Origin of the sequence: Actinomadura bangladeshensis, assembly GCF_004348335.1 — a bacterium.
GTDB classification, from domain to species: domain Bacteria; phylum Actinomycetota; class Actinomycetes; order Streptosporangiales; family Streptosporangiaceae; genus Spirillospora; species Spirillospora bangladeshensis.
Map to the genome: position 1 here is coordinate 1 of NZ_SMJW01000030.1, position 45258 is coordinate 45258.

Genomic DNA, 45258 nt, shown 5'->3' on the forward strand with positions numbered 1-45258 from the left:
CGGCCCCCGCGAGCACCCAGGCCTTCGCCCGCCGCCCACCACCGCTCACACGCCGCCCGCGCACCTGTCCCATACACAGCCTTCGCAGGAGGACACGGTCACGGATGCACTCTCCTCCGCCTCATGGTCGGTTCACCGCCGATGGACGGGGTGCCGAATCATCGGGGCGGTGGCCGCCCCGAGGGACCGGAGTTCGCCCGCCGGTGGAGTCATATGGGGAAGGCGGGGCAAGTAACGGAACGTGACCGAGTGGGTGCATGGGTGCCTCGAAGCCGCCGGCCTCGCCGGTGACGGCTCGGGCGGTCCGGACGCATGACGGTCCTCCGGAGCGACGGCTACGTCCGGCTGCGCGACTACGCGGTGATCGGGGACGGGCGGAGCGCCGCGCTGGTCGCCGCCGACGGGTCCGTGGACTGGCTGGGAACGCCGGACCTGGACTCCCCGCCGGTGTTCGCCGCCGTCCTGGACCCCGCCCGGGGCGGCCGCTTCCTGCTGGAGCCGGCGGAGCCCTTCACGGTCGCGCGCCGGTACCTGCCGGGCACGAACGTCCTGGAGACCACGTTCACCACCGGACGCGGCAGCGTGCGGGTCACCGACGCGCTGACCCTGGAGGGCGGCGGGACGCTGGGGCCGATGCGGGAGCTGCAGCGGCGCCTCGACGGGGTGGCCGGGACCGTGCCGTTGCGCTGGAGCGTCCGGCCGCGATTCGGTTACGGCGCCCGCCGTCCACGGATCAGGTGGCGCGCCGGTGTGCCGGTGGCGGCGTCCGGCGCGGACGCGCTGGCGGTCTGCAGCTGGGACGCGGGGACGCCGGAGGCGGCCGGCGGGGCGATCAGCGGGCGCCTCGAACTCGGGCGGGGACGGCGCGCCCTGCTGGCCCTGGCGTTCGCGCACCAGGAGCCGCTCGTCCTGCCGACCCGGTCCGAATGCGACGCGCGCATGGAGCACACCGTCGCGGCCTGGCAGGGCTGGGCGCGGGAACGCGCGTACGAGGGCAGGTGGCGGGACGCCGTGCTGCGCAGCGCGCTGGCGCTCAAACTGCTGATCTTCGCGCCCTCCGGGGCGATCGCCGCCGCGGTGACGACGTCGCTGCCGGAGCACGTCGGGGGCGAACGCAACTGGGACTACCGCTTCTCCTGGGTCCGCGACTCGGTGTTCACCCTCCACGCGCTGCTGCGGCTGGGCTGCGCCGCCGAGGCGCACGCCTACTTCTGGTGGCTCATGCACGCCACCCAGCTCACGCATCCGCGGCTGCGGGTCCTCTACCGGCTGGACGGCGGCGGCCGCACCCCGGAACGCACGCCGCCCCTGCGGGGGTACCGCGATTCCACGCCGGTGCGGATCGGCAACGCGGCGGGCGCCCAGGTCCAGCTGGACACCTACGGTGAGCTGCTGCAGACCGGCTGGCTCTACGCCGGTGCCGCCGGACGGCTGGACGCCGACCTCGCCCGGCGGCTGGCCGAACTGGCCGACTTCGTCTGCGACGCCTGGCGGTGGACGGACTCGGGCATCTGGGAGGTCCGCAGTGCCCCCCTGCACTTCACGCATTCGAAGATGATGTGCTGGGTGGCGCTCGACCGGGCCATCGACCTGTGCGAGCGCGGGCTGATCCCGGGCCGCGGTTCGGGCCGCTGGCGGCGCAGCCGCGCCCGGATACGCGACTTCGTCGAGACGCGCTGCTTCTCTCCCGACCGCGGCTGCTACACGCGTTCCGCCGGAGGCTCGGAACTGGACGCCGCCGTCCTGCTCGGCCTCCTGCACGGCTACGCGCGGCCCGATGATCCCCGCATGCGCGCCACGGTGGACGCCGTGGGACGGGAGTTGCGGCACGGCCCGTTCGTCGACCGGTACTCCGGCGAGGACGGGCTGGTCGGCACCGAAGGCGCGTTCCTGGCCTGCTCCTTCTGGCTGGCCGAGTGCCTCGCCCTGACCGGGCGCCTCGACCGGGCCGTCCCGCTGATGGACGACCTGGTCGGGCTGGCCAACGATGTCGGCCTGTACGCCGAGGAGATCGACCCGCGCACCGGCGCCTTCCTGGGCAACCTGCCCCAGGGGTTGAGCCACCTGGCGTTGATCAATGCCGCGTGCGCCATCGGCCCGGCCGCCGGGGAGGCGGGCGCGTGAACGCCTGGGGAACCGCCGCGGGCGCCTTCGCCGGGACGCTGGTACTGACCACCGTGCTGCGGGCCGCCGGCGAGTTCAAGCTGACCCGGATGGACCTGCCGTTCCTGCTCGGCACCGCCGTGACGGCGAACCGGGCCCGCGCCAAGGCGATCGGTTATCTCTTGCACTTCGCCAACGGCGAGTTGTTCGCGTTCGTCTACTACGCCGTCTTCCTCGCCATCGGCCACGCCGGCTGGTGGCTCGGGGCGCTCTTCGGTCTGGTGCACGGCACGTTCGCCGGCACGGCGCTGGTGAACATCCTGCTGCCGCTGGTGCATCCGCGGATGGGCAGCCCGCTGACCAGCGCTCCCGAGGTCGCCCTGCTGGAACCTCCGGGCTTCCTCATGCTCAACTACGGGCCGAGCACGCCGCTGGTCACCGTCCTCGCCCATGCGGGCTTCGGGGCCATCGTCGGAGGCTTCACCTCGCTCGGGCCCCACGGATGACCCGGCTCGCCGCCGGGCCGGCGGTGTCCGCCTTTTCAACGTAACCGTCGATTAGCTATCGTCATCGTTGAATATTCTCGCGCAGGGAGGTCGAGTGTGTCCGAGGACGGCCGGCTGCGCGCCGAGGACCTCCCGCTCGGCCGGGTCATCGAGCTAGGCGACCACCACGTGACGCGGGAGGAGATCATCTCGTTCGCGACGCAGTGGGACCCGCAGTCGTTCCATGTCGATGAGGTGTTCGCGCGCGAGACGGTGTTCGGCGATGTCATCGGCAGCGGACTGCACACCATGGCCGTCTTCCAGCGCCTTGCCGTCGCCGGCGCCTACCGGCACTGGGCCGTCGTCGCCGGACGCGCGATCCGGGAGGTGAGCCTCACGAGCCCGCTGCGTCCGGACACGACCGTGCACGCCACGCTGACGGTCGACTCCGTCGTCCCGCACAGTGAGCAGAGGGCTCTCGTCTCCAAGACCGGGCGGGTCATGGACGGCGACGGTCTGCTCATGACGATCCACGTCGACAGCTACGTTCTGCGCCGAGCCTGACGCCGCCGCCGGACGCTCGGACCACTGCGACGAATATTCGACGCATGATCACGGCTCTCGTATACTGACGCCGTGTCAACCGATGCCAAGCGCGCGAAGAAGACGAGCGGCCAGGCGGCCCGGGAGACTCCTGACCGCTCCGGAGCGACCTCGACCCGCAAGCAGCTCATGGAGAACGAGGTCCTGGAGCACGCGACCCGGCTGTTCGCCGAACGCGGCTTCGCGGGCACCAGCCTCCAGGACGTCGCGACCTCGATGGGCCTCAAGCGTCCGGCGCTCTACTACTACTTCAAGAGCAAGGAAGAGCTGCTCGACCGCCTGATCGTCCAGGCCGTCACCGACCCGGCGAACCAGCTCAGGGACATCGCCGCGCAGCTCGACCTGGATCCCGCGGAGCGCCTGCACGCCATCACGCATCGCATCGTCACGGTGACGCTGAACCACACCGACCGCTTCCTCGTCCTGGTGAAGTCGGAGTCCGAGCTGTCGCCGGCGACCCGGAAGAAGTTCGACGACAGCAGGCGCGAGGCGACGAACATCGTCACGGCCGTCATCGAGGAGGGCATCGGTGCCGGCCTGTTCCGGCCCGTCGACCCGCGCGTGGCGGCGTTCACCGTTTACGGCATCTGCAACTGGGCCGCCTGGTGGTACAACCCCGACGGTCACGACTCGATCGAGTCCGTCGCGGACCAGCTCGCCGACACCGCGCTCGCCGGGCTTCTGCGGAACGAGCAGAGCACCACCAGGCCCCTGACGACGCGCGCGGCGATCGCCGCGCTGCGCGACGACCTCGACCGGCTCGAACAGACCCTTGAGCCGGCGCCGGCACCCAGGAGAACCTGAGCCCGGTCTCCCTCACCGCATGTAGGCGCCGCCGTCGGTCACGAGCACCTGGCCGGTCATCGCCGCCGCTCCGTCCGAGGCCAGGAACGCCACTGCGTGAGCCGTGTCCTCGGGGACGAGGGCGCGCTTCAACACCTGGGACGCGATCGACGCGTCGAGCGCACCGTCGGCGACGACCGCGCGCGCCGCGGGGGTGTCCGTGTGGCCGGGCGCCACGGCGCTGACCGCGATGCCGTCCTCGCCGTAGGTGACGGCGAGCGTGCGCATGACACCGAGCAGGGCGGCCTTGCTCGTGACGTACGGGAGGAACTCGGCGCTCGGAGGGAACCACTGGCCGTCGGACGAGATGAGGATGATCCTCCCGAACCCGCGGTCGACCATCCCGGGAGCGAACGCCCGCACGAGCCACAGTGATGCCTCGACGTTGACCGCCATGAGGGCTCGCCATCGGTCGAGGTCGAGCTCCGCCAGCGGCATGGGGTCGAGGTAGCCCGCGCAGTGGACCAGCACGTCGCACCGGCCGTACCGCTCGAGCACCTCGGCGGCCGCGGCCTGGGTCGACGACGCCGACGACAGGTCGCAGACGATGCCGCCCGTCCGGTCGAGCACCACGGTGAGATGCCCCGATGCCCGCAGCACCGCCACGATCGCCGAGCCGATGGCCCCCGCTCCTCCGGTCACCACCGCGACTCGCTGCTCGCCCATGGCGGTTCCACCTCTCCTTCCGCACCCGCCGACCAGCGCCGGCGGTACCGATCGAGGCAACGGTATCGTCTATGGCGTTGATTTTTCAACGTATTTGTTCGACCATGTCGGCGACCATCCGAACATCCGGGAGGAGCCCCATGATGACCACCGACGTGCCGACCGGCGGGCACTTCGACACCTTGAACGCGTTCTACGCCGCGGAGCAGCGCTACGTGACGGCGGGAGGCCGCGAGGCCGGCGCGGACTTCGGTGAGATCGCCGCCCTGTTCCACCCCGACCTGGTGTGCCACCAGGGGCCGACGCTGCCGTACTCGGGAGACTGGCGCGGCGCCGACGGCCTTGAGCGGTTCTTCGAGACCTTCACGGCAACGTGGTCGTCCCTGGAGCTGAGCGATATCCGGTACTTCTCCGGGGAGACCGGCATCGCGATCACCATGCGCATGCAGGCCACCGCGCAGACCACCGGCAAGCACCTGGACACGACGGTCGCGCACTTCCTCATCATCGAGGACGGGCTGATCCGGGAGTTCAACGTGTTCTATGACGACCCGGTCGGCGTCATGGAGGTCACCACGCCGTGAGCCGGGCCTCGGGACCGAGCCCTGCTCCGGCCGGTCCCGAGGCCGCGCGGATTTCAGTCGCGGATCGGAAAGCGCTCGCTCAGCCAGCGGCCGATCTGCCGGGCCGAAAGCTCCGCTCCGGTCGGCTGACCCGGCGCGAGCGGTCCGCCGAAATGGGTCCCGGCGACCCGTACGTGCTTCTTGTCGGTCGCCGACAGCGCTCCGTACATCTGCCGGGCGTCGGCGGGAAAGCAGGCCTGGTCACCGGTCAGCTCGATCAGGAGTGACGGCGCGGCGACACCGCGGGCGTTCCTGACGAAGGCGGCACGGGTCGTCGTCGCCGACCACGTCGACATCCAGGCGGCCGGGGTCGTGATGCGGCCGAAGCCGGCGAACCCGAAGTTGCCGAGGTCCGGCCTGCGGCCGAACAGCGAGCCGTAGGGCCGCTCGTTGGAGTCCAGCGACAGGTCGACCGAGCGAAGGTCGGCGTCGGTGCGGTAGACCGCCATGACCTTCGGCCTGAGCGAACGGCGGCGCGCCGGGACGCCCTCCACCTCACCGGCATGGCGTGTCTCGGCCAGCACCGCTGCCGCGAGCGCGTCGATGCGTCGCACCCGGGCGGCCTGCGCGGCGCGGTACCTCTCGACGAACTCCGCGGCATAACTCGAGGGTTCCGGGGCGGGACGGAAGCCGTTCGCCGGGTTGTAGGGGTCCAGCGTGGGATCGGTCGTCCACGGGTCCGACTCATCGAGGACCGACGGGTCGATGACACGCTGGAGCAGCGCACCCTGGCCCGGGTGGGGCGCGAGGAACACGGCCCCGTCCGGCAGCGGCATCCGCGCCCCGCTCAGGTCGACCGGGGTTCCGTCCGGCGCATCGGTCAGCCGCTCCCCCGCCGCGAGCGCCGCCTGCTCCTGGTAGAAGGCGAACAGCGTGGCGCCGCCGGAGTGCCCGAGGGTCACCCGGGCCTCGAAGCCCCGGTCGTCGAGGAACGACTGACCCGCCGCGACGTCGAGCAGCGCCTGCTCGTGCAGGAGGCGGACGTCGTTGTTGGGTGATCGGGTGCCCTGCGTCCACACGGCGACGCCGAGGTCGAGGAGCGGCGCCACGAGCGGATGGTGCGCGACGTCCTCCCGCGGATGCATGATGCTGACGACGGTTCCGGCGCCTCCGGCGGGCTGCCGCAGCAGACCCGCGACGGCCGCGCCGTCCGGCGTGGTGAGACGGACCGCCTCGGTCGTCGCGGCGGTCATGCCCGCGGCTCGAGCCGGAGCGAGTTCTTGTCCCAGCCGGCGATCCGGAAACCGGCCAGCCCCGCGACGCAGCTGTACCAGACCGCGTGCCGGCATCCCGTCGCGCGCCGGTCGATCTCGATCGGGCCGTCGGAGCTCACCTCGAAGTACGGGCCGTTCCGGTCGACACGGACACGCGCGTCCCGCTCGGCCACCTGGACGACGGGCCGGTTCTCCGGCACGTCCAGGACGAAGACGGTCGCCATCAGGAGGCCGTCGTCCTCGGGCGGAGCAGCTCGTCCCAGTCGTCCGAGCGCTCGGCGATGAGCTCCGCCTTGCGGTGGAGCAGGGCGCCCATGGACGGCGCGCCCTGGCGCACGACGTCCACGAGCGCGTCGATCGTGAGGTTCGCGTCGAGGTCCTCCTGCGGTGTCACCGGCCGCAGCGCGCGGGTGATCTCGACGATGTAGCCGTTCGGGTCGTGCGTGTAGATCGACTCGATGGTCTCGTGCTGGACCCGCATCTCGGTGGCCCACCGGCTCTCGTCGAGCCGCCGCTGGTACTCGTTGAGCGCCTCCTCGGACTCCACATGGAGGGCGAGGTGACGTGAGCCCAGGAAGAACTCCGGGACGGTCTCTCCGAACTTCGCGTAGGCGTCGCCCCGCTCCCCCGGAAACCGGTCCAGCCCGAAGTAGTAGAAGAACGCGAGCCGGTCGCCCTCGCCGATGTCGAAGAAGAAGTGGATGAAGTCGGGGTGCTTCTCAGGACCCCAGCCCGCCGCGCAGATCGAGTGCACGACCGGGAAGCCGAGCACGTCGCGATAGAAGGTGACGGTGTCGACCGGGTCGAAGGTGGGGAAAGCCGCATGGTCGACTCCGCGGACCAGGTGCCGGCCCTCAAGGTTGCCGCTTATCACAATGCTCCCGTCCCGACGGCGCCGTGGGCCGTCGCGGTGGTGTCGTACAGATCGGTGCCGGACCCCAGGAGCGAGCCCGCGCCCGGGATGGCCGCCGGCAGGCCGAGCGCGCGCAGGATGCTGAACGCCCCGGCCGTCGCCGCGCTGATCACCGGCAGCCCGAACTCGTCCTCGGCCTGCGCGATGAGCGGCAGTGACGGCATCTGCACGCAGGCGGAGAGCACGAGTGCGTCCACTCCGCCGAGGTCGAGTTCCCGGGCCGCCGCCATGACGCGCGAGCCCTCGATGCATCCGACCGCGTGGTTGTCCTCGACCTCCAGGGCGCGGTAGTCGGCGACCGCCACGCCCTCCTGTTCGACGTAGTCGACGACCTTGCGCGCCAGCGGGGCCGTGTACGGCGTCACCAGGGCCGCACGTCGCACGGAAAGCGCCTCCAGCGCCTCCAGGAGCGCACCCGCGCTCGACCGCACCCGCGCGGGCGACCCGCCCGCGGCCAGCTGCTCGGCCATGAGCGACTCGACGCGGCGGTGCTCGCCGCGCCCGCCGGCCATGAGCGCGACGAGGCACGCGTAGAGGATCACGTCGGGACCGGCGTCCGCGATCTCCATGACGCACCGTTCGCGCTGCGCGTTCATCGCCGCGAGACCCGCCGGCGTGACCGCCGTCATCCGCATGCGCGCGGAGTGGAGGCTCACATCGAGCCCCTCCTGACCGCGCAACAGGGCCGGAAGCTCGGTTTCGACCGTCACGTTCGAGCTCGGGACGATCAGTCCCACACGTCTGACTGCCATGGATCTCCTCGATGTCTCGAGTCAAGATCTACCTGCCTTCATCGCGCTTGTCAAACTCTCGACACATATGTCAATTTGCTGGATACTGGGTCGACACCCGATCACGATGAGGAGGGGTGGTCACACCGTGGGACGACTTGACGGCAGGGTCGCGTTCATCACCGGCGCCGGCCGCGGGCAGGGGCGGGCGCACGCCATCCGGCTGGCCGAAGAAGGCGCCGACATCATCGCCCTCGACCTGCTGGAGGACATCGAGGGCCTGGCGTACCCCATGGCGTCACCGGCCGACCGGGACGTGACGGTCGCGGCCGTCGAGTCGCTCGGCCGGCGCATCCTGTTCGAGAAGGCCGACGTGCGCGACCTGGAGCGACTGCACGAGGTCGCCGCTCGAGGCGTCGAAAGGATCGGTCCCATCGACATCGTGGTCGCCAATGCCGGCGCCGGTGCGCCCGCCGTCTCCTACGAGATGAGCGAGCACACCTTCACGGACATGATCGACCGCTTCCTCACCAGCACCTGGCGGACCGTCCGCGCCGTCGCCCCCCTCATGATCGAGGCGGGGCGCGGAGGCTCGATCATCCTGATCTCGTCCACGTCGGGCCTGGTCGGCGTTCCCGGCATGGCCCACTACGTCGCGGCCAAGCACGGCGTGACCGGCCTGATGAAGGCACTCGCCATCGATCTCGGGCCGTTCGACATCAGGGTCAACGCCGTCGCTTCCTCGAACGTCGACACGCCCATGATCCAGAACCCGGTCATCCGAGCCGCGTGGGCCGGCGATGCCGGCGCGACCGAGGAGGAGGTCGTGCGCGCCATGTCGGCGATGCACATCCTCGACGTGCCGTGGGTCGAACCGGTCGACATCAGCCACGCGGTGCTCTGGCTCGCCTCGGACGAGGCGCGCTACGTCACCGGGTCGACCATCCCGGTGGACGCCGGAGCGCTGGCGCCCTTCACCATCCCGCACGGCACCACTTGAGCGACCCGCCCCCCGAGGCCCGCCGCCGTCCCGCCCGGGGGGCGGCGGACCGCCGCGTCAGGCGCCCACCTTGCCCGCGACGTCGTCGCGCAGCGCCTTCTTGTCGATCTTGCCGACCTGGGTCCGCGGCAGGGCGTCGATGATCTCGACCCGCTCCGGCCACTTGTACTTGGCGACCCCGAGCCGGTCGAGATGGACCTGGAGCTCGGGCACGCCGAGGGACGGGTCCGTGGTGACCAGGTAGGCGCAGGCGCGCTCACCGAGGACGGCGTCGGGCATCGCCACCACGGCGGCGTCGCGGATGCTCGGGTGCCGGTGGAGCAGCTGCTCGAGCTCCTCGGCGTTGACCTTCTCGCCCCCGCGGTTGATGAGGTCCTTGATCCGGCCCTCGATCGACAGGTAGCGCAGGCCGTCGTGCACCTGGACGCGCGCGAGGTCGCCGGTGCGGTAGAACCCGTCGGCCGTGAAGGCGCGCGCGTTGTGCCCGGGCGAGGCGAAGTAGCCGGGGACCGTGTACCAGCCGCGGCACGCCATCTCCCCGACCTCGCCATCGGCGAGCTCGCGCTCGGTGCCCGGCTCGAGGATGCGGACTTCGTCCTCGGGGGTCAGCGGCGGCCCGACCGTCGTGCTGCGCAGCTCGCGCGGCGCGTCGAACGGGGTCAGTGTGAACATGCCCTCGCCCATCCCGAAGGTCTGGGCGACCCGCGCGCCGAACCGCTCCACCCGGGAGAAGACCTCGCCGGGCACCTTGGCGCCGGACAGGACGACGGTCCGCAGGTGCTCGGCGGCCCCGGCGTACTCGTCCGACATGATCCAGCCGAACATGCCGTGCCCGAAGATCGTGTCGTCCACGCGGTGGTCGCGCATCATCCGGAGGGCCAGAGCACGATCGGGCGGCGGCAGGACGATGCAGCCCCCGACCGAGTGCGCGGAGTGCAGCCCGCACGTGATGCCCGCGTTGTGCACGAAGGGCCCGGCATGGCAGACGACGCTGGACTCACCGCGTCCCAGCGCGAGCGCCCAGGCGCGCGCGTTGTTCCAGTACTCGCCGTGGAGCCGCGGGATCACCTTCGGCACGCCCGTCGTCCCGCCGGAGAGCTGATGGACGGCCACGTCCTCGGGCCCGATGCCGGCCTGGGCCGCGTCGACCGCACGCCGGGCGGCCTCGGGCGCGATGTCGACGCCGAGCGTCTCAAGGGCTTCGACGCCGGACCCGCCGCGGCCGCGCCCGCCGCCGACCGTGAACAGGTGCCGCAGAGTCGTGCTGGCGGCGGCCTGTTCGCGCGCGAACGCGACCATGTCGAACCGGTCCGGCCGGGAGTCGTCGACGATATGGCCGACCGCCCCGACGGCCGACGCGACGTGGCCGATCTCGTGAGCGCGGTGCCCGGCCAGCGTGGCGACCGGGACCGCACCGGCCTTCAGCACCGCGTACCAGGCCACCACGCCCGCGATGCCGTTGCCGACCTGCAGCAGGACCGGGTCGCCGGGACGCAGGCCCCGCTCGAGGAACGCGGCCGCCACCTGGTCGGTCCGGCGATCGAGCCCGGCGTACGTGATCGCGCCGTCCCGGTCGACCACGGCCGGCCGCGGCCCGTGCGCTTCGGCGACCGCGCGGAACCGCTCGGCCACCGGTACGGCGCTCCAGGCGCCGCTGGAAAGGTACCGGGCCACCCGCTCGGGCGGATACGGAACGACTCGCGGATCAACGGGACCGGGCATGTGGGCATCCTTCACGAGACTGGCATCAAGTAAGCCGATAATTCAACACTTCCGTCGATCATAAGGCCGGCACGACGCCCCGAACAAGGGTTCATCTGACGTAAAAGTTGAAAGATTGACACTTGAGAAAACCTCCCTTTAGCATCGAGCCATGAACGCATGTGACATCCCCCGCGACCACCTCCTCCCAGCCTCGGACGGCGGTGCGCGATGACCGGTCGGCTCGAGGGCAAGGTCGCGGTCGTCACCGGCGCGGCGAGCGGCATGGGGGCGGCCGAGGCCGCCCTCTTCGTCGAGGAGGGGGCGACGGTGGTCCTGACCGACGTCGCCGAGGCGGCCGGATCGGCCCTCGCCGCGTCGCTCGGCGACCGTGCGGAGTTCCATCGCCACGACGTAGGCGACGAGGCGGCCTGGCGCGACCTGGTCTCATCCGTCGAGTCGGTCCACGGCGGCGTCGACGTCCTGGTCAACAACGCCGGCGTCTCCCTGGCCGGCCCCATCGACGGGCTCTCGCTGGACGACTTCGACGTCATGGTCCGCGTCAACCAGCGGGGCGTCCTCCTCGGGATGCGGGCGGTCATCGGGCCGATGCGCCGCGCCGGCCGCGGCAGCATCGTCAACATCGCCTCGGGCGCCGCGCTGCGCGGCGAGGTGGGGCTGGCCGCCTACTCCGGCACCAAGTTCGCGGTCCGCGGCATGACCCAGGTCGCGGCCAAGGAGCTCGCGCCGGACGGTATCCGCGTCAACGTGGTGCATCCGGGGTGCATCGACACCCCGATGCACCGGCTGAACCCCGCGGACCGCCAGGCGGCGCTCATCGAGCGCATCCCCATGCGGCGCTTCGGCGATCCGCACGAGGTCGCGGAGATGGTGCTGTTCCTCGCCTCCGACGTCTCGTCCTACCTCACGGGCGCGGACTTCGCCGTCGACGGCGGCATCCTGCTCTGACCGAGGACGGCTGAAGAGTCCCCTCCACCTCACGCGGAAGGGACTCTTCAGCCGTCCTCGGCGGCACCGCTCAGCGCCGGGAACCGGCAGCCGTCCCGTAGCTCCGCCAGCACGCGCGCGACGACCGCCGAGGTGCTCCGTCCGTCGATCAGCCCCCGCCGGCGCTGGAAGCCGATGTGCAGCGCGATGTTGTCGACGACGCTGAGATCCTCGACGAGCCCGAGGTCCTGGTGGACGAAGGCGATCCCGGCGTCGCGCGCCGCCTGCGGACCGTGGCCCGCCTGGAGCTCGGTCCCGTGCACGGCGATTCCTCATGCGGCGACACGGCGGCGCCGCACGAGCTCGGCGACGACCACGGCGATGAGCAGGGCTCCGCCGTTGAAGAGGTCCTGGACGTAGACCGCCGCGCCCTTCTGCTGCAGACCGATGATCCCGACGCCGATCACATAGACCGCGACGACGGTGCCGGCGACGTTGTAGCGGCCGGGCCGGATGCAGGTGGCCCCGAGGAACGCGGCCGCGAACGCCGGCAGGAGGGAGCCGAAGCCCACGACCGGGGACGACCCGCCCAGGCTGGTGACCGAGACGCAGCCCGCGAGCGCGCACATCCCGCCGGTGACGACGAACGACTGGCGCACGACGCGGTCGGCCGCGATCCCCGAGAGCCGCGCTGCGGACGGGTTCGCGCCGACCGCGTAGGCCTTGCGCCCCCAGACCGTGAGCTCCAGCATCACGAACAGCACGACGCCCGCGAGTGCGAGGTAGACGAACGGGAGGGGCATGCCGAGGAGCGTCCCGCGCCCGAGGTCCAGAAACCACTGTGCGGCGTTGCCCGTGATCACCTGGTTCTTCGTCAGGTATTCGCTGATCCCCAGGATCACGAGGCCCGTGCCGAGCGTCGTCGTGAAGGACGGCAGGCTCAGCCGGGTGATGAGCTGTCCGTTGACCACGCCGATCACCATGCCGGCCATGAGGACGACGGCCACCGCGGCGAGCGGGTTCCAGCCCTCGCGCATGACGAGGACCGCGCACAGGCTCTGCGCGAGGCCGAACTGGAAGCCCGACGACAGGTCGTAGTGGCCGGCGATGAGCGGCACCACGATGGCAAGGGCGAGGATGCCGACCGTCGCCTGCTGCAGGAGGATCGTCTGCAGGTTCGCCGTGGTCAAGAAGACCGACGGGTTCCACAGGCTGAAGGCGATCCACAGGAGCGCGAGGACCGCGATGAGCGAGTACCGCGAGAGGAGTTCGGTCACGGCGGACGCCCCCCGGCGCCGTCCTGCGGGTCCTGCCTCGTCGAGCCCGCCACCGCCGCCGTGCGTGCCGGTGGTGTGATCCGCGGGGTCGGCGGTGGCGACCGCCGCCCTCGCGGAGTGCTCGCGGCTCACTGGAGGCCCCACAGCTTGCGGAACTCCGGCTTGTACTCGAACTCGGTGCTCCAGCCGACCTTGGCCAGGTCGCTCGGTGCCTCGCCGATGTTCTTCGCCGTGAAGAGCCGCTGCGGGGCGTCCCAGACCTTCTCGACCGGCCGGCCGGCGATCCCTCGGGCCAGGCTGTCGACGGCGAGCCATCCCATGTAGTCGTCGGGGAAGAGGAGGTCGGCGGCCTGCGTGCCGTTCTTGAGGCGGGCGACCGAGGACGGCGTGGTTCCGGAGGTCGACAGGAGTTTGACGGTGGAGGACTTGCCGGCCTGCTGGATGCCCTGCGCGACGAAGTCGCCGACCGAGTCGTCGGGACCCCACACATAGTTCACGTCCGGGTGCTGCCGGAGCTGCGACGTCACGAGCGGGGCGAGGCTGGTGCCGATGGTCTGGCTCGCGACCTCGGCGCGGTGGACCTTGCACCCGGCGCACTCGCTCGCGAGTGTGCGGGCGATCGTGTCGTGGCGCTTCATGATGTCCGTGAAGTCGGGGAGATCGAGGATGAGAACCGTGCCCTGACCGTCGGAGTCGGCCTTGATCCACGCCGCGGCGGCCTTGCCGCCCTCCAGGGTGTCCGGCCGGATCCAGGTCTGGACCCCGGGCACGTCGCCGTCCTTCGGGGTCTGTCCCAGCATCACGAAGGGCACCTTCTCGGCCGCGACCCGCTGCATCGCCTCGCCCATGAGGTTCGGGTCGCTCGCCACCGAGACGATGCCGTCGATCCCGGAGTCGACCGCCTGCTTGACCGCGCGGTTCCACACCGTCGGGTCGAGCCGCCCGTCGACCAGGTCGGCGGTCCAGCCCAGCTCCGCCGCCGCCTGCTTGACCGCGTTGCCCTCGCGGACGCAGCCGTAGCCGGTGTTGCCGCAGACCAGCACCATGATGTGCTTCTTCCGCGGGGCGTCGAAGGACTCGGTGGGGCCGACGAAGGTCGTGACGGCCTTCATCGCGGGGAGCTCGATGTCCTTGCTCTGCGCGGCGCCGGCGGCGGCGGCGGTGGTGCCGGTCGAGCAGGCCGCCATCGGCAGTGCGAGCACGGCGGCTGCCAGGGCCGCTGCGGTCCGGGCGCGCCGCACCTTCGCGCGCCTCACCTTCGTTCGCGTGTCCACGCGGGTACCTCCACGAGCTCCGGCCGATCGGCCGTTGATTGTCACAGTAGTCGTAAATTCGACTGACTCGTCAGACCGTAGAGCGTGCAGCTCCAAGGTGTCAACGGTCACGTTGGAAATTCTTCGACCCTGACGAGCAGAGACGGCTCAGCGCCACCGCCGTGTCCGGCGATGGCGCTGAGCTGGCCGCTGAGGGCGGCCTAGTCGACGGTGCTGTCGAAGATCTGCTGGTTCCCGGTCTGCCAGTGCGGGTGCTGCCGGACCGAGCTGATCTTCCAGCCCTCCTGCCGTACCAGGCCGTACTCGTAGTAACCGACCTGCTGCTGGAACTCGCCGCCGGGCGCGCCCCGGCGGTAGTGGGTCGCGTTCAGCGTCGACCAGACCACGGCGGTGTCGTTGTCGATGGTCACCTGGTGGTTGGCGCTGATGTGCTGCGTGGCCGTGTAGGACTCGAACGCCCGCCGCAGCACCTCGATGATCGTGGAGCGCTCGAACCGCACCCAGCCGTCCGTCCTGATGGTGTTGGCCTGGATCTCGTCGGTGAAGCAGGTCGCGAACTCGTCCCAGAGCCGGCGGTCGATGCAGAACGCGAACTTGCCCACGACCTCGATGATCGCCGCCCGGTCCTGCACCGCCCGCAACTGCTCGCGGAACGACTCGTCGGGCGCGCTCATGCCGGCCTGGCCTCGGTCAGGCGGAAGCCCTCGCCGTCCTTGACGATGTACCCGGCGCTCGGCTCAACGAAGTGGGTGCCCATCACCAGCAGGTCCGTCCCGGCGGCCGACTCGAGGAAGGCGCGGCGGTTCCGGGTCAGCACCTCGGCGTCCCAGTCGCCGGCCGAGCTCCACTCGGGCCGGGCGATCTGCAAGGGGTGGTGGAAGAAGTCGCCCGTGATGAACGCGGCCTCTCCTCCCGACTCGACGCGGACGCCGTGGTGGGCCGAGGTGTGACCCGCCGTCGACACGTACAGCACACCGGGCATGATCTCCGCGTCCGCCGGGACGAGCTCGAGGCGCCCGGCGTCGATGATCGGCTGGAAGGTCTCCTCCTGGATGAGCCGGGTCTGGTGCGACAGCGCCTCGGCATCCGGCAGGAACGCCCGGGCGATCTTGTCGACCTCGCCCTCGTCCTCCCGGCCCTCGGACGGGTCGAGGGGATCCGACGAGATGATCTGGCTCAGATGGCGCTCGTACTCCTCACGCACCAGGATGACGCGTGCGTTCGGGAAGGTCGGGACCCATTTCCCGTCCTCGTCCTGCTTCGAGCACCATCCGACATGGTCGAGGTGCAGGTGCGTGAGCAGGATGACGTCGATGTCCTCGGGCCTGTAACCCGCCTCCTGGAGCCGCTCGAGGAAGGGATTGTCCAGCCCGCCCCAGCTCGGTTGCATGGGATAACTCTTGCCGTTGCCGCATCCCGCGTCCACGAGGATCACCGCGTCGCCGGTGTCGACGACGATCGAGTGGACGTCGGCCAGGATCTGTCCGGCCTGGTTGACGTAGTTCGGGTAGACCCACCCGATGTCTCGCACGACCTCTGGCGCGGCCTGAGGAATGAGCCCGTCCATGAGGCCGAGCTCGATCACGAACTCCTGGACCTCGGTCACCTTGAACCGTCCCACGTTCCATGTCCCCATGCTGCGCCTCTCATCCGCTTGGACCTTGACCTCTTCACGACCGCACGGCAGTCGACGACCACGCGAAGCGAACACCAACCTACCGTGCTTCAACGCAGGCGTCCATATTTCATCGTCTCCGTAATGCACTGCTCGCGGTGGAGTTCACGTCCAGGACGTGCGGCTAGTCGATGGCGGCCTCCGGCCCGGCGGAGGTCACACGCCACCGCCGGGCCGGAGACCGCTAAGCGGCGCGCTGGGCCTGCTGGAGAGCGGCCATGTAGGACTGGACGCCCGCGGCCATGGTCGGGACGTGTTCGCGCATCAGCCGCTGGAAATGCGGAGCGTTCGCGGAACGATGGTCGACGGTGAACTCCCCGGCCAGGGAGAACCAGGTGACCGGTACGGCGCCCGCCTGCACCATGCGCCGGACCGCGGTGTCGTGCGTCTCGGCGGTCACGCTGGCGGAGGCGTCGACCACCAGGTACACCTCGTAACCCTCCCGCAGCGCGCCGAGCACGGTCTGCAGGACGCAGCCCTCCGTGGACACACCCGCGATCGCGAGCCTGCGGCGTCCGGTCTCGCGCACGGCGCGCGCGAAATCCTCATCGAGGAAGCTGTTGAAGTTGCCTCCCCGCTCGATCACCGGGTGGTCGCCGATGACCCCCCGGGCCTACGTCGACCGCGTGGAGAGCGCCGACGGCGACGACCCGTTCATCGCGGTCATCCGCAGCGCCGCCGCATCCGGCGAGCAGACCGCGACGCGCCTCTACACCGCGATGCAGCAGCGCAGCCTGGAGTCCTACCGGACGGTGGTGACCGGGCCGGACGCCGACGAACGCATCGCCCTCCTCGGCGCCCACCTCATCGGCGTCACCTTCAGCCGTTACGTCATCGGCGGCGGCCCCTTGGCCGACATGAGCGCCGAGCACCTCGTCCGCCATCTGAGCCGGACCCTGCGCGCCATCTTTGAACCCCCGTCATGATCGTTTTCCGGGCGGTCCGGGGCACCGGCCGTCCTACGCCACGGCGGTTCGGCAGTCGACGATCCGCTTTCCTAGGTGACATCGCGGTCTCGGGTCAGGAAGGCCGTCACTTCGGATTCGTAGGCGGCCGCCGCGTGCTCTCGTTCGCCCCAGCTCCGGCGGGCGAGGGAGACCATGCCGAGAGGTTTGCCCAAGAGGGTGCGGGCCGCGTCCTCGGCGGCCGGCGCCAGGTCGTCCGGCGGGCGGACGGCGGTGCCCAGCACGGCGGCGGGGATTCGCTCGGAGGTCAGGAGGGCCCGGCTCGCCACGGCGGGCGGGAGCAGGCGGCTGAGGATGGCGTGGCCGACGGTCACGCCCACGTCCAGTTCGGGGAGTTTCAGCCAGGCGTCCGAGGCGATGAGCGGGATGTCGGCCGCGGCCAGGAGGAGGGCTCCGGCGCCGATCGCCGGCCCCTGGGCCGCCACCACCACGGGAGCCGGGCAGCGCAGGACGGCGGTCAACGCGGCGGCGCCGACGGCGAGGCTCTCACCGTCCGCGGGTTCGCCGCGGTCGTGTCCCGCGCTGAAGACGCGACCGGCAGCGTCGATCAGGAGGCACTCGTCCGGGCGCATGGCGGCGCAGGTCTCGGTGAGCCACCGGTAGGCCGCCGCGTCGAGGGCGTTGACCGGTGGACGCTCCAGTGTCGCCCGGACGAGCCGTCCCTCGCGTTGTACCCGCATCAGTAGGAGCGGGGAAGGGCCAGGCGCTTGTGCGCGACGTGGTTCAGCAGCATTTCGGAGCTGACCGGGGCGATCCGGAAAAGGCGCACCAGGCCGTGCAGGGTGGCCAGGCCGTACTCGCGGGACATGCCGTTGCCGCCGAGGGTCTGCATGGCGGCGTCGAGTGCGGTCGAGGCGGCTTCGGAGGCCGTCAGCTTCGCCATGGCCGCCTCCACTCCGCCGGGTTCGCCGCGGTCGAAGGCGCGGGCCGCGGAGGTCGTGAGGAGGCGGGATGCGGCCAGTGCCGTCTCGGCGCGGGCCAGCGGGTGGGAGACGGCCTGGTGCGCCCCGATGGGAACGCTCCAGACGGTTCGCTCACGGGCGTAGGCGACGGCGATGTCGATCGCGTACCGGGCGATGCCGTTCAGGAGGGCGGCGCTGACGATGCGTTCAGGGTTGAGACCCGCGTACAGAACGCTCATGCCGGCATCGGGTCCGACTATCGCGGAGTCGTCCAGACGGACATCGTCGTAGAACACGCTGTACTGGCGCTCAGGAGACAGGATCTCGACCTGGATGGGGCTCTTGGTGAGGCCGGGCGCGTCGGTGGGGACGATGAAGACTTTCAACTCGTCTTCGGCGCGGGCGACGGTGAGGAGGGCGTCGGCGTTGTCGACGTGGGAGACGTAGTACTTCTGGCCGGACAGCACCCAGTCGCCGCCGTCGCGGCGGGCGCGCATGCGGATGTTGTGGGTGTTGGATCCGGCGTCGGGTTCGGTGATGGCGAAGCCGAGGACGCGGGAGCCGTCCGCCAGGCCCGGCAGCCACTCGGACTTCTGGGCGGGCGAGCCGAAGCCGTCGACCATGGTCGCGCAGACGGCGGGCGAGAGCGCGATGAGCATGAGCGGGACACCGGCCTCGGCGATCGCCTCGGCGGCCACGGACAGTGCTTCGATGCCCGCGCCGGCTCCGCCGTGCTCCGGCGAGATGCCGGCTCCGAGGGCGCCGATGCCGCCCAGGGCGCGCCACAGGTCGCGTGCGTTGTCCCCCGCGTCCGACGAGCGGACGTAGTACTCGTGCCCGAAACGGCGGCAGGTCCGCAGGACGGTCTCGCGCAGTTCGGACAGCTCCGCCGGGGTCTCGGATGTCGGCCGCACGCCGGTCCTCCTCGTTCGATGAGTCTGACTTGGTCGGTTCACCCTGTACATCGCGTAGATGCGATGTCCGGCATGTTACTTCGATGTAAAAGCCTGATGTATTACACTCTAAACGAGCCCGACCACCGGCCGAGCCAAACCACCTCACACCGGCCCCCATCCGGGGCACGGTGGCCGCAGCCCACGGAGACGCACCTCGGTACAGCCGCCGAGGTGCCTCGTGAGCAGGTACTTCACGACATGCAACCCATGACGGGAGGCCCTGCCGCGCAGGGCGCGGGGGCACCACCGCACCCCGCCGCCACCCTCCGCATACCGGCGCGAGCGCCCCTCCTCCGCCTGGACCAGCAAGAACATCCGTATCGGGGGGCTTGTCCTGACACGACCTCATCCTGCAAACTCTGACGTATTCACTCCCTGGCTCGGGTGGGGGTGCCTGCATCGCCCGACCAAGGCGATCATCAAGGAGACACCATGAGAGCAGCCATGCGTCGCCATGCGGCCATCGCGGTAATGACCGCTCTGGCCGTTTCCGTGACGGCCTGCGGGTCGTCCGGATCGGATACGTCAGATGGATCTGGCGACACCTACCCCATCGGCGTCGTCAACTCCACGACCGGTGCGCTCGGCGCGGTCGGCCAGCAAGAGGCCAAGGGCATGCAGCTGGCCGTCGAGGAGATCAACGCGGCGGGCGGCGTGAAGGGCCGCAAGCTCAAGCTGGAGGAGGTGGACGACCAGGGCTCGGTGAACCTGACCACCGCCGGGTTCAAGAAGCTCGCCACCGAGACCAAGGTGCCCATCGTGATCGGACCGGGCATCTCCGCGAACGCCAAGGCGGTGGCCCCGCTCGCCGACCAGTACGGCGTCACGCAGATCCTCCTGGTCGCGCAGCCCGAGGTCGCCAACGGCACCAAGCACGTCTTCGAGGTACCGCTGCCCGGCAAGGCCAACTCCGAGGCGATGGTCAACTACGCCAAGGAGCAGGGCGCCAAGACCGCCGCGATCATCTGGGCGAACAACCCGTACGGCCAGGCGGGCAACACCGACGTCAGCAACGCCGCCAAGGGCGCCGGGATCAAGATCGTCAACTCCGAGGGCTTCGACCCGGGCAAGTTCGACTTCACCGCGCAGGCGGGCAAGGCGGCCGCCGCGAAGCCCGACACGATCTTCCTCTACGGTGCCGGCGGGTCCAGCGACGCCCTGGTGCTGAAGAGCGTCGCCGCGACGGGCTACGAGGGCCTCATCGTCGGCGACCTGGCGTACTCCTCCGACTTCGTCCCGGAGACCGCGGGCGGGAACGCCGCCGACAAGGTCGTCTCGCTGACGGCGGTCGACTACGGAAACCCCGACGAGAAGACGAAGAAGTTCCTCGACGCCTACAAGGCCAAGTTCGGTGAGGCCCCCTCGGTGCTGAGCACCTACGCCTACGTGGCGGTGCAGCTGACCGCCGCGGCCATCGAGAAGGCCCCCGAGTACACGGGCGAGGAGCTCTCCAAGGCGATCGAGTCGCTGAACTTCGAGAGCATCGTCGGCAAGCTGGCGTACACCGCCCAGTGGCGCGGCGGCCCGAACGCCGACGCCTTCAAGCCGGTCACGTTCAAGGACGGCGCATACGCGGTCCCGGACCAGGGCTGACCCCGACCAGCAGATGACGGTGGCCGGGCAACGGCCCGGCCACCGCCCTCGCCTCTAAGGAATCCGCCCGTGCGCATCATCGACCTTCTCGTCTCCGGTCTCACGCTCGGCGCCATCTACGCGCTCGTCGCCCTCGGCTTCCACCTCGTCTACCGCATGACGGGGGTGCTCGACTTCGCCCAGGGCGACAAGGTGATCATCGGTGGCCTGCTCGGCCTGACCCTGGTCAGGCAGGGCCTGGACACGATCCTGCTCGTCGCCCTGCTCGTGCTGATCGCCGGGCTGCTGCTCGGCATCGCCTACGACGCGCTCGTGATCCTGCCGACCCAGAACAACGGGCATATCGCGACGATCGCCGCGACCGTCGGGATCATGCTCGTGTTCGCCAACGGCGGCCACCTCATCTGGGGTCCGGACGGCAAGCCGTTCCCGCCCGTCCACCGCGGCGTGCTGGAGATCGGCGAGATGCGGATCGGCTACCAGGACCTGCTGATCTGGGCGGTGGTCATCGGCGTCGCGATCGGTCTCGCACTGCTGCTCGGACGGTCCCGGGTCGGCCGCGGCATGGTCGCCGCGGCGACCGACCCGCTCGCCGCCCAGGCCGTCGGCATCAACGTCTCGCGGATGCGCGCCATCGCGTTCGCGCTGGCGTTCGGGCTGGCCGCGCTCGCCGGAGTGCTGGTAGCGCCGATCACCCTCGCCGGCGGGACGCTCGGCACCGCGCTGACGCTGAAGGGCTTCACCGGCGCGGTGCTCGGCGGGCTCGCCAGCACGCGCGGCGTCATCGTGGGCGCCGTGCTGCTCGGCGTGATCGAGAGCGAGCTCGCCGCGGTCATCCCGAACAGCTATGTCGACCCGATCGTGCTGATCGCCCTGATCATCGTCCTGCTAGTAATGCCGAACGGCCTGTTCGGCCTGAGGAGGCAGCGCCTTGCCTGACAAAGCCTTCGCCCTCCGGGCCGGGCGGCACCTGGGTCCCACCGCGGTCGCCGCCGTCATCCTGCTCGGCTACGCGTTCACCAACCCGGGCGCGACCGACCTGGCCCTCGGCGTGAACATCGGCGTCGCCGCGATCGCCGCGGTCGGCCTGACCCTGACCATCGGCGGCGCGGGGCAACTCGCGCTCGGCCAGGCCGGGTTCATGGCCATCGGCGCGTACGGGACGTCCTACCTGATGCTCGACCGGGAGATGGCGTTCCTGCCCGCGCTGGTCCTCGGCGTCGTGCTGGCGCTGGTCATCGGCGTGCTCGTCGGCTACATCGCGCTGCGGCTGCACGGCCACTACCTCGCGATGGCGACGCTCGCGGTCGGCACCGGCATCCACGCGTTCCTGATGCTGCCGGGCCCGCTCGGCGGCGCGAACGGGTACGCGCCGATCCCGTTCCCGGAGATCTTCGGGTACAAGCTCCTGGACCCGCGCGACCAGTACCTGCTGGTCGCGGTCACGCTGATCCTCGTGCTGCTCGGGTCGCGATGGCTGCTGGCGGCCCGGATGGGCCGGGAACTGGCGGCGCTGCGCGACGACGAGGTCGCCGCGCGGGCGGTCGGGGTGAACATCACCGCGCGCAAGGTGCAGATCTTCGCGATCTCCGCCGCGATCGGCGCGCTGGCGGGCGGCGTCAACGCCCCGCTGCAGACCGCCATCGACCCGTCGCTGTTCTCCACGGCGATCTCGATCCAGCTGTTCGTCATGGTGATCCTCGGCGGTCTCGGCAACATCTACGGCGCGGTGTTCGGCGCGGCGCTGGTGACCTGGCTGATCGCGGAGGTGCCCGGCAGCGGCTCCTGGGCGCTGACCGTGCTCGGGGTCGTCGTTGTCGTGTTCATGGCCGTGCTGCCGGACGGGCTGTCGGGCGTGGCCCGGATCGGCCGCGCGCTGCTGGCCCGGGTGGCGCGGCGCGGGCCCGGCTCGGGGGCGGCGATCACGGAGGTGTCGAAGTGAGGACTCCGGGAACCGCGGAGGCGCGCGGCGTCACCCAGCGCTTCGGCGGGCTGACGGCCGTCTCAGACGTGAGCTTCACCGCCGCCAGGGGCGAGATCCACGGGATCATCGGCCCGAACGGCGCCGGGAAGACGACGCTGCTGAACGTGCTGAGCGGGCTGCAGCGCCCGTCCGGCGGCTCGGTGCTCATCGGCGGCGAGGACGTGACGCGCTGGCCGAGCCACCGGCTGGTCAAGCGGGCGCGGCTGGTGCGGACGTTCCAGACCGTCCGGCTGTTCGGCAGCATGTCGGTCCGGGAGAACCTGATGGTCGCGGCGCGGACGACGGCCGCCCCGGCGCAGGCCAGGGAGCGGGTCGAGGAGGTGCTCGGCCGGCTGTCGCTGGACGGGCTCGCCGGCGAGCCGGGCGCCGCGCTGTCGTACGGGCTGCAGCGGCGGGTCGAGCTCGCCCGGGTGATGGTGGCCGACCCGGCGGTGGTCCTGCTGGACGAGCCCGCCGCCGGCCTCAGCCCGCAGGAGCGCGGCGACCTCGCGGACATGCTGCGCGAGATGCGCGACTCGGGGGTCACGGTGATCCTCGTCGAGCACCACATGGACCTCGTGCACGCGGTCTGCCAGAACTGCACGGTGCTCGACTTCGGGAAGGTCATCGCCCGCGGCACGCCGGACGAGGTCACCCAGGACCCCGCCGTCCTGGAGGCGTACCTGGGCGGCCGGCACCACCGGGCGGCGGACGTCGAAGCCCCCGTTCCCACGGGCGAGGAGGACTGATGGCACAGGCGCAGGACGGCCCGCTGCTCGAACTGCGCGGCGTCGTCTACAAGTACGGGGCGATCAGCGCGCTTAAGGGCGTGGACCTGCACGTTAACCGCGGCGAGGCGGTCTGCGTCATCGGGCCGAACGGCGCGGGCAAGACGACGCTCGCGCGGCTGGCGGGCGGGCTGTACCGCCCGGCCGGGGGCGCGGTCCGGGTCAACGGCCGGCCGATGCCGCGCCAGCCGCACGAGGCGGTAGCGCGGGGCATCGGCACCGTCCTGGAGGGCCGGCACCTGTTCGTGGAGCAGACCGTCCAGACGAACCTGGAGCTCGGCTGCTACCACGGCAAGGTGCCGAAGGCGGTGGTCGAGGAGCGCCTGGAGAAGGTCATGGACCTGTTCCCGGTGCTGCGCAAGCGCGCCGGCCAGGAGACGTCGACGATGTCCGGCGGGGAGCAGCAGATGGTCGCGGTGGGCCGCGCGCTGATGGCCGAGCCGGAGATCCTCATCCTGGACGAGCCGTCCATGGGCCTCTCCCCCAAGATCACCGGTGAGGTGTTCGACGCGCTCGCGGCGCTGCGCAAGGGCGGGCTGTCGATCCTGCTCATCGAGCAGAACGCGCCGCTCGCCTTCGAGCTGGCCGACCGCGGCTACCTGCTGCGGCAGGGCGAGGTGGTGGTCGAGGGGAACATCGAGGAGCTGACCAAGGACGAAGTGGTCCGTTCGGCCTACCTGGGGGCGTGATGGGTTCGGGGACCGGGGCCCCCCTTTCGGGCGGCCCGCTCCACGCCGATCTTGAGCGGCTCTACGGCATCGCGCTGGCGGAGGCGGGCCTGCCGGGTGCGCTCTACCAGGACGCCCCGCCGGGCGGCACCTCGTCGCCCGCCGTCCCCGCCGGGCAGGCTGGGCGGGCCGGGCAGGCTTCCGACCCGGTCGCGCAGGTCGAGCGGGCGCTGGAACGCATCGCCGCCACCGACGGGGAGGTCCGGGCCTGGGCCCTCGTGGACGCCGAAGGCGCCCGCGCCGAGGCGGAGCGCAACGGCGGCCGCGGGCCGCTGCGGGGCCTTCCGGTCGGGGTGAAGGACCTCATCGACGTGGCCGGGCTGCCGACCACCGCCGGGTCCCGGCACCTCGGCGGCCCGGGCGGCGCCGCCCGATCGCGGCGCGTCCCGGCCGCCGACGCCGGCTGCGTCGCGCGGCTCCGCGCGGCCGGGGCCGTGATCGTCGGAAAGACCACCACGCACGAGTACGCGTTCGGCGGCACGACTCCACCGACCCGCAACCCGCGCGACACCGCGCGGATCCCGGGCGGTTCGTCCGGCGGTTCCGCGGCGGCCGTCGCCGCCGGGCACGTACGGCTCGCCCTCGGCAGCGACACCGCCGGATCGGTGCGGATTCCCGCGGCCTACTGCGGGACGGCCGGGTTCGTCCCGTCCCCCGGGCGGCTCCCCGGCGACGGCGTGCTGCCGCTCGCCTGGTCGCTGGACCGGGTCGGACTGATCGCCGCGACGGCCGGCGACATCGCGCTGTCGGCGTCCGCCCTGGAGATCATCCCCCCGGCGGGCGGCGCGGCCCGTCCCGCCGGGTTCCAGGGGCTGCGGGTCGGCGTGCCCGCGGGAACGCTGGACGAGCCGATCGACCCCGACATCGGCGCGGCCTTCGAGCGCGCCCTCGCCACCGTCCGCGATCTGGGCGGTGACGTCGTCGACGTGGCGATCCCGCACGGCTGGGCCGCCGTCACCGCGGGCATGACGATCATCCTCGGGGAGTGCCTCGACTACCACCGCGAGCGGCTCGGCCGCGGCGGCGGCGAGCTGTTCGGCGCCGACGTGCGCGCCATGCTCGACCTCGCGCAGGAGGTCCCCGCCGGTGCCTACGTCCGGGCGCAGCGGGTGCGCCACCTCCTGCGCGGCGAGGCGCTGGCGGCGCTGTCCGGCGTCGACCTCCTCGCGATGCCCACGATGCCTTGCGTCGCCCCTAGGGCGGACGCCGTCGCCGACGGGTGGGTCCCGGTCGGCGGAACGGAGGTGACCATGGCCGCCGCGCATCTGCGGTACAACGTCCTGGCGAACCTGGCCGCGCTCCCCTGCGGGACGCAGCCGCTCGGCACCGACCGGGACGGCCTGCCGATCGGCCTGCAGTGGATCGCCGCTCCCGGCCGTGACGAGACACTGGTCAGCGCGATGACGACGTTCGCGCCGAGCACGCCCCAGGCCCATGTCCGCTAGCAACCGGGTCATCGACTCCCTCCGGCTCGACGACACGTTCCTCGGCGAAGAGCACCGCGCGCTGCGGGGCGTCCTGCGGCGGTTCGTGCAGGACCGCATCGTCCCGCGCGCGGCCGAGTGGGAGTCGGCGCTGCGGATCCCGGCCGAGGTGTTCACGGAGCTCGGCGCGCTGGGCTTCCTCGGCCTGTCGTTCCCGGCCGAGCACGGCGGGGGCGGCGCGGGCACGCGCGGCGCGGTCGTCTTCAACGAGGAGCTGGGACGCTCCACGTTCGGGGGCGTGGCCACCTCGATCTCGGTGCACACCGACTACTCCGCGCTCCACGTGTCCCGCGCGGGCGACGACGAGCAGCGGCGCCGGTTCCTCCCCGACATCCTGTCCGGCCGGAAGATCTGCGCGCTGGCCGTCACCGAGCCCGACGCGAGCTCCGACCTGACCCGGCTCACCGTCCGCGCACGCCGGGACGGGGACGCCTACGTCCTCGACGGCCGCAAGACGTTCATCACGAACGCGAACATCGCCGGCCTGTTCTTCGTCGTCGCCCGGACCGGCGAGCCCGGACGGCACGGGCTCTCGCTGTTCGTCGTGGAGCGCGGCACGCCCGGCCTGGGCAACGGCCGGACGTTCGAGAAGACCGGCTGGCGCTCCTCCGACACCGGTGAGCTGGTGTTCGACGGCTGCCGCATCCCCGCGCGCAACCGCCTGGGCGAGGAGGGGGAGGGCTTCCGCTGGATGATGCGGGGCCTCGACCACGAGCGGATCGGCCTGGCCGCGCAGGCGGTCGGCCTGGGCGAGGCCGCCCTCGCCGAGACGGCCGCCTGGCTGCACACGCGGCCCGCCTACGGCGGGAGGCTCTGGGACCTGCAGGCCCTCCGGCACGAGATGGCCCGGCTGACGGCCCGCCTCGCGTCGGCCAAGACCCTGCTCTACCACACGGCCGCGCTGGCGGACGCCGGCCAGGACCCCCGCACGCACGCGGCGGTGCTGAAGTCCTCGGTCCCGGAGATCGTCAACGAGCTGGCGTACAAGTGCGTCCAGTTCAACGGCGGCAACGGGTTCGTCCAGGGATCCGCCGTCGAGCGGATCGCCCGGGACAGCCGCTTCCTGGCCATCGGCGGCGGGTCGACCGAGGTCATGCTCGACGAGATCGCCCGGCTGCTATGACGCCGGCTCCCGTGACCGGCCGCTCCTCAGCGCTGCCAGAACTCGAAGGACGCGCCATAACGGGAGCGCAGCCCGAGCCGGGGACCCTCGGCGGTCTCGACGATGCCGGTCGAGGCGCCGTGGTCCCCGGCGGCGAGCCGCGCGGCGAGCGCTTCGAGGTCGTCCATCGCGCAGCCCGCGACGACCCGCGGATACGCGTGCGGCGGCCGGTGCGCCGCCGGGACAACGTGCTGGAGGAACTCCAGCCGGGCGTTGCGGGACGCCGGTCCGCGGGCGATGACCGCGTCGAAGCCGTCACCGGGCGCCAGCCCGAGCAGCTGCTCCACCCCGGGGCCGTCGAAACGGTCGTCGAAGTAGATGCGGCCGCCGAGGACGTCTTCCACGAACGCCCGCGCTCCCGGCAGGTCAGCAGTGGCGAACACGACGGCGTTGACCTCGCTGACGTCCTCCTCGGGCCGCTCCCCGAGCACGCACCGCGTCCGGCCCTCCCGGTACTGGACGAACGCGTGGCGCAGGCCCGAGCGCGTCTGGTCCAGCAGCCGCTCCCTGACCGGGTACTCGGTGCCGGGCAGGAGGTAGTCGACCGGATCGCTGACGAACGTCCACCCCTGCTTCCCCACGGCGTCCTCGGTGGCGTCCGGGCGGCGCAGGTAGAAGTCGAGGGCGTAGGGCCCGGGACGGTCGGGGAGGCCGGCTGCGTCGGGGCGCGGCAGGCCGGGCACCTCCACGAGCCTGATCCACCCGCCCTTGCTCTGGGGCTTGCCGAGCAGGACCGACTCCGCGGGCGGCGAGGGAAGGCCCCACAGGCGCGCCCGAAGCGCGGGCTCCTGGACGGACCCCTCCTCGATGACCTCGAAGCCCATCGCGTCCGCGTACAGGTCGAGCAGGGGGCCGATGTCGGCCGCCGGCAGGACCACGATGTCGATTCCGTCGAACATTTCCCCGACCCCCATCGCCGTCGCCGCGTCGCAAGCGCGACTGACGGAATAAAGTCTGACGTATTGCAACCAACGGTATCAAGCCATCAGATCGAACTGTGGGCGATGCCACCTCCACGGTCAGCGGCCATGCGGCCTGCATTCGGTAGGGTGTCGGAGGTTTTCCGCCATGGGCTCCGGGACCCGCAACGCGGGCCGGAGCCGCACATCCCACTGCGGCGCCCCCTCCGGCGGCCACGGCACGGCGTGATGTCTGATGTATGCTCAGCCATGCTGTGAGTCCCGGTGGCGCGGAGTTCCCGACTCAAGAATCAGCACCTCGAAGCCAGACCAGGGGGACAGCGACGTGTCCAGCACCAAAGGCAACAACTCCGGCCGTTCCGGCACGGGGACGGCGACCGCGCTGCCGGTCAGCCGGCTGCGCCCGGCCTACCAGCAGGTCGCCGACCAGCTGCGTGAGCTGATCCTGGACGGGTCCCTCGCCCCCGGCGACCGCCTTCCGCCGGAGGGCGAGATCGGCGGCAACTTCGGGGTGAGCCGCAGCACGGTCCGCGAGGCGCTGCGCGTGCTGGCCTCGCAGGGCCTGGTGAAGACGGTCCGCGGCACCACCGGCGGCACGTTCGTCTCGCACATCGAGCCCGACCAGATCAGCGACTTCCTGGAGGCCGGCATCGGGCTGATGTCGGGCTCGGCGGCGCTGCCGCTGTCGGCGATCCTCGAAGCCCGCGAGTTGCTGGAGGTCCCCGCGACCGCCATCGCGGCCGAGCGGCGCGAGCAGCGCCACCTCGACGCGCTGCACGCCGCGATGGAGCGCGAGAAGCGCTCCCGGGGCCGGAGCATCAAGTTCCAGGAGCACCGGCACTTCCACGGCATCATCATGGAGGCGACCGGGAACGGACTGCTCACGATGATGACGCAGCCGGTCTTCCACGTGCTGCGGACGCGGTTCCTGAACGCCGACTCCCCCGCCGAGTTCTGGTCGCAGGTCGACGACCAGCACGAGCAGGTCATCAGCCTGCTCGAAGCCGGCGACGGCGAGGCGGCCTCCGCCGCCATGCGCGACCACCTGCGCTACATCCGCGTCGCCTACAGGGAAGCCTGACGCGCGTCGCAGGCCGGCCGGGCACGGCCCCCGGAAGCCGCGCCCGGCCGAGTCCCTGCGGCGGGGGGCGTGCCACGCCGGCCGCGCCGTGACCAGGTCCGGGTGAACACGGCGCTACTGCGGCGATCAGGCCCAGGTGGGCGGGCGGTTCTCGCGGTAGGCGCGGAAGCCCTCCTGGCCGTCGGAGTCCGCCGGCGTCACGTAGGAGACGAACTCCTCGATCTCGGGGACGACCGCCTCCGCGAGGGGGAGCCCCTCGACCGCGGCGAACTGGCGCTTCATCGCGGCCATGCAGGCGCGCGGCCGCCCGGCGAGGGTGGCGGCGAGCCCGTCCACGGCGGCGTCGAGTTCACCGGCGGGGACGGCCTTGAGCGCGATGCCGAGTTCGACCGCCTCCGCGGCGGGAATCCACCGGCCGGTGAGGAAGATCTCCCTGGCCCGCTGGCGGCCGACGATCCGGGGCAGCCGCGCGGTGGAGCCGCCCGCGGGGATGACGCCGAACTCGGCGTGCGCGTCGGCGATCCGCGCGGAGTCCGCGATCAGCACCAGGTCGCACGCCAGCAGCACCTCGAAGCCGCCGGCCCGGGCCAGCCCGTTGACGGAGGCGATCACCGGCATCGGCAGGCGTTCCAGCCGCAGGGTGAGCGCCGCGAGCCGCTTGGCGATGCGCTCCCACACGGCCGGGTCGGCGAACGCCTCGTCCAGCAGCGCCAGGTCGAGGCCCACGCTGAACGCGCGGCCCGTCCCGCCGATGACGAGGACGCGGACGCCGGGGTCGGCCTCGGCCGCGTCGATCGCGGCCTCCAGATCGTCGAACGCCCGCTCGGTCAGGCTGTTCAGGGCATCGGGGCGGGTGAACATGATGCGCGCCACCCTGCCCGTCACCTCAAGGGTCATGGTCTCCAGCGTCGGCACGGCAACCCCGCCCTCCTCCGGACGGCCAAGGCCGGTCCGGCATATATCTGATGTATCAATCGGGATGAGTATCCGCACGTCCGTCCTGCCAGTCAACTCCGGTACGGCCCCACGGGGCAACTACGGCCGCACAGGCGAAGGAGGAGGTGCAGTCCGGAGACCGACTCGGCCGAGAGGCCCCCGAACTTGGACATCGGCCGTGACCTTGCCTTAGAATCAATATGTCAGACCTTAACGGCACCACGGCGATGCGAGAGGACGGCCATGACGCTCCAGGACGGCTGGAACGGACGGTTCTACGAGGACTTCCAGGTGGGCGACGTCTACCGGCATCCCCTCGGGCGCACGGTCACCGAGAGCGACAACACCTGGTTCACGCTGCTGACGATGAACACGAACCAGATGCACTTCAACGGCGAGTACGCAGCGAAGTCCGAGTTCGGCAAGCCGCTGGTCGTGTCCACCCTCACTGTGGCGATCGCCGTCGGGCAGAGCGTCACCGACACCACGCAGAACGCGTTCGCCAACCTCGGCTGGGAGGACATCAAGCTCCCCCACCCCGTCTTCGCCGGCGACACGCTGTTCAGCGAGTCGATCGTGCTGGAGAAGCGCGAGTCGTCGAGCCGCCCGCACGCCGGCATCGTCACCATCCGCACCCGCACCCTGAACCAGGACGGGGACGAGGTCTGCACGTTCCGCCGCACCTTCTACGTCTACAAGCGAGGCGCCGAGCAGCTGGCCGAGCTGTTCCCCGAGGCGAAGAAGCCGCTCACCCTCGACGCCGAGGAAGGACGCGCATGAGGATCACGTTCGCGCCCTGGGGGGAGACCCTCGCGGAGCTGACCGACGCGGCCCGCCGCGCCGAGGCCGGCGGCGCCGAGGTCATCTGGGTGCCCGAGCTGCACCGCAGCGCCACGGTCGCCGCCGCCGCGCTCGCCGCCGCGACCGAGCGGGCGCGGATCGGCACCGGCATCGCGCTCGCGTTCACCCGCAGCCCCATGATCACCGCGATGGAGGCGCTGGACCTGGACGAGCTGTCCGAGGGGCGGTTCATCCTCGGCCTCGGGTCCGGTGTGCAGCGGCTCAACGAGGACTGGCACAACGTGCCGTTCGGCAAGCCCGTCCGGCACATGCGCGAGGTCGTCCGCAACGTCCGCCACTTCTGGGAGACGTGCACGACCGGTGAGCCCATCGACCTGCCGGGCGAGGAGGAGCCGATGCGGATCCGCGGCTACCAGCGCCCGTTCGCCGTCCCGCGCACCGGCATCCCCGTCCACCTCGCCGCGATGGGCCCGGCCATGACCCGGCTCGCCGGGGAGATCGGCGACGGCTGGATCAGCCACGAGCTGTGCTCGCCGCGCTACCTCGCCGAGCGGGTGCTGCCGGAACTGGAGGCCGGGATCGCCCGGGCCGAGGGCAAGCGGCGCGAAGACGTCGACGTCGTCGTCTCCGCGTGCTGCTCGGTGTCGGACGACCGCGCCACCGCGCTGCGCCGCGTCTCCGGGCTCGTCGGCTTCTACGCCAGCGTCCGCACCTACGCCGACTTCTTCGAGTTCCACGGGCTGGCCGAGCAGCAGCAGGCGGTGATCGACGCGTTCCGCAGCGGCACCGGCGCCGAGCACCTCGCCGAGACGGTCTCCGCCGACATGATCGACGCGCTCACGATGGCGGGCGGGCGCGCGGAGGTCGCCGAGCGCATCGCCGCCTACGAGGGCCTCGCCGACTCGGTGAAGCTCAGCCCGCCGACCCACGGCCTCAGCGCCGCCGAGACCCGCGCGGCCCAGGACGAACTCCTGGCGCTGCTGCCCGACCTCACAGGGAGCGCTCCGTGAGACCTCTGGAAGACGTCCGCATCATCGCCGTCGAGCAGTACGGTGCCGGCCCGTTCGGCAGCGTGCACCTGGCCGACCTCGGCGCCGAGGTGATCAAGATCGAGGAGCCCCGGTCCGGCGGCGACGTCGGGCGCTACGTCCCCCCGTACGGGGAGGGCGAGGACTCCCTGTTCTTCGAGACGTTCAACCGCAACAAGCGCAGCCTGTCCCTCGACCTGTCGACGGACGCGGGCCGCCAGGTCTTCGAGGACCTCGTGAAGGTGTCCGACGTCGTGTACTCCAACCTGCGCGGCGACGTCCCGAGGAAGATCGGCATCACCTACGACGACCTGAAGCACCTGAACCCGGCCATCGTGTGCTGCTCGCTGACGGGGTTCGGCATGACGGGGCCGCGCAGCAAGGAGCCGGGCTACGACTACGTCCTCCAGGGCCTCGCCGGCTGGATGGACCTGACCGGTGAGCCCGACGGCCCGCCCACCAAGTCGGGGCTGTCGCTGGTCGACTACTCCGGCGGGTTCGTCGCCGCGATCTCACTGCTGGCCGGGCTGCACGCGGCGCGCCGCGACGGCGTCGGCATGGACTGCGACGTCAGCCTGTACGACACCGCGATCGGGCTGCTGACCTACCCGGCGGTCTGGCACCTGAACGCCGGGTTCACGCCGGAGCGGACGCGCCACTCCGCGCACCCGTCGCTGGTGCCGTTCCAGGCGTTCGAGGCGAGCGACGGCTGGTTCATCGTCGGCTGCGCGAAGGAGAAGTTCTGGACGCGGCTGGCCTCCGTCGTGGGCCGCCCCGAGTGGGCCGAGCCCGAGTCGGGGTTCGGCTCGTTCGCCGACCGGCGGCGCAACAAGGACACGCTGATCCCGCTCCTGGAGGAGATCTTCCGGCAGCGCACCGTGGACGCATGGCTGGAGCAGCTGTACGCCGCGTCCATCCCCTGCGGCCCCATCAACGACGTCGAGCAGGCCATGCAGGAGGAGCACACCAAGGCCCGCGGGCTGCGGGTGACCACCGAGCACCCGCGGTTCGGGACGGTGGAGCAGATCGCCTCGCCGGTCCGGGTGGGCTCCGAGCCGCCCGAGTACCGCAGGGCGCCGCGCCGCAACGAGGACTTCGACCTGGTCGTCCGGGAGATCGCCGGGTATGACGACGCCACGGTGGAGCGGCTGCGGGCCGGAGGGGCGTTCGGCGACGCGCCCGCCGAACGCGGCGCGCCCGCCGCGTCCGCCGACACCGAGCCGGAGGCGGCGTCGCGATGATCGCACGGGAGCTGGCCGCCTGGGCGCTCGGCCTGGCCGAGGTGCCCGGGCCGGTGAGCGCCGCCGCGACCCGGCACCTGCTCGACGGGTTCGGCACCGCGCTCGGCGCCCTCCGGACGGGCGCGGCGGCGCCCGCGATCGAGGTGGCGCGGGGGCTCGGCGGCCCGCCGGAGGCGGCGGTGCTCGGCACCGGCGAGCTGCTGTCGGCGCCCGCCGCCGCGCTCGCGAACGGCACGCTCGTGCACGCCCTCGACTTCGACGACACGCACGCGGGCGGGCTGGTGCACGCGACCGCCGTCGTGCTGCCCGCCGCGTTCGCCGTCGGCCAGCAGACCGGCGCCTCCGGGCGGGAGATCCTGCTCACGGCGGTCGCCGGGTACGAGACGGCCTGCCGCGTCGCGGCCGCCGCGCCGCACGGCTTCCACGCCCGCGGCCTGCACGCGACCATGGTCGCCGGGGTCTTCTCCTCCGCCCTGGTCGCCGCGCGGCTCCTGCGGCTGGACGAGGCGCGGGCGGTCGACGCGCTCGGCATCGCGGGCAGCCAGGCGGGCGGCCTGCTCGCCTTCCTCGGCACCGGCGCGTCCACCAAGCAGCTGCACCCGGGCTTCGCGGCACAGTCCGGGATCACCGCGGCGCGGCTCGCGGCGGCGGGCGCGACCGGGCCGGAGACCGTCTTCGACGGCCCGCACGGCGTGTTCGACGCCCTCTCCGGCAAACCCGCCGACCCGGCCTCCATCGTCGCCGGGCTCGGGGAGCGCTGGGAGACCACCCGGATCGGGATCAAGCCGTACGCGGCGTGCCAGCTGTCGCACGCCACCATCGACGCGGTCCTGGACGCGATGGCCCGCGAGCGGCTCGTCCCGGACGAGATCGCGAGCATCCACGCCGTGGTCCACCCGGACTCGGCGCCGACCGTCTGCGACACCTCCCGCGACCTGACCCGGCCCGCGACCCCCTACGCGGCGAAGTTCTCGCTGCCCTGGACGGTCGCGGCGCTGATCACCGACGGGGGGCTGGCGCTGGACACGTTCGCGCCGGGCTCGATCGCCCGGCCCGAGGTGACCCGGCTCGCCGCACGCGTCCGCTGGGACGTCACCGGCCCGCCCGGCGTCGCCGCCGCCGACGCGCCCGGCCGCGTCACGATCACCCTCGCCGACGGCCGCGAGGTGGCGGGTTCGGTACCGCGCAGCGCGGGCGGCGGCGACCGCCCGCTCGGCCGCGCGGCACTGCTCGCCAAGTTCGAGGGCGCCGCCGGCGTCCCGGCGGCGGAGGCGGAGGGGTTCGCGCGGATCGTCGAGTCGCTCGGCGAGCAGCCCGGCGCCGCCGCCGTCATGCGGGCCGCCGCCGGCCTCGCCCAGTTCAACCGGCAGGAGAACCAATGACACTGCAAGCGATCAAGCCCGCCGTCTTCCCGTGGTTCCCCTACGAGGGGTTCACGTTCTGCCTCGGGCTGTCGGAGGACGCAGGCGCGTGGTCGTCCGGGCACACCGCCGCCGCGTTCGACGAGGCGGTCGGGAAGATGACCGTCTCCGGGACGATGACCGAGCAGGCGCGGACCGCCTACAAGAAGACCATGACGATCATCGAGGCGGCCGGGTACGGCCCGGACGACGTCGTGCACGTGACGGAGAACGTCACGATCGCCGGGCTGGCCGACTACGAGGCGGCCGCCGCCGTCCGCAGGGAGGTCTTCGGCGAGCACCGGCCCACGGTGACGACGGTGGTCGTGGAGCGGCTCGTCCGGTCCGCCGCGCTGCTGGAGGTCGAACTGCACGCCGTCCGCGGGGGCGGCGCCGAACTGCTCGCCGCGAGCGAGCCGCGCGAGGCCGGGACGTGGGCTCCCTCGCCGGTCCGCGAGGGCCACGACGGCACGGTGCACCTGCCGACCATGGTCCCGGTGGACGAGTCGGGCGACGTCGTCAGCCCCGGCGACTTCGTCGGCCAGTACGCCTACTGCCTCGACCGGGCGGACGCGATGCTCCGCAAGGCGGGCCTGTCGCTCGACAACGCGGTGACGACCTACGACTACTCGACGCCCGCCACGCGCGAGGTGTACCGCAAGACCCACCGCGTCCGGAAGGAGCGGCTCGGCGGCGCGGGCATGTACCCGGGAGCCGGCGGCATCCTGATGAGCCGGCTGCACCACCCCGAGTCGCTCGTCGCGATCGACGTCACCGCGTCGCGGCACCCGCTCGAACTGGTGAACCCGGGCTGGTCGCGGTACGACACGCTGACCTACGCGCCGGGCGTCCGCGCGGGACGCACCCTGTTCATGTCCGGGTTCGGGGCGCTCGACATGGAGACGCAGGAGGCGCTGCACCCCGGCGACATCGGGGCGCAGGCGGAGGTCACCTACGGCTCCGTCCTGCACCTGCTGGAGTACGCGGGCCTCGGCCCGGCGGACCTGCTGTCGACCATCGAGTTCTGCGTCGAGTCGGCGCTGCGGCAGTACCGCGCGGTCGCGCCCGTCCGGGAGCGGCTGCTGTCGCCGCCCTGGCCGGCGTCGACCGGGGCGATCTGCAAGGCGCTGCTGCGGCCGGAGTTCCTCCTGGAGGTGTTCCCGACCGCCCTGTACCCAGAGGGCGCCCCCACCGTGAAGGACGCGTCATGACGCTGCTCACCGACGAGATGCGCGCGCTCGTCGGCCGGAGGAAGGTCTACACCGCGCCCGAGCCGCTCGGCGCCGCGGCGGGCCGCTACTTCGGGCTGGCGATCGGCGACCACAACCCGCTGTACTCCGACCCGGAGTACGCGCGGGCGCAGGGCCTGGCCGACGTGACCGCGCCGCCGACGCTGATCTGCGAGACGAACCAGTACGCGAACCTGCCGATCGACCCGGACGGCCACGCGGGCCACAACTGGGGCATCCGGCTCCCCGGCACCCGGCAGGTCCGCGGCGGCAACCGCTACGTGTTCCACCGCCGGATCCTCCCGTCCGACATCGTCACCGCCACCTGGGAGATCACCGAGGTGGCCGGCAAGCGGAACCGGGCGGGCGCGGAGATGCTGATCATCACCTCGCGGGCGACGTACACGCAGCAGGACGGGGACCTGCTCGCGGAGAACGAGGAGACCATCATCTACGTATCGCTGGAGGCGGGGGCATGACCGCCGCGACGGCAACGCACCGGGCCGGGGAGACGGTGCCCCCGCTGGAACGCACGATCACCTTCCCGGAGATGATCGCCTACGCGGGGGCCACCTGGGACTGGTACCGGCTGCACTACGACCTGGACTTCATCAAGGCGTCCGCGCTGCCCGGCGTGGTCGTGGACGGCCAGGTGTTCGGCGCCCTCCTGGTCGAGCAGATCCAGGACTGGCTCGGCCCGCAGTGCTTCGTCCACACGCTGGAGTTCAACTTCAAGGCGCTGGTGTTCGCGGAGGAGACCGTCCGCTGCGAGGGCACGGTCACCGGGGCCGGTGCCGGCCACCTCGACCTCGACCTCCGGGTGGTCGTCGTCGGCGACGGCGGCGAGGTCGACCGCGTCGCGGTCGCCCCGGCGAGCGCCCGGGTCCTGCTCGGCACGGCCGACGGGCCGGGCGGGAAGGAGGCACGATGAGCACGGGTGTCGCGATCGTCGGCGCCGCCGAGTGCGACCTCGGCGTGACGAACCGGTCGATCCTCGGGCTCCAGGCGCAGGCGGTCTCGCGGGCGCTGGCCGACGCGGGCCTCGGCCTGCGCGACGTCGACGGCATCGCCACGACCGGCGTGTCCCGGTTCTCGGCGACCCAGCTCGCCGACTACTTCGGCATCGAGCCGCGCTGGACGGACTCGACGTACGCGGGCGGCTCGGTGTACGAGATGTTCGTCGCCCGCGCCGCCCAGGCGATCCAGGCGGGGCAGGCCGAGACCGTCGTGATCACCTTCGCGTCCAACCAGCGGTCGGCACGGTCCCGCTCGCTCGGCGGCGTCATCGAGGACCACACGCCCGAGGCGCAGTTCGAGACGCCGTACGGGCCGCTGTTCCCGCTGTCGTACTACGCGATGGCCGCGCAGCGGTACCTGCACGCCTACGGCAAGACCCGCGAGCAGCTCGCGGAGATCGCGGTGGCCGCGCGGGAGTGGGCGCTGCTGAACCCGGCCGCGTTCCGCTACGGCAAGGGCCCGCTCACCGCGGACGACGTGCTCGGCTCGGCGATGATCTCCAGCCCGCTCACCGCGCTGGACTCCTGCCTCGTCACCGACGGCGGCGGCGCGATCGTCCTCACCTCGCTGGAACGCGCCCGCGACCTGCGCCGCACGCCCGTCGAGGTGCTCGGGTACGGCGAGCGGACGACCAACACCTCGATGACCGCGGTGCCCGACCCGACCGTCACCGGCGCGGTCGGCTCCGGTGCCGACGCGTTCGCCCGCGCCGGCGTCACCCCGGCCGACATCGACGTCGTGCAGGTGTACGACTCGTTCACGATCACGGTCGCGCTGACGCTGGAGGGGCTCGGCTTCTGCGGGCGCGGCGAGGCCCTCGACTGGATCGCCGGCGGCCGGATCAGGCCCGGCGGCGCCTTCCCGCTCAACACCTCGGGCGGCGGCCTGTCCTACTGCCACCCGGGCCAGTTCGGAATCCTGCTGCTGGTCGAGGCGGTGCGGCAGCTGCGCGGCGAGTGCGGGGACCGGCAGGTCCCGGACGCGCGGCTCGCGGTCGCGCACGGCACGGGCGGGATCCTGTCGACGCACGCCACGGTGGTGCTGGGGGTGGACCGATGACCGGCCTCGACGGCTTCAAGCCCGGCGTCCCGGCGCCCGACGAGATCACGGGCCCCTGGTGGGAGGCGACGCGGGAGCACCGCCTCGTCCTGCAGACCTGCGCGCGCTGTGTCCGGGAGGGCCGGCCGGGCGCGCAGCATCCGCCGCGTCCGCTCTGCGTTCACTGCGGGTCGGACGACGAACTCGACTGGGCCGGGTCCGCCGGCACGGGCGTCGTGGACTCCTTCACGGTGGTGCACCGCGCGCCGCGCCCGGACCTCGCCGTCCCGTACGTGATCGCCCGGGTCCGGCTGGACGAGGGGGTCGTCCTCCTCACCCGCCTCCAGGGGCGGGACCCGGATGAATGGCGCATCGACGACCCGGTCCGGGTCGCCTGGGTCGACCTCGACGACGGACGCGCCCTGCCGGTTTTCGTCCCGGGCGCGGCGTCCGCCGCACCGTCGTCCCCTGAGACCAAGGAAGGCAACTAGTGGATTTCCAGCTCAACGAGGAACAGCGCGAGTTCCGCGCCGTCCTGCGCGACTTCGTGGACAACGAGATCATCCCGGTGGCGCGCGACTGGGAGCAGTCCGGCCGCTACCCCACCGAGATCGTCAAGGGCATGCGGGACATGGGGCTGTTCGGGATCACCGTCCCGGAGGAGTACGGCGGCCTCGACCTCGACCCCGTCTCGTTCGCGCTGGTCTTCGAGGAGATCGCGCGCGGCTGGATGGGCATCGCCGGCATCCTCGGCAGCCACTCGCTGGCCTGCCGCATGATCGCGATGCGCGGCACCGAGGAGCAGAAGAACAGGTACCTGCCGGGCCTCGCGTCCGGTGAGCGCCGGACCGGCATCGGTCTCACCGAGCCGGACGCGGGCACCGACCTGCAGGGCATCCGCACCACGGCCCGGCTGGAGGGCGACCACTACGTCGTCAACGGGTCCAAGATGTGGATCACCAACGCGCGGTACGCGGACCCGCTGCCGGTGCTGGTGAAGACCGACCCGACCGCGACCCCGGCGCACAAGGGCATGAGCATCCTGCTCGTGGACGCCGGCACCGAGGGCTACCAGATCACCAAGGACATCCCGAAGCTCGGCTACAAGGGCACGGAGTCCTGCGAGATCGTCCTGGACAACGTGCGGGTGCCGAAGGAGAACCTCCTCGGCGGCGTCGAGGGCAAGGGCATGCAGCACGCGCTGTCCGCGCTGGAGTGGGGCCGGGTCAACATCGCCGCCCGCTCGGTCGGCATCGCCCAGCGCGCCCACGACGAGGCCCTCGCCTACGCGGGGCAGCGCAAGGCGTTCGGGCAGCCCATCGGCGAGTTCCAGGCCGTGCAGCTGCAGCTCGCGAGCGTGGCGACCCAGCTCCAGGCCGCCCGGCTCATGGCCTACTTCGCGGCGGACGCGGTCCGGCGGGGCCGCGCCGACGGGCAGACCGGCATGGCGAAGATCTTCTGCTCCGAGGTCGCGCTGCAGGCGTCGATCGAGGCGATGAAGGTCCACGGCGGCTACGGCTACTCCACCGAGTACGAGGTGGAGCGGCTCTACCGCGACGCGATCCTGATGAGCATCGGGGAGGGCACCAACGACGTCCTGCGGACGGTGGTGGCCAAGTCCCTGCTGCGCGGCGAGACGGTCGTGCGATGACGGTCGGCCGGCTGCCCCGCAGTTACCTCTACGTGCCGGGCAACGCCCCGGACAAGCTCGGCAAGGCGCTCACCCGCGGCGCGGACGCACTGATCGTCGACCTGGAGGACGCGGTCCCGCCGGCCGGCAAGGACGCGGCGCGCCGCGCGGTCGCCGGCTGGCTGCGGTCGCGGCCCGCGGCCGGCGGCACCGAGCTGTGGGTGCGGATCAACGGCGGCGAGACGGGGCACGAGGACGTGCGGGCGCTCGCCGGGCTGCCCCGGCTGACCGGGCTCGTGCTCGCCAAGGCCGAGGACGCCGGGCAGGTCGCGGGGATCGCCGGGCTGCTGGCCGGCCTCGGGGACGTGACGACCCTGCTCATGCCGCTGCTGGAGACCGCGGGGGCGATCCTGGACGTCCGGGACATCGCCCGGGCGCCCAGGGTCCACCGGCTCCAGATCGGCGAGGTGGACCTGGCCGCCGACGCGGGGCTCGCCCCCGGCCCGGACGACGCGGAACTGGCGTTCGCCCGGAGCATGACCGTCATGGCCGGCGCCGCCGCGGGGCTCGCCCCGCCGGTCGGCCCGGTGTCGACGATCACCGCCGATCCGGCGGCGCTCGCGGAGTCCACCGAGCGGGTCCGGCGGCAGGGCTTCGCGGGGCGGGCGTGCATCCACCCCGCGCAGCTCCCGGTCGTGCACGAGGTGTTCACGCCGTCGGCGCCGGAGGTCGCGCGGGCGAAGGACGTCCTGGCGCGGTACGAGGCGGCGGCGGCCGCCGGGTCGGGCGTCGTGCTGGACGCCGACGGCCGGCTGATCGACGCGGCCGTGATCCGGCTGGCGCGCCGCACCCTGGCCACCTCCGGACTCGGCCCGATCATCACACCGAAATAAATCAGACATATAACTGACATACCCTGCACCAGGCAGGGTCAAGTCACTCAACCGTGGTCGAGAGATAGATCAGACGGCACTTGTAGAACGCAAGTAGCAAGGGAAAGAGGCGGGCAGCCATGGCACAGATGAACATCGCCAGCGGGATCCGCGAGTTCGCGCACAGCGCGCCGCGTGCCACAGCACTGATCGACGGGGACCGGAGGCTGACGTTCGCCGAGCTGGACGACCGCAGCAACCGCGTCGCCGGCCTGCTCGTGGACGCGGGGTTCACCCCCGGCGACCGCGTGGCCGTGCTGCTCGGCAACCAGCTGGAGTACGTGGAGGTCGCCGCGGGCGCGGCGAAGGCCGGGGTGGCGATGGTCCCGCTGAACCCGCGCGGCACCGCCGCCGAGCACGGCTCGCTGATCGAGCGGTCCGGCGCGACCGGCCTGATCGCCGACGCGGTCTTCCAGGACAGCGTGCCCGAACTGGTCGAGGACCTGCCCCTCGCCCTCGCCCTCGGCTCGCTGGACTGGGGCCGTCCCTACGACCAGGCCCTCGCGGGGGCGCGAGCGGTCGACCCGCGCGTCGAGGTCAGCGAGACCGAGCCGTTCTGCGTGCAGTACACGTCCGGGACGACGGGACAGCCGAAGGGCGCCCTGCTCACCCACCGGTCCCGGGTCCTCACCATGTTCGGCTGCGCGGTCGACTTCGGCGTCGGCCCCGGCAGGCGGACCGCGGCGGTCGCGCCGATGGCGCTCGGCGCCGGGTTCTGCTTCGCCTACGCGGGTCCGTTCATGGGCGGGCAGACGTCCATGCTGCGCCGCTGGGACCCCGAGGAGCTGCTCCACATGATCGAGCGCGACCGGCTCCAGACGATCTTCCTGGTGCCGACGCACGCGCTGATGCTGCGGCAGGTCATGGAGCAGTCGCCGCGCAGGTGGGACCTGTCCAGCCTGGAGACCCTGTACTTCAACGCCGCCGCGCTGCCGGTGCCGCTGAAGGAATGGGTGATCGAGACGTTCCCGCACGTCGGCGTGCACGAGGTGTACGGCTCCACCGAGGCGGGCATCGTGACGAACCTGCGGCCCCACGACGCGCTCCGCAAGGCCGGGTCGGTCGGGCACCCGTGGTGGATGACCGACGTGAAGCTGCTCGACGAGGACGGCCGGGAGGTCGGGCCGGGCGAGTCGGGCGAGCTGTTCGGGTACTCCCCGTTCAACATGATCGGCTACCTGGACGACCCCGAGGCCACCGCCGAGGCGATCCGGCCGGACGGCTACCTGTCCTCCGGGGACATCGCCGTCCGCGACGAGGAGGGCTTCATCAGCATCGTCGACCGCAAGAAGGACATGATCATCTCTGGCGCGGCGAACATCTACCCGCGCGAGATCGAGGGCGTCCTGCACCACTGCGACGGCGTCGCCGAGGTCGCCGTCGTCGGCCTGCCCGACGAGAAGTGGGGCGAGACGGTCGCCGCGTTCGTCGTGCCGCGCGACGGGGCAGGACTCGACTTCGCCGCCATGGAGGCGGCCGTCCGCGAGCGGCTCGCGGGCTACAAGGCCCCGAGAGTGTGGAAGGCCGTGGACGAGTTGCCGAAGAACGCCAACGGCAAGATCCTCAAGCGGGTCATCCGCGACACCTACGGAGCGTGAGCACGTGACCGCCCTGAAGCCCGTCCTGCCCGCGGCGTTCGCCGCGGGTGCCACGCTGCGCACCCCGGGCCGCACCCTCACGTCCGGCGACTTCGCCGCGATCATCAACGCGACGTGGGAGAACGGCCCCCTGCACACCGACGACGAGTACATGTCCGGAACCGGGTTCGGCCGCCGCATCCTCGGCGGCCCCTGCCTGCTCGCGATCGCGGCCGGGCTGAGCTCGCCCACGATGTACGCGAGCTGGGCGGCGGCGGGCCTCGACTGCCACGCGGCCCTCGGCATCGACGAGGTCCGCTACGAGGCACCGGTGTTCGAGAACGACACGATCACCGTGGACATCGAGGTGCACACCCTGGAGCCGACGCCGGGCGGGTCCGCGTTCGTGGGCCGGGTCCGCGACGTCGTCCGCAAGCAGGACGGCACGACCGTCCTCACGATGCGCCGCGGCTACCTGCTCAAGCCGATCGCGGAGGACGCGTGAACACCCTCGACGTCACCCGGGACGGGCACGTCCTGCTCGTCACGATGAACCGGCCCGAGGTGCTCAACGCCTACGACGCCCGGATGGTGCGGGAGCTGCGCGAGGTCTGGCGGACGTTCCGCGACGACGACGACCTGCGCGCCGCGGTGCTGACCGGAGCGGGCGACCGCAGCTTCTCCACCGGCCTCGACGTGGACGACACCCTCGCCGGCGGCGTGGCCAGCCCGTCCCTGGACGAGGACGGCCGGGTCGCACTCACCTCCCGCGACCTGCGCGTGTTCAAGCCGATCGTCGTCGCCGTCAACGGCCACTGCTGCGCCGGCGGATGGCACTTCGTCAACGACGCCGACGTGATCCTCTGCTCGGACAACGCGACGTTCTTCGACACCCACATCGACGTGGGCCTGGCCAACCCCGTCGAGGCCGTCGGCCTGCTCAGCCGGCTGCCGCTCACCGAGGTCACCCGCATGGTGGCCAGCGGCCGCGCGTACCGGCTGGGCGCGGAACGCGCCCGCGAACTGGGCCTGGTCACCGAGGTCGTCCCGCTGGAGGAGCTCGTGCCGCGCGCCCTGGAGATCGCGCACGTGATGGCCCGGCACCCACCGGAGATCCTCGCCAACAGCCTGGAGACCATCTGGACGGCCGTCGAGGACCAGCGGTCCCGCGCCGAGGCGCTCGGCCTGGCGCTGCTGATGCGCGCGTCCGGCCGCGACCTGCTCGCGTTCCGGTCCGGGGCCGGGTCGTGAAGATAGGGATCTTCGACCAGGTCGACGACATCGAGGAGACCGCCGCCGACCTGCGCGCGGCGGCACGGGACGGCATCGACAGCTACTGGCTGACGCAGGCCTTCGGGACCGACACGCTCACCGTCATCGGCGCGGTCGCCCGTGACCTGCCGGGGCTGCGGGTCGGCACGGCCGTGGTCCCGGTCCACCCGCGGCACCCGATGGCACTCGCCCAGCAGGCGCTGACCACCAACCTGCTCGTGGACGGACGGCTCGCACTCGGCATCGGGCCGTCCCACCCGTCCGTGGTCGAACCGTGCTGGGGCATGTCGTACGACCGTCCGGCCCGGTACATGCGCGAGTACCTGGAGGCGCTCACCGGTGCGCTGACCCGGCGCGTCCGGTTCAGGGGAGAGATGCTGACGGCCCGCGGCGACCTCGACATCCCCCACGCGCCGATACCGTCCGTCCTCGTCGCCGCCCTCGGCCCGAAGATGCTGGAGATCACCGGTGCCCTCGCCGACGGCACCATCACGTGGATGGTCGGTCCGCGCACCCTCCGGGAGCTCACGGTCCCCACGATCCAGGAAGCCGCCGCCAAGGCCGGGCGCGCCGCCCCAGAGATCATCGTTCCGCTACCGGTCTGCGTGACCGGCGACATGGCCGCCGCCCTGGCCCGCGCCGAGGCGGAGCTGGAGTGGTACGGCACACTGCCGTCCTACCGCGCGATGCTCGACCGGGAGGGCTGCGAGACGCCCGGCCGGATGGCGCTGATCGGCGACGCCGACACGGTCGCCGCCCGGATCGAGTCGTTCGCCGACCTGGGCGTGACCACGTTCGCCGCCAAGATCTTCGGCACCCCCGGCGAGCGGGCCGCCACCCGCGCCCTGGTCGCGGCCCTCGCCCGCTGACGGCCTGCCGCGGGGATCGCACGCACGACAGGACCCGCGGCGCACCGCCCCGCTCGGCTGCTGAGAAGGCGGGAGGTGCGCCGCGGGCGGATCGCGGGGTCAGGCCCAGGCGCGGACGACGTCGTCCACCGTGTTGACCCAGCCGAAGATGAAGCCGATTCCGTGCAGCGCGTAGTCGTGCCTGGCCTTGTCGAACTCCGCGGTCGCGTCGCTGATCACGTGGGTGGCGTAGTCGCGCTGGCCCGCGTCCCGCGCGGTGGTCTCGACGCAGATGTTCGTGGTCACCCCGCAGATGACCAGCGAGCGGACGTCGAGGCCGGTGAGGATCGGCTCCAGGCGGGTGCCGTAGAAGGCGCTGGGCCGCGACTTGTCGATGACGATGTCGCCCTCGGCCGGGGCCAGCTCGTCGCAGATCTCCGCATCCCAGCTGCCAGCCGCGAGGGCGCCGACCTCCTTGATGGCCGGGACGATGCTGCCGGGGACCAGGCCGCCGTCCGTGTAGCCGGGCTGGAAGACGTAGCGAGTGTAGATCACCGGGACTCCGGCCGCGTGCGCGGCGTCGATCAAGGTGCGGCAGCCCGCGATCGCGGGGCGGAGCTCCTCGTGCGGCAGTCCCATCGCCGCCATGGAGCCCTTGGCCTCGGTGAAGCTGTTCTGCATGTCGACGACCAGCAGCGCGGTGTTCTCTTTGGTGATCTCCACCGGAAACCTCCCGACTCAGTAGCTTCTCGGCAGGCCGAGCGACTCGCCGAGGATGTTGCGGATCATGTCGTTGCTCACGGGACTGAACAGCTGCAGCCGGGCGTCCCGGAAGTACATCTGCATCGCCGACTCCTCGGCGAGGCCGTGCGCGGCCATCGCGCGCATCCCGCGGTCGACGATGCGGGCCGTCGACTCGCCGGCGACGAGCTTGGCCATCGCGGTCAGCGCAGTCGCCGGGCGACCGTCCTCGATGGCGCGGACGGCGGTGTTCACCAGCGCCCGGGACGCCGACAGGTCGGCGGCCGAGTCGGCGGCGGCGTGCTGCAGCGCCTGGAAGCGGCCGATGGGCCCGCCGAACGCCTCACGCTCGCGCAGGTGGGTCAGGTGCAGGTCCAGGGCGGCGCGTCCGATCCCCAGGCTGATCCCTGCGGCCAGGACGCGTTCCACGTCGAGGGTCTGGGCGAGGAGCGCCATGCCCCTGCCCCGCTCGCCGACGAGGTGGTCGAGCGGCGCGACCGCGTCATCGAAGTAGATCTCGCAGGTCCCGGCGGCGCGCATCCCGGCGAGGTGGACGCGGCTGACGGTGACGCCCGGCTGGTCGAGCGGCACGGCGATCACGCTGAGGCCCCGCGACCGCCGCTTCTCCTCGGGCGGGTCGGTGCGGCACAGCACGAACGCGATCTCGGCCTTGTGGGCGAGGGAGATCCAGAGCTTCTGGCCCCGCAGCACCCAGCGTCCGTCCTCGGCGCGGGCGGACGTGCGAAGGTTCAGCAGGTCGGTGCCGACGTCGGGTTCGCTCATCCCGAACGAGCAGATCATCTCGCCGGACGCGATCTCCGGCAGCCAGGCGCGGGCGGCCGCGGCCGCTCCGCCGTCGCGGCCCAGCATCCGCATGGCCATGCCGCAGGTGACGTAGTCGACGGCCAGGCCGGGGAGGACGCGGGCGATCTCCTCGGTGACCGCCACCGCGTCGCCGACGGTCCCGCCC

General features: G+C 72.0%; 49 protein-coding genes. 31 read left to right on the plus strand and 18 right to left on the minus strand.

Annotated features, from left to right (window positions below; genetic code table 11):
* Window positions 1-312 precede the first annotated feature (312 nt).
* The 4 genes from E1284_RS08475 to E1284_RS08490 all read left to right on the plus strand — a co-directional run bounded on the left by E1284_RS08475 (window position 313) and on the right by E1284_RS08490 (window position 3995).
* Complete coding sequence (locus E1284_RS08475) at window positions 313-2124, plus strand: glycoside hydrolase family 15 protein (RefSeq protein ID WP_131938455.1); 1812 nt, start codon at window positions 313-315, stop codon at window positions 2122-2124.
* Window positions 2121-2609 carry a hypothetical protein gene (locus E1284_RS08480; protein ID WP_131938456.1) on the plus strand — a complete coding sequence of 163 codons (489 nt, stop codon included), beginning with the start codon at window positions 2121-2123 and terminating at the stop codon, window positions 2607-2609. Before E1284_RS08475 ends, E1284_RS08480 begins: the two co-directional genes overlap by 4 nt.
* A gap of 96 nt (window positions 2610-2705) precedes the next feature.
* Window positions 2706-3152, plus strand: coding sequence for a MaoC/PaaZ C-terminal domain-containing protein (locus E1284_RS08485; RefSeq protein WP_165965177.1), 447 nt, complete (start codon window positions 2706-2708; stop codon window positions 3150-3152).
* A gap of 72 nt (window positions 3153-3224) precedes the next feature.
* Window positions 3225-3995 carry a TetR/AcrR family transcriptional regulator gene (locus E1284_RS08490; RefSeq protein WP_131938458.1) on the plus strand — a complete coding sequence of 257 codons (771 nt, stop codon included), beginning with the start codon at window positions 3225-3227 and terminating at the stop codon, window positions 3993-3995.
* A gap of 12 nt (window positions 3996-4007) precedes the next feature.
* On the opposite strand, the gene E1284_RS08495 is transcribed toward E1284_RS08490, so the two are convergent.
* Window positions 4008-4700, minus strand: a complete 693-nt coding sequence (locus tag E1284_RS08495) for an SDR family NAD(P)-dependent oxidoreductase (protein ID WP_131938459.1) — start codon at window positions 4698-4700, stop codon at window positions 4008-4010.
* Window positions 4701-4840: 140 nt separating this feature from the next.
* Here E1284_RS08495 and E1284_RS08500 point away from each other — a divergent pair, with 140 nt between their 5' ends.
* Window positions 4841-5284: a nuclear transport factor 2 family protein gene (locus E1284_RS08500; protein WP_165965178.1), complete on the plus strand. Its 444-nt coding sequence runs from the start codon at window positions 4841-4843 to the stop codon at window positions 5282-5284.
* Between the two features lie 53 nt (window positions 5285-5337).
* Here the strand turns inward: E1284_RS08500 and E1284_RS08505 are convergent, their stop codons facing one another.
* Genes E1284_RS08505 through E1284_RS08520 form a run of 4 tightly spaced genes read right to left on the minus strand, consistent with a single transcriptional unit; the run spans window position 5338 to window position 8202 of the window.
* Window positions 5338-6516 carry a hypothetical protein gene (locus tag E1284_RS08505; RefSeq protein WP_207923638.1) on the minus strand — a complete coding sequence of 393 codons (1179 nt, stop codon included), beginning with the start codon at window positions 6514-6516 and terminating at the stop codon, window positions 5338-5340.
* A complete protein-coding gene (locus E1284_RS08510; protein ID WP_131938462.1) occupies window positions 6513-6761 on the minus strand; it encodes a hypothetical protein in 249 nt (82 codons plus the stop codon). Before E1284_RS08510 ends, E1284_RS08505 begins: the two co-directional genes overlap by 4 nt.
* Complete coding sequence (locus E1284_RS08515) at window positions 6761-7411, minus strand: VOC family protein (protein WP_207923639.1); 651 nt, start codon at window positions 7409-7411, stop codon at window positions 6761-6763. The genes E1284_RS08510 and E1284_RS08515 overlap by 1 nt, the downstream gene beginning before the upstream one ends.
* Window positions 7408-8202 (minus strand): maleate cis-trans isomerase family protein, encoded by a 795-nt coding sequence (locus tag E1284_RS08520; protein ID WP_165965179.1) that lies wholly within the window; start codon window positions 8200-8202, stop codon window positions 7408-7410. The genes E1284_RS08515 and E1284_RS08520 overlap by 4 nt, the downstream gene beginning before the upstream one ends.
* A gap of 127 nt (window positions 8203-8329) precedes the next feature.
* On the opposite strand from E1284_RS08520, the gene E1284_RS08525 reads away from it, so the two are divergent.
* A complete protein-coding gene (locus tag E1284_RS08525) occupies window positions 8330-9181 on the plus strand; it encodes a mycofactocin-coupled SDR family oxidoreductase (protein ID WP_207923640.1) in 852 nt (283 codons plus the stop codon).
* Between the two features lie 57 nt (window positions 9182-9238).
* Here E1284_RS08525 and E1284_RS08530 read toward each other — a convergent pair whose 3' ends face one another.
* Window positions 9239-10903: a (2,3-dihydroxybenzoyl)adenylate synthase gene (locus E1284_RS08530; protein ID WP_131938464.1), complete on the minus strand. Its 1665-nt coding sequence runs from the start codon at window positions 10901-10903 to the stop codon at window positions 9239-9241.
* Between the two features lie 210 nt (window positions 10904-11113).
* On the opposite strand from E1284_RS08530, the gene E1284_RS08535 reads away from it, so the two are divergent.
* Entirely contained in the window at window positions 11114-11851 is a 738-nt protein-coding gene (locus E1284_RS08535) for an SDR family NAD(P)-dependent oxidoreductase (RefSeq protein ID WP_131938465.1), read from the plus strand.
* Window positions 11852-11898: 47 nt separating this feature from the next.
* On the opposite strand, the gene E1284_RS08540 is transcribed toward E1284_RS08535, so the two are convergent.
* From E1284_RS08540 to E1284_RS08565, 6 genes are all read right to left on the minus strand, one after another.
* Entirely contained in the window at window positions 11899-12153 is a 255-nt protein-coding gene (locus E1284_RS08540) for a hypothetical protein (RefSeq protein WP_131938466.1), read from the minus strand.
* A gap of 9 nt (window positions 12154-12162) precedes the next feature.
* On the minus strand, window positions 12163-13239 hold the full coding sequence (locus tag E1284_RS08545; protein WP_165965180.1) for an ABC transporter permease: 1077 nt from the start codon (window positions 13237-13239) through the stop codon (window positions 12163-12165).
* A complete protein-coding gene (locus E1284_RS08550) occupies window positions 13236-14381 on the minus strand; it encodes a sugar ABC transporter substrate-binding protein (RefSeq protein WP_131938468.1) in 1146 nt (381 codons plus the stop codon). The genes E1284_RS08545 and E1284_RS08550 overlap by 4 nt, the downstream gene beginning before the upstream one ends.
* A gap of 200 nt (window positions 14382-14581) precedes the next feature.
* Entirely contained in the window at window positions 14582-15055 is a 474-nt protein-coding gene (locus E1284_RS08555) for a nuclear transport factor 2 family protein (protein ID WP_131938469.1), read from the minus strand.
* Window positions 15052-16017, minus strand: coding sequence for an MBL fold metallo-hydrolase (locus tag E1284_RS08560; protein ID WP_131938470.1), 966 nt, complete (start codon window positions 16015-16017; stop codon window positions 15052-15054). The genes E1284_RS08555 and E1284_RS08560 overlap by 4 nt, the downstream gene beginning before the upstream one ends.
* A gap of 223 nt (window positions 16018-16240) precedes the next feature.
* On the minus strand, window positions 16241-16642 hold the full coding sequence (locus E1284_RS08565) for an isochorismatase family protein (RefSeq protein ID WP_165965181.1): 402 nt from the start codon (window positions 16640-16642) through the stop codon (window positions 16241-16243).
* Window positions 16643-16655: 13 nt separating this feature from the next.
* Here E1284_RS08565 and E1284_RS08570 point away from each other — a divergent pair, with 13 nt between their 5' ends.
* Window positions 16656-16982, plus strand: a complete 327-nt coding sequence (locus E1284_RS08570) for a TetR/AcrR family transcriptional regulator (RefSeq protein WP_131938472.1) — start codon at window positions 16656-16658, stop codon at window positions 16980-16982.
* 71 nt (window positions 16983-17053) lie between these two features.
* Here the strand turns inward: E1284_RS08570 and E1284_RS08575 are convergent, their stop codons facing one another.
* Entirely contained in the window at window positions 17054-17701 is a 648-nt protein-coding gene (locus tag E1284_RS08575) for an enoyl-CoA hydratase-related protein (RefSeq protein ID WP_131938473.1), read from the minus strand.
* Window positions 17701-18888, minus strand: coding sequence for an acyl-CoA dehydrogenase family protein (locus E1284_RS08580; RefSeq protein ID WP_131938474.1), 1188 nt, complete (start codon window positions 18886-18888; stop codon window positions 17701-17703). The genes E1284_RS08575 and E1284_RS08580 overlap by 1 nt, the downstream gene beginning before the upstream one ends.
* A gap of 423 nt (window positions 18889-19311) precedes the next feature.
* Here E1284_RS08580 and E1284_RS08585 point away from each other — a divergent pair, with 423 nt between their 5' ends.
* The 7 genes from E1284_RS08585 (at window position 19312) to E1284_RS08615 (ending at window position 26558) form a co-directional block, all read left to right on the plus strand.
* Window positions 19312-20472, plus strand: coding sequence for an ABC transporter substrate-binding protein (locus tag E1284_RS08585; RefSeq protein ID WP_131938475.1), 1161 nt, complete (start codon window positions 19312-19314; stop codon window positions 20470-20472).
* A gap of 69 nt (window positions 20473-20541) precedes the next feature.
* The gene (locus E1284_RS08590; RefSeq protein ID WP_131938476.1) at window positions 20542-21411 is read left to right on the plus strand and encodes a branched-chain amino acid ABC transporter permease; all 870 of its coding nucleotides are present in this window, start codon (window positions 20542-20544) and stop codon (window positions 21409-21411) included.
* Window positions 21404-22414, plus strand: coding sequence for a branched-chain amino acid ABC transporter permease (locus E1284_RS08595; RefSeq protein ID WP_131938477.1), 1011 nt, complete (start codon window positions 21404-21406; stop codon window positions 22412-22414). The genes E1284_RS08590 and E1284_RS08595 overlap by 8 nt, the downstream gene beginning before the upstream one ends.
* Window positions 22411-23184 (plus strand): ABC transporter ATP-binding protein, encoded by a 774-nt coding sequence (locus E1284_RS08600; protein ID WP_131938478.1) that lies wholly within the window; start codon window positions 22411-22413, stop codon window positions 23182-23184. The genes E1284_RS08595 and E1284_RS08600 overlap by 4 nt, the downstream gene beginning before the upstream one ends.
* Complete coding sequence (locus E1284_RS08605; protein ID WP_131938479.1) at window positions 23184-23912, plus strand: ABC transporter ATP-binding protein; 729 nt, start codon at window positions 23184-23186, stop codon at window positions 23910-23912. Before E1284_RS08600 ends, E1284_RS08605 begins: the two co-directional genes overlap by 1 nt.
* On the plus strand, window positions 23912-25396 hold the full coding sequence (locus E1284_RS08610) for an amidase (protein ID WP_131938480.1): 1485 nt from the start codon (window positions 23912-23914) through the stop codon (window positions 25394-25396). Before E1284_RS08605 ends, E1284_RS08610 begins: the two co-directional genes overlap by 1 nt.
* Window positions 25386-26558 (plus strand): acyl-CoA dehydrogenase family protein, encoded by a 1173-nt coding sequence (locus E1284_RS08615; protein WP_131938481.1) that lies wholly within the window; start codon window positions 25386-25388, stop codon window positions 26556-26558. The genes E1284_RS08610 and E1284_RS08615 overlap by 11 nt, the downstream gene beginning before the upstream one ends.
* Before the next feature lie 26 nt (window positions 26559-26584).
* Here the strand turns inward: E1284_RS08615 and E1284_RS08620 are convergent, their stop codons facing one another.
* Window positions 26585-27496, minus strand: a complete 912-nt coding sequence (locus E1284_RS08620) for a hypothetical protein (RefSeq protein ID WP_131938482.1) — start codon at window positions 27494-27496, stop codon at window positions 26585-26587.
* A gap of 346 nt (window positions 27497-27842) precedes the next feature.
* Here E1284_RS08620 and E1284_RS08625 point away from each other — a divergent pair, with 346 nt between their 5' ends.
* Window positions 27843-28598 carry a FadR/GntR family transcriptional regulator gene (locus E1284_RS08625; RefSeq protein ID WP_165965182.1) on the plus strand — a complete coding sequence of 252 codons (756 nt, stop codon included), beginning with the start codon at window positions 27843-27845 and terminating at the stop codon, window positions 28596-28598.
* Between the two features lie 126 nt (window positions 28599-28724).
* On the opposite strand, the gene E1284_RS08630 is transcribed toward E1284_RS08625, so the two are convergent.
* Window positions 28725-29513: an enoyl-CoA hydratase/isomerase family protein gene (locus tag E1284_RS08630; RefSeq protein WP_131938484.1), complete on the minus strand. Its 789-nt coding sequence runs from the start codon at window positions 29511-29513 to the stop codon at window positions 28725-28727.
* 264 nt (window positions 29514-29777) lie between these two features.
* Between E1284_RS08630 and E1284_RS08635 the strand changes: the two genes are divergently transcribed.
* The 15 genes from E1284_RS08635 (at window position 29778) to E1284_RS08705 (ending at window position 43568) form a co-directional block, all read left to right on the plus strand.
* Window positions 29778-30314, plus strand: coding sequence for a MaoC family dehydratase (locus tag E1284_RS08635; RefSeq protein WP_131938485.1), 537 nt, complete (start codon window positions 29778-29780; stop codon window positions 30312-30314).
* Complete coding sequence (locus tag E1284_RS08640) at window positions 30311-31345, plus strand: LLM class flavin-dependent oxidoreductase (RefSeq protein ID WP_131938486.1); 1035 nt, start codon at window positions 30311-30313, stop codon at window positions 31343-31345. Before E1284_RS08635 ends, E1284_RS08640 begins: the two co-directional genes overlap by 4 nt.
* Window positions 31342-32604, plus strand: a complete 1263-nt coding sequence (locus E1284_RS08645) for a CaiB/BaiF CoA transferase family protein (protein WP_131938487.1) — start codon at window positions 31342-31344, stop codon at window positions 32602-32604. The genes E1284_RS08640 and E1284_RS08645 overlap by 4 nt, the downstream gene beginning before the upstream one ends.
* Complete coding sequence (locus tag E1284_RS08650) at window positions 32601-33986, plus strand: MmgE/PrpD family protein (RefSeq protein ID WP_131938488.1); 1386 nt, start codon at window positions 32601-32603, stop codon at window positions 33984-33986. Before E1284_RS08645 ends, E1284_RS08650 begins: the two co-directional genes overlap by 4 nt.
* On the plus strand, window positions 33983-35215 hold the full coding sequence (locus tag E1284_RS08655) for a RidA family protein (protein WP_131938489.1): 1233 nt from the start codon (window positions 33983-33985) through the stop codon (window positions 35213-35215). Before E1284_RS08650 ends, E1284_RS08655 begins: the two co-directional genes overlap by 4 nt.
* The gene (locus E1284_RS08660; protein ID WP_131938490.1) at window positions 35212-35712 is read left to right on the plus strand and encodes an FAS1-like dehydratase domain-containing protein; all 501 of its coding nucleotides are present in this window, start codon (window positions 35212-35214) and stop codon (window positions 35710-35712) included. The genes E1284_RS08655 and E1284_RS08660 overlap by 4 nt, the downstream gene beginning before the upstream one ends.
* On the plus strand, window positions 35709-36164 hold the full coding sequence (locus E1284_RS08665; protein ID WP_131938491.1) for a MaoC/PaaZ C-terminal domain-containing protein: 456 nt from the start codon (window positions 35709-35711) through the stop codon (window positions 36162-36164). The genes E1284_RS08660 and E1284_RS08665 overlap by 4 nt, the downstream gene beginning before the upstream one ends.
* On the plus strand, window positions 36161-37309 hold the full coding sequence (locus E1284_RS08670) for an acetyl-CoA acetyltransferase (protein WP_131938492.1): 1149 nt from the start codon (window positions 36161-36163) through the stop codon (window positions 37307-37309). Before E1284_RS08665 ends, E1284_RS08670 begins: the two co-directional genes overlap by 4 nt.
* Window positions 37306-37779, plus strand: coding sequence for a Zn-ribbon domain-containing OB-fold protein (locus E1284_RS08675; RefSeq protein WP_131938493.1), 474 nt, complete (start codon window positions 37306-37308; stop codon window positions 37777-37779). The genes E1284_RS08670 and E1284_RS08675 overlap by 4 nt, the downstream gene beginning before the upstream one ends.
* Window positions 37779-38939, plus strand: coding sequence for an acyl-CoA dehydrogenase family protein (locus tag E1284_RS08680; RefSeq protein ID WP_131938494.1), 1161 nt, complete (start codon window positions 37779-37781; stop codon window positions 38937-38939). Before E1284_RS08675 ends, E1284_RS08680 begins: the two co-directional genes overlap by 1 nt.
* Window positions 38936-39811, plus strand: a complete 876-nt coding sequence (locus E1284_RS08685) for an HpcH/HpaI aldolase/citrate lyase family protein (protein ID WP_131938495.1) — start codon at window positions 38936-38938, stop codon at window positions 39809-39811. Before E1284_RS08680 ends, E1284_RS08685 begins: the two co-directional genes overlap by 4 nt.
* A gap of 119 nt (window positions 39812-39930) precedes the next feature.
* On the plus strand, window positions 39931-41448 hold the full coding sequence (locus tag E1284_RS08690) for a class I adenylate-forming enzyme family protein (protein ID WP_243714348.1): 1518 nt from the start codon (window positions 39931-39933) through the stop codon (window positions 41446-41448).
* A gap of 4 nt (window positions 41449-41452) precedes the next feature.
* Complete coding sequence (locus E1284_RS08695; protein WP_131938496.1) at window positions 41453-41932, plus strand: MaoC family dehydratase; 480 nt, start codon at window positions 41453-41455, stop codon at window positions 41930-41932.
* The gene (locus tag E1284_RS08700; RefSeq protein WP_131938497.1) at window positions 41929-42678 is read left to right on the plus strand and encodes an enoyl-CoA hydratase/isomerase family protein; all 750 of its coding nucleotides are present in this window, start codon (window positions 41929-41931) and stop codon (window positions 42676-42678) included. Before E1284_RS08695 ends, E1284_RS08700 begins: the two co-directional genes overlap by 4 nt.
* Window positions 42675-43568 (plus strand): TIGR03564 family F420-dependent LLM class oxidoreductase, encoded by an 894-nt coding sequence (locus E1284_RS08705; RefSeq protein ID WP_131938498.1) that lies wholly within the window; start codon window positions 42675-42677, stop codon window positions 43566-43568. Before E1284_RS08700 ends, E1284_RS08705 begins: the two co-directional genes overlap by 4 nt.
* A 99-nt stretch (window positions 43569-43667) precedes the next feature.
* Here the strand turns inward: E1284_RS08705 and E1284_RS08710 are convergent, their stop codons facing one another.
* Window positions 43668-44270 (minus strand): cysteine hydrolase family protein, encoded by a 603-nt coding sequence (locus tag E1284_RS08710; RefSeq protein WP_131938499.1) that lies wholly within the window; start codon window positions 44268-44270, stop codon window positions 43668-43670.
* 15 nt (window positions 44271-44285) lie between these two features.
* Window positions 44286-45258 (minus strand): acyl-CoA dehydrogenase family protein (locus E1284_RS08715; protein ID WP_131938500.1); only part of this gene is annotated, 973 nt, incomplete at its 5' end.

What these genes read in the sequence shown, in the direction of transcription:
- E1284_RS08475 (WP_131938455.1), top strand. Translation starts at nt 313, where the DNA reads ATGACGGTCCTCCGGAGCGACGGCTACGTCCGGCTGCGCGACTACGCG.
- E1284_RS08605 (WP_131938479.1), top strand. Translation starts at nt 23,184, where the DNA reads ATGGCACAGGCGCAGGACGGCCCGCTGCTCGAACTGCGCGGCGTCGTC.
- E1284_RS08520 (WP_165965179.1), bottom strand. Translation starts at nt 8,202, where the DNA reads ATGGCAGTCAGACGTGTGGGACTGATCGTCCCGAGCTCGAACGTGACG.
- E1284_RS08575 (WP_131938473.1), bottom strand. Translation starts at nt 17,701, where the DNA reads ATGCGGGTACAACGCGAGGGACGGCTCGTCCGGGCGACACTGGAGCGT.
- E1284_RS08530 (WP_131938464.1), bottom strand. Translation starts at nt 10,903, where the DNA reads ATGCCCGGTCCCGTTGATCCGCGAGTCGTTCCGTATCCGCCCGAGCGG.
- E1284_RS08500 (WP_165965178.1), top strand. Translation starts at nt 4,841, where the DNA reads ATGATGACCACCGACGTGCCGACCGGCGGGCACTTCGACACCTTGAAC.
- E1284_RS08690 (WP_243714348.1), top strand. Translation starts at nt 39,931, where the DNA reads ATGGCACAGATGAACATCGCCAGCGGGATCCGCGAGTTCGCGCACAGC.
- E1284_RS08535 (WP_131938465.1), top strand. Translation starts at nt 11,114, where the DNA reads ATGACCGGTCGGCTCGAGGGCAAGGTCGCGGTCGTCACCGGCGCGGCG.
- E1284_RS08570 (WP_131938472.1), top strand. Translation starts at nt 16,656, where the DNA reads ATGACCCCCCGGGCCTACGTCGACCGCGTGGAGAGCGCCGACGGCGAC.
- E1284_RS08610 (WP_131938480.1), top strand. Translation starts at nt 23,912, where the DNA reads ATGGGTTCGGGGACCGGGGCCCCCCTTTCGGGCGGCCCGCTCCACGCC.
- E1284_RS08495 (WP_131938459.1), bottom strand. Translation starts at nt 4,700, where the DNA reads ATGGGCGAGCAGCGAGTCGCGGTGGTGACCGGAGGAGCGGGGGCCATC.
- E1284_RS08655 (WP_131938489.1), top strand. Translation starts at nt 33,983, where the DNA reads ATGACACTGCAAGCGATCAAGCCCGCCGTCTTCCCGTGGTTCCCCTAC.
- E1284_RS08585 (WP_131938475.1), top strand. Translation starts at nt 19,312, where the DNA reads ATGAGAGCAGCCATGCGTCGCCATGCGGCCATCGCGGTAATGACCGCT.
- E1284_RS08615 (WP_131938481.1), top strand. Translation starts at nt 25,386, where the DNA reads ATGTCCGCTAGCAACCGGGTCATCGACTCCCTCCGGCTCGACGACACG.
- E1284_RS08670 (WP_131938492.1), top strand. Translation starts at nt 36,161, where the DNA reads ATGAGCACGGGTGTCGCGATCGTCGGCGCCGCCGAGTGCGACCTCGGC.
- E1284_RS08640 (WP_131938486.1), top strand. Translation starts at nt 30,311, where the DNA reads ATGAGGATCACGTTCGCGCCCTGGGGGGAGACCCTCGCGGAGCTGACC.
- E1284_RS08560 (WP_131938470.1), bottom strand. Translation starts at nt 16,017, where the DNA reads ATGGGGACATGGAACGTGGGACGGTTCAAGGTGACCGAGGTCCAGGAG.
- E1284_RS08665 (WP_131938491.1), top strand. Translation starts at nt 35,709, where the DNA reads ATGACCGCCGCGACGGCAACGCACCGGGCCGGGGAGACGGTGCCCCCG.
- E1284_RS08650 (WP_131938488.1), top strand. Translation starts at nt 32,601, where the DNA reads ATGATCGCACGGGAGCTGGCCGCCTGGGCGCTCGGCCTGGCCGAGGTG.
- E1284_RS08635 (WP_131938485.1), top strand. Translation starts at nt 29,778, where the DNA reads ATGACGCTCCAGGACGGCTGGAACGGACGGTTCTACGAGGACTTCCAG.
- E1284_RS08555 (WP_131938469.1), bottom strand. Translation starts at nt 15,055, where the DNA reads ATGAGCGCGCCCGACGAGTCGTTCCGCGAGCAGTTGCGGGCGGTGCAG.
- E1284_RS08675 (WP_131938493.1), top strand. Translation starts at nt 37,306, where the DNA reads ATGACCGGCCTCGACGGCTTCAAGCCCGGCGTCCCGGCGCCCGACGAG.
- E1284_RS08620 (WP_131938482.1), bottom strand. Translation starts at nt 27,496, where the DNA reads ATGTTCGACGGAATCGACATCGTGGTCCTGCCGGCGGCCGACATCGGC.
- E1284_RS08685 (WP_131938495.1), top strand. Translation starts at nt 38,936, where the DNA reads ATGACGGTCGGCCGGCTGCCCCGCAGTTACCTCTACGTGCCGGGCAAC.
- E1284_RS08660 (WP_131938490.1), top strand. Translation starts at nt 35,212, where the DNA reads ATGACGCTGCTCACCGACGAGATGCGCGCGCTCGTCGGCCGGAGGAAG.
- E1284_RS08510 (WP_131938462.1), bottom strand. Translation starts at nt 6,761, where the DNA reads ATGGCGACCGTCTTCGTCCTGGACGTGCCGGAGAACCGGCCCGTCGTC.
- E1284_RS08505 (WP_207923638.1), bottom strand. Translation starts at nt 6,516, where the DNA reads ATGACCGCCGCGACGACCGAGGCGGTCCGTCTCACCACGCCGGACGGC.
- E1284_RS08580 (WP_131938474.1), bottom strand. Translation starts at nt 18,888, where the DNA reads ATGTACAGGGTGAACCGACCAAGTCAGACTCATCGAACGAGGAGGACC.